The following is a 57671-nucleotide window of genomic DNA, read 5'->3' as shown; positions in this document are numbered from 1 at the left end:
TATCCTACGTCAGTACCTGAATTTGCTTTAGAAGCAGGAGCGCAATATCTAATTTTAGATGAAGGGGAATGCACTATTCCCATGTTTTTAGAAGCTTTGGCACGGGGAGATGAACGGGGAATTTTCCGTTCTTCAGAAAAACCCGATGTCACCCAAACGCCAATTGCGCGGTTTGATTTACTCTATCTCGATGCATACTTGGCAATTACATTACAATTCTCCCGTGGTTGTCCGTTTCAATGCGAGTTTTGCGACATTATCAATTTATATGGACGCAAACCCCGCACGAAGACGCCAGAACAAATGCTGCGGGAATTTCAAGCTATCTACGATTTAGGCTGGCGGCGGTATGTGTTTGTTGTGGATGACAACTTCATCGGCAATAAGCGTAACGCCAAGGTTTTTTTACAAGCCCTCATCCCCTGGATGGAAGCCCACAATTACCCGTTTGTATTGCTAACGGAAGCTTCACTCAATTTAGCTGAGGATGATGAATTAATTGCGTTGATGGTGAAAGCTGGCTTCACCCTAGTATTTATGGGTATCGAAACCCCAGATACAGATAGTCTTTTGGGGATTCACAAAGTCCAGAATACACGTAAAAGCTTAATTGAATCTTGCCACAAAATTACCAAAGCAGGATTGCAGATTATGTCTGGTTTTATCATCGGCTTTGATAACGAACGTCCTGGTGCGGGAGAACGAATTCGAGAATTTATTGAGGAGACTGGCATTCCTCAAGGGCAGTTTAGTATGCTGCAAGCATTACAAAATACTGCGATGTGGAATCGTCTTCAGCAGGAAGGGCGATTGGTTGATGGTTTGGGAACTTTCCACCAAGGCGCACTGATGAACTTTACCCCAACGCGCCCAGTGGAGGAAATTACAGAAGAATACATCCAAGCGTTTTGGAACATCTATGAACCCATGCCTTACTTGAAACGCACTTTCCGCCACTTTATGATGATGAACGGGTGGCGGGGGAAAACTCAGCGTAAAATAACTTTGCATGAGATTCGTCTGTTTTCAGCTATTTGCTGGCGACAGGGTGTGGTACGTTCAACAAGGTGGCGGTTCTGGTGGCAATTAATAGCGATCGCGCTTGTTAAACCCCGTTTGCTATATGATTACCTAACAACCTTAGGTGTTGGCGAACATTTCTTCAATTACCGCTATGAAGTTAGGGCGCAGTTACAAGCTAAACTAGCAGATTTAAAGCAGCAGCAACAACAAGAGAAAGTGACTTACCAGCTAGAGACTGTGAGTTAGATAGGTGATTTTTGAGGCGATCGCTCTTGGAAGTGTAAGATGAGTGCGATCGCCTTACTTTTTGACTATATCTGTTTTATTTTGAGTTCTACTTTAAGTATTAAGCTTCAAGATCGTTTCTACAATTTTTCCCCATATAATACAGCAGAAATCAGCCTACGTATATACTTACTTAGGGAAAAATTCTGACATAATATTTAGCTAATATTAAGCTGGATACTTGCCTGCCTTGGTATTAGTTTTGAGTGCGATCCAGCAGTACCACACTTCCTATCTTTAATTTTTTCAATTAGACAGACTAAGCAAAGAGCAGTCTTGCTTCTTTACTCTAGTAAGCCAGTAATATGTTTTAGAAATTGGCATGATCGGGCTATTTTACATCTTACTTTTTTCTTTCTTGAAATTTTATACCACATCTTGGTTGAGATTTTAGTTCCCCCAAGCTATACCTTGTAAGCGTCTTTGCTTATACTCAGCCCCGATCCCAGACGCATACTTTTTGATTGACGTGCTTTAAATTACATGATATGTTTCTAACAAGAATTTTTCCAAAATTTAAATTTATTCCTAAAAAAAGATACAAATATAATTAGCACGTTGCTAATTACGTCGGAAGAACTAACAACTGAATCCTCTCTAAAGTAAGTATGAATTCCTATACTTAAGCGAGTAATCAGAAACTACAATAAGTCCTAACTTTGCTTATTTAGTTCTTCTGGAAATACTTGGCAGAGTTTTCTCTCTTGAATAAAATTTTCTTGGCTTTTTTTCTATTTTAAGATTACTTTTAAAGGTATTTCTCACTCAATGCGGAACCGAGATAACGATGCTCATTTCAGGATGAGCGATTACCTGCGAAACACTCACCCAGAGACAAATGCAAATAACGACGCAGTATTGCCCGACTGGCGATTAAGCGGTCTTTGGGAATTAAATAAAATTGATGCCACAGTGGCATCGGACTATACCGAAGACAGCAGTAATTTAGTTGTGGCTGATGTTAACTACAATCACCCCAATTTAGCTGCTAACACCTGGGCTAATTCCACAGACATAGCTGGAACTACAAGTGATGATGTTCGCCGTTGGGACTTTGGCATTAGAGATAATTCTCCCATAGGCGATCGCTCATTCAAAGGGCATAGAACTCACATAGCAGTCAGGCCAAATGTCCCTATCATTACTAAAAATGACTTTCAAACAAGTCCTATCAAACTCAATGCAGATAACGCAGTAACGCCCGACTGGTCGCCAAACGACTCATATTATACCAGTGACAATCTCTGGGGTTTAAAGAAGATTCAAGCACCAGCCGTATGGGACTATACCAAAGGCAGCAAGAATGTTGTTGTGGCTGTAGTTGATACTGGTGTTGATTACAATCACCCTGACTTAGCTGCTAATATCTGGAACCCCAATGGTATTCACGGTTGGGACTTTGGCGATGGAGATAGCGATCCGAATGACAATGACCCAAAAGGTGGCCATGGAACTCACGTTGCAGGAATAATCGGTGCTGTAGGGAATAACGGACTAGGTGTTATCGGGGTTAGTCCAAATGTCTCCATTATGGCTACGAAGCATTTCCGGGCAAGTGACCCAGAAGGGTATTTATGGGATGTTCCGAAAGGTATCTATTACGCTGTAGATAACGGAGCCAAAATCATCAATCTCAGTTTTGGTTCCAGCGCTTTCGATCAAGCTCAATATGATGCTCTTAACTATGCATACAGTAAAGGCGTTTTAGTTATAGCAGCAGCCGGTAATAGCAATCGCAATATTGATACCGAACCACATTATCCTGCAAGCTACGATCTTCCAAATATCATTTCTGTTACAGCTACAGATCAAAATGACCAGCTGGCCTATTTCTCTAACTACGGTGCAAATTCGGTAGATTTAGCTGCACCTGGGGTAGATATCTACAGCACATTTCCCAATAATCAATATGCTAAGTGGAATGGCACATCAATGGCTGTTCCTTTTGTTAGTGGTGCTGCGGCATTACTGTTAGCTGCTAACCCTAATCTGGGTGTTTTAGATCTGAGATACGCCTTGCTATCAACGGTTGATAAAGTTAATTCTTTGCAAGGCAAAATTAACACTGGGGGTCGCTTGAATGTGCTAAATGCCTATCAAAAGGTTGTTGGCAATAATCAAGCAAAGCCTGACAGTGTATCAACCAATTCTGGAGGTACATCTGCCGAATCTACAATTCACATTGAAGCAGAGAATTACAAAAACGCCTACGATACAACGCCTAATAATTCAGGTAGCCAATATCGCAAAGATTTAAATGTAGATATTGAGAATACCAGTGATGTAGGTGGCGGCTACAATATAGGTTGGGTCAAGGCTGGAGAATGGCTCACCTACGATTTGAAGATACCAGAAAAGGGATTTTATAACCTTGTAGCCAGAGTCTCTACTGCTGAAAATACTCAAAAACAATTTAAAACTTCAATTGATAATCAACAAGAGCGAATCCTCAGTTTTGGTTACACAGGAGGATATCAAGCTTGGACTGATGTGATTACACAAGGACTGAGCTTAAGTGCAGGTAGCCATGAACTGCGTGTGGAAATGCTCACAGATAATTTTAATCTCAACTACATTGAGCTAATTCCCACAAACACAGCTTACGGTACTAGCAATAGTGACGCGATTTCAGGTAATGCCGATAATAATTCCATCTATGGCGGTGCTGGTAATGATAACCTCTCAGGTGGTCTTGGTAATGACACTATTTTTGGCGAGGATGGTAACGACAGCATCAATGGCGAAGATGGTGACGACCTTCTCTACGGACAAAATGGCAATGACTCCCTTAATGGTGGTGTAGGGAACGATAATCTCAAAGGCGATGCTGGTAACGACAACCTCAATGGTAATTTAGGGAATGACAGCCTTGAGGGTGGTGTGGGGAATGATACCCTCAATGGTAGTTCTGGCAATGACACTCTCAATGGTGGAGATGGTAACGATACTGCTTCTTATCAAAATGCTAATAGTGGCGTCAACGTTAACTTGAAAACTGGTAGAGCTAACGATGGACTAGGCAGCACCGATACACTTACTAGCATTGAGACTGTCATTAGTTCTAATTACAATGACATTCTCATCGGTGGTAATGGGAATGACACCTTGATCGGCGGTTCTGGTAACGATACCCTCACAGGTGGTTCTGGTTGGGACACCCTCACAGGTGGTGCGGGAGCCGATATTTTTGTCTTCAATTCTGTATCAGAAGGTATCGATCAGATCGCAGATTTTTCTCGTCAAGCTGGAGATAAAATTCAGATTAATGGCTCTGGCTATGGAATCACTGCTACAGATATTAATAAGTTCAGCTACCAAACCAATACAGGCGCTTTAAGCTTTAATACTGGGACAAGTACAATTCAGTTTGCTAGCCTCAGTCCTAATACTGGCTTAATTCCTACTACTGACATAATTATTGTCTAGAAATTTTGCTAATTGGAAAAAACAATTTGACAGACACATTCACAGCAAGCCAAACTCCGAAAGCCAGTTCCAATACAAAATTTGTCTTGAAAAATTTACTTATGCGGTAAACCCTGAAGCCGCAGTAGTTTCGCTGCGTTCTTAATATTGCTTCTTTCCCTTGTTCCCCATTCCCTGTTGCCTGGGGATAGTGATATAACTTTATTGAGCCACATAAAATCAATATGTATTTGGCATCAATCAAGCTAGTATAGTTACTATTTGTTGCAATTATTTAGAGAAAACACTGGCATAAAGGTTGTTTTTGAAGAAAAATGTTTTTCTTCTTTATGAAAAAAGCCTTATTTTTATCATTACAGAATTGATGCAAACTTGATTACGCTATTGGCAAGATAAAACTATCACTGCCTATAAAAGTAGGCTTGACACAATGCGTAACTTAAAATTGCTTCTTGCTACTACAGCCTTAAGCATGGGTGTTCTAACATTGTCTGGTCAACAGGCAAATGCTGGACAACTATACAACGGCTGGAACTATGGTATTGACGCAGTTGGTGATGGCTCTGGTGGTAACACCTACGACATCAAAGGTATGGCAATTAAAGATTCAGGTGACAAAATTTATGTCGCTCTGACAGGTGGAATGCCTTTGACAGGCACTACTTATGGCTCAACTCCCATTGGTTGGGGTGACTTGTTCTTTAATTTCTCAGGTAAAGACTTTCAAACAGCTAGTCAAAACGGTCAACTCGTTGGTGTAAGGTTTGCCAACTATGACAATAGCCTAGCAACTGGAGTTTATAAAGGGGTTGCAGCAAAGAGTATCACCGCGCAACACGCAGGCTACAGCAGCTTGAAGGGGTACTACGATCATGGATTTGCTAAGACTAATACCCAAGGTACAGACTTAGCAACTACACAAGATGTTTACAACTACTATTACAACTCTACAGTTGCGAGTAACCCGACTACAAGCAATACATCTATCCTAAATGCGATCGCATCAGGTTCAAAAGTCGGAAATATCTCCATGCTTGCTGCTCAAGATTTGACGACTGCTGGGCTAGATTTTTCTCACTTCTCGGCTTTAGGAGATTATACCGTTGGCTTTTCTCTGGATAAAGCTTTATTAGGTAGTGGTAATTACGTCAGTAATATATTCTTAGAGTGTGGTAATGATGGAGTTGCACTTAAGGGAAATATTCAACCTGTACCAGAATCATCAGGCGCAATTGGTTTAATTTTGGCAGGTTTAACTTTCGTCATGGGCCAGCAACATCAGCTGCGTAGAAAGCAGCGTGTATTGGGTTGAGTTTCTCCTGTTTCAAGAATATGTTTATATCATCTCTGAGTTAAAACATTAAAGGTGCATCTAATTTTCTGAGAAATTTTCAATAGCTTGTGATTTCGCGTGTTGAAATAAATATAATACTTGTCCAACTTCTCCTCCCCCTGCAACAGGGTAGAGGAGATTTTAGTTAGAGCTAAAAAACATTGTGAATTTAATTTCAAAACAGATGACTTCAAACTGTAAGATAAGGCTGAACATTTTGTAAGTAATTGGCTGCTGGGCAATGAAATTTCTCGGCATTGATTTAGGTTGGAAATCGCAACCAAGTGGACTCTGCTGCTTAGAATTAATAGATGGAGAATTAAAAATTATTGATTTAGACCGTAAAGAAGCGATCGCAGATATCCTCAACTGGATCGATACTTACGTGCATCCAGATGCACCAGCAATCATTGCTGTAGACGCACCTACTCTCATCCCTAATGCTAGCGGGAGTCGCCTACCAGACAAACTCAGTCATAAATACTTTGGTAAATATCATGCAGGATGCTACCCAGCTAATTTGGGTTTAGCCTTTGCCGAGCGTACCGTCAACTTTGGTTTAGAATTAGAATTTCGTGGTTTTGCCCACGCACCAACTATAAAACCCCAAACACTCGGCAGATATCAAATAGAAGTTTTTCCGCATCCGGCTATAGTTCATTTATTCAATTTAGAATGCATCCTCAAATATAAAAAAGGACGCTTGCGCGAGCGCCGCTTAGAACTCATCAGACTCTACAATTATATTGTTGATATCCTGCCTACTCTCCAACCACCTCTGCGTCTGGGTGGTAGCCTACGGCAAGCCGCTGGCGCGTCTACGTTTATCCCAGAAATTCCCAACACAGGTGCAGCACTTAAAGCCGTTGAAGATCGATTAGATAGCCTCATCTGTGCTTATGTGGCTGCACACTGGTGGTATTGGGGCGAGCAACGTAACTTAGTATTAGGCGATCGCACTACTGGTTACATTGTGATTCCTCAGGGAAGTCAAGAGTAGAACTTAAACGCTGCGACGAGCATTCCAGCAGGTATCAATCCTCAGCAGATTGCTTGCTGCTCCACAAAAGTTGCAGCGCTGACTCATCAAATATGTAAGCTGACTCACTATCCCTAATCACCCGTTTACCAAGCCGAGGAAAAATGCCAACATCTAAGCGTCCTGCTTCTCCACCTATCAGGTATACAAGGTCTTGATTGAAGGGATTACGAAGATGATGTGGTTGTTGAGGTAGCCCAAATCCCATAAAGTCTCCTGGTTCTACTTCGTATTCCCTATCTCCAATTTCCGCAATACCTCGACCTGACAAGATGTAAACCCATTCTTCTTCATTCTGGTGAGCGTGATAAATAAAAGATTCCTTACCAGGTGGTACACGAGCAATCGTTACACCAATGCGTTTAAGACCGACAGCACGCCCAAGGAACCGTAAATAAATTTCTGAATTGGGATTGAGTGGATGATGAAACTCAAACGCATCTATTGAATTAATCTCTGATGCTTTCAGCAGAGAATGTTGTTCATCAGTCACATTGATGTCCTCCTATCAAATTGGTAAATGGTCGGAACACCACAATCAACTAATCCGCAGACACCTTTCACCTACCGTCCTACTAAAATCTCAAAATAACTCAATCTTAAATATCTACAAAATGGCCTTTTGGTTGCTCCAAGGAAAGTAAAAAGTTAAAACATATATGTTTTAACTTTTTACTTTTAAACGCCAGTTGCTACCCTACCCTTCCGGTTCTCCGTTGGGCGTAGCCCTTCTCGCAGAGTTGGAGTATCGACAACTTGACTGAATCTACTCCGCCCAAGCAATCAACCTTGGCTCATAAGCATTAGAGAGGTATGGGTGTTTCGGTAATACGCGCAAAGATAAGCCTTGCAAACCAGAGGTGGTGTAAATAATATTAGCCGTGTAAACACTTAGTCCTTGTGTATCCTCGCCTTGGTAATCCATAACTACGGGAACAGCGTTGACTATATCACCATTGGCATCAATTGCACCTTGGTATAGTTCCACCTGCACATCGTTGTTAGTCAAAGTGGCCAAATCTACCTTGGCTTTCACTGCCACGGTTTGGTTAACTTCAATATCTGCGGCTGCTGACACGTCAACATCTTTGATTTTGATATTAAACCAATGGTCGCTGAGTTTGGCTTTCCACTCTGCTAATTCTTTCGCTGGGGCGTAGTTATCGGCAGTGAGAGTATGATAGCGATCGCTAGCAGGGAAATAAGCTCGTTGGGCATATTCTCGCACCATCCGGGCTGTGTTAAAGAACGGACAATTCAAGCGAATCGCATCCTTCATTTTCGCTACCCAATGACGGGGTAAACCATCAACATCGCGATGATCGTAAAATAGCGGTACAACTTCCTTCTCTAGCAAATCGTAGAGAGCGTTGGCTTCTACCTCATCTTGATAGTTGGGATCTTCGTAATTTTCTCCATGTCCAATCGCCCAACCAGTGCGGACATAATCAGCCTCATCCCACCAGCCATCAAGAACGCTTAAATTTGGCAATCCGTTCATTGCGGCTTTCATTCCACTGGTTCCAGACGCTTCTCTAGGACGACGTGGGGTATTTAGCCAGATATCGCAACCAGCCACCATCAACCGCGAAATGTGAATGTCGTAATTGGGAACAAACACCACTTGTTTTTCTAAATGTTGTTCGCGGATGAAATGATTAATCTCGCGGATGAGTTCTTTACCGGGAATATCTTTCGGGTGTGCTTTACCAGCGATGACAAATTGGACTTTGCGGTTTTTATTACCGAGTAATATCCGCCGGATGCGTTCTAAATCGCGCATCCAAAGAGTAGCACGCTTGTAGGTAGCAAAACGCCTTGCAAAACCAATGGTTAAAACGTTTGGATCTAAAACTTCTTGAGCTTGAGCAATATCCGAAGCCGAAGCACCGCGATCGCGTAAATGCTTCACTAAATGCTCTCGCACATACAAAATCATATCCAAGCGACAGCGTTCGTGATTGCGCCACAACTCCTCATCGGGGATGGCGTCCATCCTCTCCCACAACTGATTATCTGGTGGTGCTGATGACCAATTTGGCCCCAGGTAACGGTCATACAATTCCTGAGTGGATTTTGCCACACAACTACGGGCATGGACACCATTCGTAATTGCTGCGATCGGTACTTCCTCTACGGGTACTTTCTTCCACAACCCTTGGAACATCTGGCGTGACACCACCCCATGCAGTTGCGCTACACCATTGGAAAATGTTGCCATCTTCAGCGCCAACACTGCCATACTAAAAGGTGCAGATAAATCGCCTGTATTTTCCCGTCCTAGCCCTAAAAATTGTTCTTCAGGCAAGCCAAAGATCCCTGCATAATATTTCAGGTAGTCCAAAATTTTCTGCGGTGGGAACAAATCAATCCCCGCTGGTACAGGTGTATGGGTAGTGAAAATATTACTGGAAGCTACTACTTGTCTGGCATCAGCGTAACTCAACCCTTCTTCCTGAATCAACATCCGGATTCGCTCCAGGGCTGAGAAAGCTGCGTGACCTTCATTCATGTGGTAAGCAGTAACTTTATACCCCAAAGCTTTTAACATCTGCACGCCACCGATACCCAGCATGATTTCCTGGTGGATACGCATGTCAATGTCGCCACCATACAGCTGATCTGTGATGTCATGGTCGTAAGGGTTGTTGGGTTCAATGTTGGTATCCAACAAATACAGTGGTACTGTTCCCACTTGTACCCGCCAAACCCTAGCGTACACTTTACGTCCTGGGTACTCTACGGCAATGCGCAATTCTGAGCCATCAGAATTACGCTCCAGGTGTAAAGGCATATTGTAGAAATCATTGATGGGATAGCGTTCTTGCTGCCAACCATCAGCATTGAGATACTGGGCAAAGTAACCTTGTTGGTAGAGCAAGCCAACACCAACCAAAGGTAATCCCAAGTCACTGGCAGATTTTAGGTGATCTCCCGCGAGAACCCCCAAACCTCCAGAGTAAACTGGCAAACAATCTACTAATCCAAATTCAGCCGAAAAATAAGCGTAGCATTCTTTTGGTTTTTGGCTGCGCTGTTTTTGATACCAGGAACGCTCTTGTAAATAATCTTCTAGCTGACGAGCAGCTCTATCCATTTGCGCTAAGAAGCCTTCATCTTCGACAACTTCCAACAATCGCCCTTGGCTAATAGTACCCAGCATTAACACTGGGTTATGGTGGCTAGACTCCCATAAGTCAGGATCTAGGCGGCGAAATAAATCTTTGCTCTCAACGTTCCAATCCCAGTGCAAGTTATATGCCAGCCGCCGCAGCGGTTCAAGTCGCGGCGGAAGAGAAGGAGAGACGTTAAATGTACGAATTGGCTGCATAGGTTGGCAAAACTCCAAGTTTAGCTAAGGTTATTTTTTACTGTCTTTACCCAATGTTGCCAATTCTTTATACTATGTTTGTAAGAATGCTATGACTTTGTTAAGCATTGAGAATCATTCTTGTCAACGTTGCTAGAGTTTACACCAAGACTATTTCATATCTTAAGCGGTCTTCTGGGATCTGTGCTTGGTATTGTAAAACTTAACTATTGACTGTAATTTTCTACTCAATTACAAATAGCTCTGGATGTATTAAATTTTTTCAGTATTTAGATTTATTTTCGATTTAATTATTAGCTGGATAATAACTGTCAAAAACCTCTCTGGAAGCTATATTCGAGAGATTTTACTCCGCCAGCAAACAATCTGCTATGAGTTCAAAGCAGATTCTCATTTTTAATTATTTTTTAATAATCTTTGTTGCGGAATTTTAGTAGATTGAGTACAAAAATTCTGTGTTTTAGCAGATTGCGATTCATGTAAGTAGCGATCGCCAACTGTGTAGGCAGGACAAATAAAAATTTATTTTAGTTTTCAATTTGTCATTTGTTGAGTGGCAATAGTTATATTCTCTCTTCTACTGCTGTGCAACCCTACTTCCTTGCATTGTCCAGTCGAGTGGAATCTGTTTAACCAAGACGACAAGTTAAAGTAACAATCTATGCACCCAAGTAAGAAGAATCCTTGGTGTTGTTCGGTATAGTCAGAGCCATAGCTGCTACACAAGCTAACTCAGCTGCTACTTGATAAGCAAGTTTGATATTTGAGCCAGCATCTTTAGCTGTGTTGGAGCGAGAGGCTTTTTGAATACGTGGTTCTTGCTTGACATCACCCGCCACCACAGCTCGTTGCAAAATGATGTAGGCATCCAAGTCTTCTGAGTCATAATCACTTTGCAGTAGCAATTTGATCTGATTTTGGGCGGCGACACTCAAATAGCCGGTGTTTAAAGCTTGTTGAACAATTTCTTTCATAAAATGCCTACTTTTTAAACTAACTGTGAGAGTGGAGAGTGATGGATAAATTTGGGCTATGTCTATCGACAAGCCGCTACGCTTCCACTCTCTTCTCCCGTCGAGTAAATTTGCTTGTAAATTTGTGTCTATGTTTTATTCAAAATTTATTATGAGCAAGGTTCAGCACACATCACCCAAATGGGTTATCTAAGCGGGTGATTTACAAATTGTTAGATATCAGCCATGAGAAAATTATCAATTATGAATCGCAATAGTAAAAATTATTTATGCTAAATTGCTACACTTAAATAATTTTATTTATTGGTATAAAAATTTGTTTTTTATATAAAAAGCTATATACATTTGAGTAAACGTTATAAATTAAAAATATTTTTTTAGCCTGCTATTAAAAATAAAATGTGTTATATTTGAAGGCACTTGTTGTTAAAAGCCACTCATGTACTTGCAAGAGTGATTTGTTTTTTATGTAAATCATCTGTGTGCAACATGATTAGAGCAGCATACTCTAGAAATTCGTTGCAAGAAAGCCGTCATAGCAGTCGGGGAAGGGCTTACTTGTTTGCACCGATGGTGAACTTTAATGTGATGGCTGAAGTAGGGGATACTCCACCCTAACATAATTTTACTTGCTCAAAAATACCAAAAATAAATAAACAATAAATACATTTGAATATAAAGGTAAAATTTTTGACCTTTTATCTAGATAGATAAAAATGTATTGTTGTTAACAAAAAGCTTGTTAAATAGGGTAGGTGGCAAAAGTCTAAACTACTCCAATTGCAACTTAATGATGCAGTTTTGATTTAGCAATTCACCGATCTTGGGATTGAACTCAGCTTTGCGAGAAGCAGCAGTACCTTCATTAAAGTTAATTTTGAATACTGCTATGGCGCTTTTTTACGCAGCAAAGCAAGCATTAGATACCAATTAACTTCAAGAATTGCTGAAGAAATCAAATTCACAATCTTGTTCTGAACCTGGCTTTACAGGTGTTTACAAGAATTTGGGTAGCTTATCTGTGCATCAGGTAAGTAAAAAAAGATTGCCATTTTTACAAGCTTTCTCATCTCTGACAACTAAATAACTATTTTTCTCATATTGGATGAGTATTTCTCACATTCAGCAAGCTATTTCAATCATCTTGAGAGATTTTTGTATTAGAGCTTTAACATACATTGCTCGCATTGTTTTCTAAGTAACAGCCACAATCTATTTGAACTCAACTAACCATGAAAAATCAGGATTACTTAGCCAAAATACAACGATTTCAAGAAGTTTTATTGACTACAATCTTAGGTAGTATTCCAACGATCGCTCTTGGCCCTCAATTACGAAATCTGGTATATCGGAGAATTTTTGCTAGTTTAGATAGTCAAGTTTATATCCAAAATGGAGTTGAGTTTATTGGGACTAATTGCATGGAAATCAGCAAAAATGTATTGATTTTCAAAGGTGTGCGGATAGATGCCAAGGGAGAGAATAATAGAATTTACCTAGGAAATAAAGTAGCTATTGAGCGTAATGTTGATATAGGTTGTTTGGATGGTACTTCTATCTATATTGATGATGAGACTTTCATTGGCCCTAACGTATGTATTGCTGGGCCTGGGGATATCAAAATAGGTAAATACTGTATGATTGCATCTCATTCAGGCATATATGCGAATAATCATAACTTTGCCGATCCCATAGAACCAATCCGATACCAAGGAATTACACGCAAAGGAATTGTGATTGAAGATGATTGCTGGCTAGGACATGGGGTAACTGTATTAGATGGCGTCACGATTGGTAAAGGTAGCGTGATTGGTGCAGGCGCAGTTGTGACGAAAAATATTCCTCCCTTCTCAGTCGCTGTAGGTATACCAGCAAAAACGATCAAAAGCCGTATTCACAAAGATTTATTGCTGAACGGTAATCATCACGAACTGCATAGACTAACAACTTATGAAGAAGGAAATAGGAGTTAGTAAATCATCAAGCATTTAAATTAGGCATTTTTCGCTGAGGTGTTCAATTAGGGGCGGGTTCATCAAAATTCTCGTTAATACTTAACTAGTATGCTCCTCTTGAAGAGATGACAGCCCCTGCTCTAAGTGAGAAAATCGCTTGGTAAGCCTGAAACCTCGCAATGCAACAGATTTCTACGCTTTGTTGACACCAATAAATACTGAGGCGAAGTCAACTGTTTGCGATTATGATGGACGGCGGACTATAAAAAATAGCGATTTCTGATAACTAGCTACTCTGTATCTACACCTGGAAACCTATGGCGCTAGTAAACGTCATCAGAGTAACCAGTCCACAACTTCTTAGTAAGGGATATCTAAAAAACAGACAAACCCTCTACCAGACCCAATGATGTGCTGGAGAAATAGTTCTCCAACGCACCATAGTCTTCCAAAAAAGGGACGAGATTTGGGTAATATAAAGGAGCTATCTTTTCTGCATAGCAGATACCGAGAGAGAGATTTTCTGTTTCTCATACCTTTTGGAGATATCTCTGATGCTTACTTTAAAAATCGCTGTTTATATTGTTGTTGCCTTCTTTGTGACTATCTTCGTCTTTGGATTTTTGTCGAACGATCCAGCTCGTAACCCCGGTCGTCGGGATTTAGAGTAAAAGCGCGATTGATAATCCGCGTAGTAATGCCGGAAGGCCGAAGACACTAGAAGCTATGGACACTGGCTTAAGTGGGAAGCTACCCTCCAAAAGTTTGCTAAAGGGAGGGTAATCCCAAATTTGACCCAGAAGGAAACCCTGCTGGTGGATCTTTTGGCGGCTTAGTGTTCTTGTCCGGCAAGCTTGCTGCAAATAGGCAGAAAGCAAAGTCGGAAGGCAAAAAGTGTAGTTCATCCTTCCGGCTACTTATTGGCTATTTGTTAGCTTGATTGTGCTGAAATATGCTTCATCCAGTTCTGCCACCTGCACCACCTCCGATCGCGGAAGCGTTACAACCTGCTAAGACTACCTCATCTGCTAGCGATCCCAAGTTTAATTTATTAATAGCAGCAGATACTGGGACGCAAGAAAATCAAGAGACATCCCAGCAACAACAAGCAAAGCCACAGCCTTTAACTGTAGGGAAGCAAAAGTCTCTATCAGAGAGGCTAAAACTGAGTCGAAATAACTTAGGATTTTCCTCAACCCTAGTTAAAGTTAATCCGCCGGAAATTGCTCCACCGGAATTTTCTTCTGCGATCGCTCCGAGGAGTGCAGCATTGTTGGGGCAGCCATTAGCAATTGCTTATCCGACAAACAATGGCAGCAGTAGCTTAGATGCGCCAGCCAGCGTGGTATTACCCGCTTCAGCCCCAAATGCTACCAGCAATCAGAACTTGTTCCCAAATGCACAATTTACCCAAGTAGAACAGCCAAGTAATACTCAACCAGCCCAACCAGCCAGAAGTAGCAATCTTTCACTATCTTTTTCGGAATCTGTTGCAGAAAATACTGGGCCACTTCAACCAGTACAAAATACTATTGAATTCAAGTCTCGCAGTCCAACTAACGGATCGCCAACACCCTCAACAATAGAATTTCAGTCGCCGCAGCAACCAACAGCAGCACCTCAGGGAAATACTACAAATCAGCCACAAAATCAACAACCTGTGGCAAATCCCCCAGCTAGCACAATTCCTGCTAGACAAAGAACGGTGGAAGTGATTTCCGATCGCCAAGTTTTTGATGACCAACGCCGGATTGTTACCGCCGAAGGAAATGTAGTAGTACGATTTGATGGGGCGGTAGTGGATGCCGATCGCCTGCAAATAAATTTAGATAACTTGATCGCTGTCGGAGAAGGCAACGTGGCATTAACACGGGGCGATCAGGTATTGCGAGGACAGCGTTTTACTTATAACTTTATTCAAGATAGTGGCGAACTAGAAAAGGGTAGGGGAGAAATTTACATTCCTACAGCAGAAAGAGATGTAGCTTTCTTACCCACAGATGTGAGCGCCGGAGGAGTACCACAGCGTCCTGTTAGCGATCGCATTCGCTCCAATCAACCGCTTTCTGGTGTCAACAGCTCTGGGGGAATTGATGTGACAGTCGGCGGGAGGGCAGATGCAAGAAACATTCCCCAACCAAAATCGGGAGGCTTAGTCAAACGCCTGCGCTTTGAAGCCGAACGCATTGAATTTTATCCCCGTGGTTGGCAAGCTCAAGATGTCAGCATTACAAACGACCCCTTTTCACCTCCAGAATTAGTTTTGCGGGCAGGTAAGGTGACTCTGACACGCGAATCACCTTTAGTAGATAGAGTTAGGGCGCAGCAAGGGCGGTTAGTTTTTGACCAAAAGTTCGCTGTCGGGATTCCACGAGAACAACAGAAAATTGACCGCCGGGAACGCGAGGTGACTCCAGCGATCGCTACCCCTGGTTTTGATTCCGATCGGCGGGGTGGTTTATATATTGAACGTGGCTTTGAACCTGTGACTACAGATCGGGCACGTTGGACAATCACGCCACAGTTTTTTGTCCAAAAAGCTGTAGAAGAAGGTACTGGCGATTTAGCTGGGCTGTTTGGACTCAGAAGCCGACTCAATGTAACTTTGAATCCCAAGGCAGTAATTGAAGGTAGAGGCGATTTAACCAGTCTCAACTTAGGCGACATTGAAAACAACCTCAAAGCTAGCGTGCGATTGCGCCAGACCTTAGGCGATCGCAATCCCCATTTATTAAATTTAGAATACAGCTACCGCGATCGCCTTTATAACGGTACTCTTGGCTTTCAAACCGTCCAAAGTAGTCTGGGTGGAGTACTCATCTCACCGGTGATTCCCCTAGGGAACAGCGGCATTAACCTCAGCTATCAAGCAGGTGCGCAGTATATTAATGCCAACACCGATCGCCCCGACCTCCTAGAACCTAATCGAGAAAACGATCGCATCTCCCTAGGTCGCCTACAAAGTAGTGCTGCTCTCAGTGGTGGGTTGTTATTATGGCAAGGGCAACCCTTACCACCCACCGCTACTGGGGGATTACGATACACACCCAACCCAGTAGTTCCTTACTTGCGAGCGATCGCTGGTGTGACGGGTACAACTAGTTATTACACCAATGGCGACAACCAAAGTACCCTAATTGGCACAATTGGTTTAGAAGGGCAGATTGGTCATTTCTCGCGACCTTATTTAGACTATACCGCCTTTAATGTTACCTATTCCCAAGGTTTCACTAGCGGATTATCGCCTTTTTTGTTCGATCGCGCAGTTGATAATAAAGTGCTGAGTGCTGGAATTACACAGCAAATCTATGGCCCGTTTCGCTTAGGATTTCAGACAACCGTTAACTTAGATACAGGTAGAGAAAGTAGCACCGACTATATTGTGGAATATAGCCGTCGTACCTATGGCGTCACCTTACGTTACAATCCCGTACTGGAATTAGGCGGCATTAGCTTCCGCATTAGCGACTTTAATTGGAGTGGTGGCACCGATCCTTTCTCAGGAGATGAAGTTAAGCCAGTGGTTGGTGGTGTGCGCCAGGAGCGCTAATTAGGAAATGGGGCAGGGGGCAGGGAGCAGGGGGAGATGAAGGAGTGTGGGGAGTGTGGGGAGTGTGGGGGGACAAAGAGGACAAGGAAGCAGGGGAAGGGAAAGATGAGGAATAAGTAATCAATGACAAATTACAAAGGTTATTTTCATTCATCAGTTTCAGGAGAAGAAAATTCTGTATTTAAAGGCAAAATTATTGTAAAGATTGTACCCACGCCTACTTCACTGGTAACGCTGATTTCACCATTGTGAGCTTCGACGCATCTTTTGACAATGACTAAACCTAGCCCGTTACCCTGAATTAATTTCACATTTGAAGCTCGATAGAATGATTCAAAAAGCCGACTTTGGTCTGCTGCGGGAATACCAATTCCTGAATCTTGAACTCGAAAAGTTACTTTACCTTCAACAGAATTGCATCTCAGGTCAAGGCTAATTGTTCCTCCTTCAGGAGAATACTTGACTGCGTTTGAAAGTAGATTTCCTAACATGTAATGTAAGAGGCGTTCATCCATCCAAGCTTCTGTAAATTCATTGTTAGAGGTAAATACAAATTCATGCAAGCCATTTTCAACTAGCGAAAATTCTTCAATTAAATCTCGACAAAATACGTCCAAGTTTATAGGCGTTGGATTAAATGCCAGTTTTCCCGCTTCAGAGCGACCCATAAATAAGACATCTTCCATGAGGTTTTTCATGGTTTGCACAGCACTTTGAATTCGCTTGACATAGGTTTTTCGCTTGGCGTCTGATAAATTATTTCCCTGAAGTTCAATTAGCTCAATTGCAGTTTGAATCACAGTTAGGGGATTGCGAAATTCATGAGAAACAGTAGAGATAAATAGAGACTTGAGACGGTTAACTTCTTGCTCTTTTTCTAAGGCTTGCTTGAGCAATTCTGTTTGACGCCTTTCACTCATATCCCAAAAAACAACTACAACACCACTTACTCGATCTGGTCGTCGCATTAAGGGAGAAGCACTATCGCCAATTGGTACTCTTCTACCATCTTTAGCAATTAGAGAGATGTAATCTCCTAAATAAACAACATTCTGCTCTCGCAGCACTTTTGTTACAGGATTTTCAATCCTCGCATCTGTAACTTCATCAACAAGATTAAAAATTTTTGACACCTCAGTGCCTAAAGCATCTTCTTTGTCCCAGCCTGTCAAAGCTTCCGATGCTGGATTCATAAATGTGACAATTCCTCGCTCGTCTGTAGCAATCACAGCATCGCTCATCGAGTTTAAAAGAGTGGCTAACTGATCGCGGTTCTCTCGTAGCTCGCATTCAAGCCGATATTTCAACATAGCTATTTCTATAGCTATTTGTAAATCTTTGATAGTAAAGGGTTTAACAATATATCCAAAAGGTTGAGTCAGTTTTGCCCGTTCTAAAGTATTAACGTCACCGTAAGCTGTGAGAAAAATTACGGGAATTTCTAATTGCTCGCGAATATAACTAGCAGCAGCAATACCATCCATATCTCCTTTCAATATAATATCCATTAAAACTATCTCTGGTTTTGTTTCCAATGCCTTGGCAATGGCAACTTTCCCGGAAGAAGCTGTACCGGTCACGATATAACCTAATTGATTGAGTTGGCTAGCAATAGTCCTGGCCACTATCACTTCATCTTCTACGACTAAAACCCTCACCTGAACCATTGAATTTTACTGCTATAAAGTTAATTGCGGAAAGATAATTTTAAATACTGTTTCGCGATCGGTTTCTAAAGATATACTTCCTTCTAGTTGTTCTGTAACCAAGTCATAAACTAAAGAAAGGCCTAATGAATTAGTATCTTGCCAATTAACATCATGTTGAAACCCAATACCATTATCACTAATAATCATTTCAATACTATCATTGAGATGTCGTAATCTAATAATAATATTGCCACCTTGCTTGTTAGGAAAAGCATGTTTGAGAGCATTTGAGATTAATTCATTGATAATTAAGCCACAGGCAATAGCTTGGTCAACATTCAAACTGATAGTGTCTATATCAGTTTCTAAACTAATTTCACCAGACGATACCTGATAGGACATTAATAAACTTGTAGCTAAATTTTGGATATAATCAGCAACATCAAGTTGTCCAATATTGGGAGCAGTGTATAAGTTTCTATGAATTAGTGAGATTGAATCGATCCGATTTTGGCTATCTCTTAAAACTCGGATAACTTCAGGATCGCTGAGGGTTTGAGACTGAAGTTGCAATAAACTAGAGACAATTTGCAAGTTGTTTTTAACTCGATGATGAATCTCCTTTAACAAGACTTCTTTTTCTGCTAATGCACTTCTTAATTCCACCTCTGCTTTTTGCCTTTGCGCAATTTCAATTTGAGCTTGTTGAAGAATGCTAGATTGTTGAATAGCGATCGCTATTGACACCGATAGTTGGTCGAGTAAATCTAGTTGATGTTCTTCCCACTCTCTAGTATGAGAACATTGGTGTGCAACTAGTAAACCCCACAGTCCAGAACTAGGATTTTCTTCACTGACTTGTAAAAGAATGGGTACTACTAAATTTGCTTTGACTTCAAACTGTTCTAACAGGTTAATGTGACATTGAGTGAGTCCAGCTTCGTAAATGTTAGCGATCGCTCTTTTATGACCTCGATAATAATCTTCACCTCCATTTGTTTTAAAACAGGTATCTACTAACTGTGCATTTATCGAAGCTGTCCAGCCATTAACTACGGATTCCGCCACAACTGTAGCGCTCATATCACAAGCAAATCGCAAAACTATCACGCGATCGACTTGAAGTAAATCTCGAACTTCTCTCACCGTAGCATCGAGAATATCCTGGAGATTTAAAGATTGACAAATTCGTCCAGTAACGGTTCGCATCAATTGCTCTCGTTTAACTTGAGTTTTTAGAGCACGTTCAGTTTGCTTGCGTTCTGTAATATTTTGCCCAATACCGATAATTTGACCATCATCCAGATAAACATTAGTCCAAGAAGTATCAATTACATTACCTTCTTTAGTCTGAGTTCTAAAGTCACCCCAAACTTTTTGCGCTGACTGAATAAAATTAATTACATATTCATAATCTTCTGGGTTAGGGTATAAAGCTTCCAGAACATCAAGATTTTGAAAATCTTGAAAATTCCAACCTAAAATCCGTTCCCATTCTTTGTTTATCCACTGATGTTTACCGTTAACATCAATGAGTGCAATCATCAATGGAAGATTCTCAAAAATATTCCGGAGCTTTTTATTTTGTTCTTGGAGGTTTGTTTCTACATTTTTGCGATCTGTGATGTCATAAAAAGCTTTTAAAATAGCAGCTTCACCATTAAAATTTAACTTCTGAACTGAAGCTATTGCCCAGAAGGAAGAACCATTTGCTCTTTTGAATTGGACTTCGCAGTTATGAACATAGCCTTGTTTGGCTAGAGTTTGCAATATTAATTGTCGCTCGTCTGGGTTATAATAAAATTCTGAAGATTTTCGAGAATTAATTAAATCTTCAGGAACTAGAAGAAACGTTTCTAGAAATTTTTGATTAGCATATAATATTAAGCTATCAGACAAACGGGAAATTACTAAGGGAATCGGAATTGCTTCAGAAATAGCACTTAATCTAGCTTCACTATCATGAAGTGTTTGTTCTTGGCGTTTGCGATTGGTAATATCTCTAATAACTCCTAAGCGAGCGTTGTGTCCAGCATATTCTATGGAGTGAGCGAAAACTTCAACATCAATAATTTGTCCATCTTTGCGGCGATGTTGCCATTCTTTAGAGCAGTTTGTATAAGTTTTGTTTTGGGCAAAATGCTGTTTTATCACAGGTATATGTTCTGGAAGCAGAATGTCCGTGAGGTGCATTTGCAAAAACTCTTCTTGAGAGTAACCATAATTAATTACAGCAGCATTATTAATCGCCAAAAATCTCATTGTAGGGCAATCAATCACCAACATAGGATGAGGATGATTCAGAAAAAGCAGATTAAAATTCTTTTGGCTTTCATTAATAATTTTTTCTCGCTTGAAATCTAAATATTTGATGATTTGTCTTCCTAATTTTTGTAAGATTGTCTGTTCCTTATCGCTGAAATTACGAGGAGCAGAATCAAATACGCAAAGACTACCTATAGTAAAGCCGCTTGCAGTAATTAGGGGAACTCCTGCATAGGAACGACAATAAGGTTCTGAAATGACCAGAGGATTTGCAGCAAATCGTTCATCCTGCAAGATATCTGGAACGATCAATATTTCACTTTCAAGAATTGTGTAAGTACCAAAGGAAATGCTACGAGGAATTTCCGATTGATTAATTCCGACTTTGGATTTAAACCATTCTCGTTCAGCATCGACTAGACTAATCACTGCAATTGAGACATCACAGACATCAGCAGCTAATTGAGCAAGTTCATCAAAAATTTCTTCTGATGGTGTATCTAAAATTTGATATTGATGGAGTAATTCCAGTCGTTGCCTTTCATTTTTGGGTAATAGTATCACTGCTGGGAAAAAATTTATTTAAAAGACTTAAAGGATTTACGTAAATAGATAATCTGAGTTATTTTGTGTTAATTTCGCTATGTTATCTCTAATGAATTAAAGCTTATCCGCGAATTAACAGTTATTTATAATATTAGGTTAAGAAAAATAATACTCCGCCATCAAGAGTTTTAATCAAATGCATTTACCATTTGCAACATGAGTGATTGCCTACTGTTTTTGTAAGATAATTAATTTAAACAGCGGCTGCAACGAAATTGCGATCGCTCAACAAACCTTTCTTCTGAAGCTATAGTCAGGTGCTTGGCGTCCTTCAAGCCTTGGCAGTAACTTTGCTTGTATTTTAACGTAATTGAGATCGAGAGATTTGGAGCCAGGTTATTTGAATATATTGAACTTATATTAAGCTGATACGTGCCTAAATCAAAATTCTGGCTAAGACCTGTCCGGGGTCAAGAGTGTAAAGTCCAAGTTAGTCTTTGACCTTGAACTCTTGACAACCTGAGGACGAAATCTACAATCTAAATGCCTACATAGCTTATCTTGGTCGTCCCAATGTCGTGATGTAGAGAACTGCCTCATCTGTAGGAATACCCAAAACTTCATTTACTTGGTCGTCAAAAAAACCACCGATACCGCTGACGCCGACATTGAGTTGAGTTGCTGCTAAATTCAATCTTTGTCCCAAATGTCCAGCATCCATATGTAAATAGCGGTAAACGCGATCGCCATATTGAGCGATCGCAGATTTCAGATCTGCCGTATGAAATAGCACTGCGGCTGCATCTCGCCCTAAATCTTGCCCCAAGCAGAGGAAGTGTAACTCTCGCCGGAAGTTTTTAAAGCGAATTTGTCGCAATTCTTGTGCTTTAGGTGCGTAATAGTAACAGCCTGCTTCCAATCCTTTGACCCCGCAAACGGCAATAAATGTTTCGATCAAATTTAGGTCAAAGTAGTCTGGAGAACGATCTAAATTTTGGTAGATGTAATTTTGGGGTTGGTAAGTGAAATCAAGTAAAGCTTTGAGTTCGTCAAAGGTCAAATCTTCACCACTATAAGCACGGGTAGAACGCCGCTTGTGCATGGTGTTTTCCAGTTCTACCAGATTTTCTCCCCAGTTAATTGGTGTGGTAGCTGTGGAAATTTTCAGACAGAAAGGAAAGTTGTATTTATCTTCTAAGGATCTGTCTTGTTTGACCGCTGGTAAATTGAGTTTGCCAGTTGTCCCAGATTGAATCTGTGTATGGCGATGAAAATATTTCAGCAGTTCGCCATCGGGGATGATAGGGTAATCAGTTTCGGTAGCAGAGGGTAAAGCAGTTCTTCCCAATGGTAAATTTTGCTTGATATCCAACAAATCTGCCAGAGGCAAAACTGCGATCGCGCCTTCTTGTTGCGGTTCGATGTAAAGTAAATCGTTGACAGCTTCATCAATAAAGCCACCGATCAAGTGGGGGCGATAGTCATGAATCGCCGCAGCTAACTCGATATTGCCCAACAGGTGTCCTGTATCTAAAAAAATGCGACGGTAAGCTCGATCTTCATATCGCCAAGCAGAACGATAAAATACCGCAGTAATCACAATTGCCAGTTGAGTACTTTCCAAAGAAGGATGCCAAAAACAAGCCGCTTGTAAAGCTTGCCAAACGTCGCTTTCCCAATAGTGCATCAGCGAATGACTGCGACATTGGTAGTTATATAGCCCAGGTGGTAACAACTGCGTCCCTCTAGAAACCACATACACCTCAGCTGGGTACAACCCACCAGCACTAGGAGCAGCTCGTAAATACACCGCACTGCCCATAGACGGCATTTTTGCCGTTAGCCCATAACTACGAAACAATAGCCGTGAAAGTCTTTGCCACCATTTTGCATCTGCACTGTCGGTAGTAGCCTCAGAATTTTCTTGCAGGTAGGGTATAAGGTCGAAAGAAGAACCAATTCTGTACTCTTTGAAGGGTACTGGTTGTTTCGCCCAATCTAACCTCTGAGTTTTTGAGGCTAGCGTCTCAGGGTCGTATTTAGTGCGTTCGTGGTAGTGTTGGGCAATTGATTGGTGTATTTCTGGCATAGTACTTTCAATAGCATTGCGCGTCCTATTTTGATCTTGGCATTCCTGCGTCTAATTATTTCGTGTTAATTGGTACAATCTTAATAATTAGGATTTCATATTAAGTAACGGCTATTGGGCATTGGGTATTTGTCAATCTTGTCCCTTTTTCATCCATCATAATTTTCTGCTGGTGGTGTTGGTCTTACAGGCTGGGAATTGCGTCGCCAACGGTTTAAACCATAAATAGCAGCCGCCAAAATCAAAACATAAGGACTGTAAACCATCAACCAAATAGCCAACTTGAGTAACCCAACAGTAAACTCTCCAACAGAGTGACTAGAATTATTCCAAGTTTCTTGAATTTGTGAACCTAAGCTCCTTTGTGGACTGTTACTAGAAACTGCTGCTTCAAGGTTCAGAGTAATTGTAGAGTATGCAACTTGATTTTTTAAGTTTTTGAGTTGCGCATTTATTTGCTCAATTGATTGACGCACATTACTAAGTTCTTGAGCCACACTTAATACATCTCTGACAGAACCAGAGCGATCCATAATTTTTTGTAAATTAGCTTCTGTTCTTTGCAGATTGGTTAATCGAGCTTGAAAATCTACCAGTTGATTGCTGACATCTTCCGCCGTGATATTGCGATTTTCTACCGTACCTAATTTAGCTAGTTCATCAAGAGTTGATTCTAATTGGTTCTGTGGTACTCGCAGCGTTATCGATGCAGTATGACGGGCGTAGTCTTTTGTGGGTTGACGTTCGTTTAACCCAATCAAATCGCCTTGTTTGTTATTGATAATTTTAGAGACTGCATCAATACTCCGGTCTACAGAGTTAACAATGACAGTCATAGCAGCTTTTTTAATCAATTGTGGACGGGATTGAGGTACTTCAGCTTTTTGCGCAACTTTTCCAGCAGTATCAGCGGGTACAGCTTGATTGAAGGCGCGTTCTCCTCCACTTTGTGTTAATGCTTGTTTTGACATTTGCGGTGCAGAAGCACAACTGGTAAAAATCGCACTTCCCAGCAACGCACTCACAAATACACCAGATTTACTAGGTAATTTAATCGAGACTGGCATAATTTAAGCCTCAGGATAGATGAAGTTAATTTCAGTATCGCTGAGGGCAAAACTGAAAGTTAGCATTGTTGCGATTTATGTAACAGAAATGTTAGCTAAGTTAGTTTTACTCCCAGACAACAACCTGTGATTTAACTCACAATTACCTGTTATTTACTTAGATAAAATCAAGACCAAAGCATAAAAAAATACTAGAAAAATGCAATTAATACAGCTATTGTTAGTGCTAGCTACGGTAATTGGTGTAGCAGATAGCAATACAATTCGTGTTCAAGATGATGCTGGCAGAACAAATACAGTCAAATTAGTGTGTATTAATACACCTAAAGAAACTAAACAGCAGTATGTTTCAGCCGCCGCTAAAAAACTTAAACAACTGCTACCATCTGGTAGTCCAGTTGTTATCAGAAGCGTAGATAGAGATCCAACTGGGCGGATACTAGGTGAAGTATATATAGATAATCGCTCAGTCAATCTGCGTTTGGTTGAAGAGGGTAATGCTGTTGTCGATCGCGATTCTTTAGATTATTGCCAGGAAAGCAAAACTCAATTTTTAATCGCAGAAGCCAATGCGAAAAATAAGCGCTTAGGATTGTGGCAGCAGTTTAATCCTATAAAGACAAAGAGTAGGAATTGAATGTCCCAGATTGTCGACTTCTCGAAGAAGTCGGGAATCTTATTTATGCAGGCCACACTGACTATAGCAATACGAATTTTTAACTAATAGTTAAGAGAAGTCACCCATATTACAATAAGAAATTGTAATGCACTCCATCGAAAAAAATAGATGTAGAGTGCTTTTCGCTTTCTTAGGTGCAAAGGTGCGACGAAAGTCGTTTTGACAAAATTTGAGTACAGGATAATTTAAATAATTTTCATCTAACAACCAAATTGCTATCACATGAATGTTATTTGTAACCCTGTCTAGAGATTAATTGTCAAAATATTTCTGAACAGTTAATACATTAATGGCACTGCAAACAAGAACTAGAAGCATGGAAACCAAACAGTTAGGAAAAACGGGTGTCTCTGTAAGTGCGATCGGCTTGGGTGGAATGCCGATGTCAATATCCAATCGTCCTTCCGAATCGGAATCAATCAAAGTTATCCATCGCGCTTTGGATTTGGGTATCACATTCATTGACACCGCAGATTCTTACTGCCTAGATGAATCAGATAAGCACCACAACGAAAAACTAATTTACCAAGCACTAGGCAGTTATCAAGGCGATGTTAGCCATGTAGTTGTTGCCACCAAAGGTGGTTTAATGCGTCCTCATGGAAACTGGGTACGTAACGGGAACCCCAAACATTTACGCCAAACAATTCGTGAAAGTTTTCAGGCGTTAGGAGGTAGCAAACCCATAGATGTTTGGCAATATCACGCCCCCGATCCTAAATACACTATTGAAGAATCTCTTGCACCAGTTAAAGAAGCAGTAGAAGCTGGTTTAATTCGGTTTGTGGGAGTTTCCAATTTTTCTGTAGAACAAATTAAGCAAGCGCGGGATGTGGTTGATATTGTCTCGGTGCAAAATCAATATAGTCCTTGGGAACGACAGCCAGAAATTGACGGCGTGTTGAAGTATTGCGAACAAGAAGGATTAACCTTTTTGCCTTGGAGTCCTTTTGGTGGTAGACGTCGCCATGAGAATTTGCAAGATATTCCTGCGATCGCGCAATTAGCTCAAGAAAAAGGCGTATCAGTTTATTGTATTGTGCTGGCGTGGTTGCGTTCTAAATCACCTGCTATTTTGCCCATACCAGGTGCTAGTAAGGTTTCTAGTATTGAAGACTCGGTACAAGCTCTTAACGTGCAATTATCTGAAGCAGAAGTTCCAAAAATCGATCGGGCAACGTAATTATTAGTCAAGAGTCAAGAGTCCATAGTCAATAGGCAATAAAGAGTTATTAGTTATTTCTTCCTTGTCCCCCTTGTCCCCTCATCCCCATTTTCATCAATAAATATCTCCGTGCCCTTGTACCTAATTTGGGGTAAAATCAAAAGCCTGCCAATAAATGATGATGCTTGCTGACAGGAGATGCGCTATGGCCCGGATGTATTATGACGAAGATGCCAATTTAGACCTTTTGGCGGGAAAAACCATTGCAATCATTGGCTATGGTTCCCAAGGTCATGCTCACGCCCTTAATCTTAAAGATAGTGGTTTAGATGTGATTGTAGGGCTATATCCGGGTAGTAAGTCAGCTGCCAAAGCCCAAGCGGCTGGGTTAACTGTAAAAAATGTCGCAGATGCGGCTAGTGCTGCTGACTTTATCATGATTTTGTTGCCTGATGAAGTCCAAAAAGCGGTTTATAAAAACGAAATTGAACCCAATTTAGAAGAAGGCAATGTTTTAGCCTTTGCCCACGGTTTTAATATTCACTTTGGTCAAGTCGTACCGCCTGCGAATGTAGATGTGGTGATGGTAGCACCAAAGGGGCCTGGGCATTTAGTACGCCGGACTTACGAACAAGGGCAAGGCGTACCAGCGCTGTTTGCGGTTTATCAAGATGCTAGCGGTCGGGCACGCGATCGCGCTATGGCCTATGCTAAAGGTATCGGCGGTACTCGTGCAGGCGTTCTCGAAACTTCCTTCCGTGAAGAAACCGAAACTGATTTGTTTGGCGAACAAGCCGTATTGTGCGGTGGTTTGAGTGCCTTAATTAAAGCTGGATTTGAAACTTTAGTAGAAGCTGGTTATCAACCAGAATTGGCTTACTTTGAATGTCTGCATGAAGTCAAACTGATTGTTGACTTAGTGGTAGAAGGTGGATTAGCCAAAATGCGCGACAGCATTTCTAATACTGCTGAATACGGCGATTATACCCGCGGCCCTCGGATTGTGAACGATCAAACCAAGGCGGAAATGCGCAAGATTCTCAGCGAAATTCAATCTGGACAATTTGCCAGAGAATTTGTGTTAGAAAATCAATCTGGTAAACCCGGATTTACCGCCATGCGTCGTCAAGAAGCCGAACACCGCATTGAGGAAGTTGGCAAAGATTTACGCGCCATGTTTAGCTGGTTGAAAAAGGCTTAATTGTAGCAATAGTTAATAGCTAATGCATTAACTCACAATTACAACAATTTGAAGTTGAGTATTTGACGGTAAGGGCACAACATTGTTGTGCTCTTGCTATTATTTAGCGTTCAAAGCGTCTATTCCATACCAATAAACAGCGCTGTAACTATTAGCTATTATCCATATTTAGAAAGTAGCGTATCCGAGAAACTGCGTATTGCACGCTTTTTTCATCTGTATATTCTAGATTAATTGGGATTTCTTTATAGAATTGCAGCACAATCACAGCACGATAAAGTTTAGAGTATTTAAATTGCTTGTCTTGAATATCAAAACGCAAGATAGATTCTAAAGGATATTCGATAATTTCATGACTGCGCAATCCTTTACGCTCTATAAATACTTTATTGAGGCTTTTGTAGAAAATACAGTTGGTTACAGGCGTTGTCACCACAAAAGCGCCAATAGCCGTAGTAATTAACATAAATAAGCTGAAGAAAAACACATAATTTCGCTGGTTTTGGTAAAGTGAGAGATACGTCTGAGTAGAATTAATAAAATTATTGATTTCAAAAGCAGATTCTTGATTTTTTTGATAGCTCAGATGTGATAAAAGAGCATAATCTCCAAAGGGTGTCACAATTATAATTTCATAAGTGCTTCCCCCTTTACTGCCGCTATGGGTCTTGATATATGCTTCTTGAGGATCGAAAATTTTCAGCTTCTCCATGCTTCCTAACAAATTAAATCGCTTTAACTCACAGTAAACTTGGTTAGATGAGGGGCGTTTACAAGTTAGACTAGCTGAAGCAGATTCAAAAAATAAGCAATAAATAAAAAAACTCAGACTTGCAATCAAAATCGGCCACCCAGTGAGCCAATGCCTGATTGGTCTGTGCTTTAGCTGCAATCGGGTGCGGGTTTCTTCTACAATTTTCATCAGTACAGATGTACAGAATTTTCTACTATAAGTAGAGTATTCCCCTCATAGCTTATCCTCCTATCATTTTTACAAGTTTCTACTTCTTGGAACCGCCCTTTTCAATTTCATCTAAAGCCCTTTCTGTACGATCGTATGGACGAGTACTGGGTTGCCAACTCGGAAATAACCCAACAAAAAATTGATTAATTGTTGTGCGCGTCTGTAAGCTAGCAGTACTTAAGGGTTTGGGCAGAAAGCTATCCCCAAAACCCACAAATATCAAGAACAACAAAATCAACCATGTGGTAGCTGTCTTGCGATCCATTTTTTGATACCCAGTAGCATTTGATTCATAGTCTAATCGACCTTTTTCCGAAACAGCCAGATCTTTTTTCTTCTTTGAGCTACCTCAAAGACGGCACGATAAATTCCTGGCAGAGTGGGGGTAAGATGAGTTCAGAGGGTCACACAGATGACCAACCCTACCCTTAATCACCCAACCGCATCCGGACACCAAGTTTTAGCAGCAGCAGGCAAAAAATATCTGCGTCCTGGTGGACGGATAGCTACAGAACAATTATTTCAGTGGGCAAATTTCCACCCGGGAGAGACAGTTTTAGAACTAGCTTCTAGCTTTGGTTATAGTGCGATCGCTCTGGCTCAACGCTACCATGTAAAAGTATTGGGTATAGAAAAAGATCCAGAAAGCGTTGCTTGTGCGCGTGCCAATATTCGCGCTGCTGGCTTAGAAAATCAAGTCGAAATCATTGAAGGCGATATCTTTCACCTGGATAAAATACCAGGTCAATTTGACTATGTTTTAGCAGAAGCAATTCTTACGATGCAATCTCCACCAGGGAAAGCTAAGGTTTTAAAGGAAATTTATCATCACCTCAAACCAGGCGGAAAATTCCTTTCTCACGAACTTTTAGCTCGTAATAAAGAAGCAGAAATTCATGCTGATTTAGCACGGGTAATTCGAGTTAATTCTACACCACTTTCTGAAGCTAATTGGATAGCTGCTTTGGCAACCGCAGGATTACAAGTGCAACAGCATCTTACTAGCTCCATGAATTTGTTGAATTTGAGACGAATGATACAAGAAGAAGGTATTTTGAACGCATTGCGGATATTTTGGAATATTTTGACGCAGCCATCTATCCGCAAGCGTGTTTTAGAAATGCGCCATGTTTTTCATAAATACCATCATGAATTAGGCTACATCATTATGTGTGCTGTAGCTGAGTAAAATCATTCACAGCAAAATCCATTTTTCGATATGTTGATTGGTATTAATCAACAAACATATGAGTTCTACAATCACAACAGATCAATCTTACATTATCCAATTGCGAGAACAAATTGAATATCCTCATAGTGGAGTTCTCAGTAAAGTATTACTTAAAGATAAAGTTTGTCAATACACTTTATTTTGTCTAGCAGCCAATACTGAAATTTCTGAACATACTTCAACTCGCAATGCCACAATCCATGTAATTGAAGGCAGAGGTTTATTGACTTTATCAGGCAAAAATATTGTTCTTGAGCCTGGTACTTTAGTTTTTATGCCTGCTAATGCACCTCATGCTTTACAAGCTGAAGATAATTTAGCATTCTTGCTCATCCTTTCTGAAAAAGCAGCAGAAACAAATTAGTTATTTATTGAGGAATGAATTATGCAATCTCTAATTTCAACTTTCAGCCACCACTTAAACCTGTCTCAATCTCAGGTAGAAACAATACTCTCAAAGCCGCTAGATGAAGTTCTCAAATCCTCAGAATTAAATCAAGAGCTAGGCAGCTTAGACAGTAACTTATTGAAGGAAACATTACCAACAGCAGGAGCAGTTTTAGCTCAAGAATTACCACCTTTTTATAACTGGCTAAAAAATCAATTAGGAGTTAAGCGCGTTCCTGATGGCCCAGAACATACAACAGCTTGGGTAATTGGATTTGTTAATAATCGCGAAAGTTTGACTAGCTTAGTGGATTTACATCGTCCTGTACCGCGTGCCGCTTTAGAGGCTTCTATTCCTCGGTTGATAGCGTTATTTGATGGAGTAGAAAATGCCCAGGTAAGACAAGAATGGCAAAAGGCGATCGCCACTTTATGTTTAGTTTTAGTAGTTGATGCTCACGAACAAGAGAAATTGGCTGTAACTGCTTAATATCTATTACTATTGCTCGCTGAATTTTGGATGTTTGGCTAATTTTCATCACAGATGAATATAAGTTTTCATCTTCGTAGTGTTGGCAATGCCCACACTACAATTTTTTTACGAATAAATTATGATAAACTCAGCTTTTTAAATTGATTACATAACATTTTCTGGATATATCAAATTAATCTTCTGGTAATATTTCACCAAAGGCGATCGCATCTAATTTCTGCATATCAAGTATCGTCATCTTACCTCCGCGACTGTAGATAATTATCGACTTCAGGCTTTTAATTAAACGCACGCATTCTTCGTAAGAAATGCCCACACTCCGTGCCATGCGATAGTAAGATAATTTAACTTTTAAACACTCGCCTTGGGGCGTTGATTCAGTTCCAGATTCAGCAGCGAAGTAGAGAATTAACCTAGCAAGCCTGACAATCGCCCTTTCAGAAACTAATCCATGCACTGTTTCATGTAATTGCTGAATCCGATTGTTAAAAACCATCAACATCCGTAAAGCAATCTCAGGATTTTGTTGGATAGCTTTTAATAAAGCATCTCGTTCTACTGTGAGAATTTCGCAATCAGATTCAGCAGTTACAGTTGCAGGAGAAATTCCATTACCTAACAAAGCAGGTGCAGCAAAAATTTCTCCATTAGTTAAGGTACGCAGAATAGTTTCTTTACCTGTGGTTGCTGTTTTAGTAACTTGAATCGTACCGCTGACAACAGCATATAATTTGGCTGGTAAAGAATCGCCTTCATGCAGAATAATCTCTCCTTTGCTATATTTTTGCACCTGAGTTTGTGGTTGCAAGTTTACTTTGTCTGCTGTGTCTAAATCTGCAAACACGTTAATTTGCGACAGTTGTTCTATAGAGGCTTGCATTATGTCGCTACAGCTGGACGATGCGGAAGCCAAGGATTAGCGGCTTCTATTTGTGCTGCTAGGCTAATAAGTGTTTCTTCTGCACCAGGCTTACCAACTAACTGCACGCTAATGGGTACGCCATTACTATCAAATTCTACAGGAAGTGCGATCGCAGGTTGTCCCGTCGCATTTGCTGGCGGACAGGGTGCTACCCAGTTAATAATATTTTGGAATGTCTCTTCTGGACTTAAATCAGCCCATTCTCCCACCCGAATCGGTGAATGCAGATACACTGGCAATACCAACACATCCACATTCTGGAAAAACGCCACAATTTGCCGTGATACCATTTGCATTTGCGCTACTGCTTGCAGATATTCCGCCGCAGAACCCGATCGCGCTAACAAAAATTGATTGAATGGTTGTAACGCTGGTGCTGGAATTCCCGCCGCACCTACCCCAGCTTGCCAGACAATTTGAAATGGTTCGACTAAGCCGCTAAAATCTGGGCATTTCTCTTCAACTTTGTGACCAAGTTGTTCTAATAATTTAACTGTTTGCAAAACTCCTTGTTCGCAGTTAGCGTCTGCTTTACCCAAAGGAGGAACGATCGTGCTAAAAGCAATGCGTAATTCCCCTGGTTGTTTTTGAGTAGCAGCTAGAAATGATGGTTGTGGATCGGGTAGCCAATAAGGATCGCCAGGGAAATACCCGGACATGGTATCTAAAAGCGCAGCCGCATCCGCAACAGTACGGGCAAGCGGCCCGTTAGTAGCAAGTCCAGAAAGGCGATCGCCTACAGGTGCATGAGTGACCCTTCCGCGTGATGGCTTAATTCCCACGACACCGCAACAAGCCGCAGGCCCGCGAATCGAACCACCGCCATCGGAACCTTGAGCGATCGCACATAATCCGGCTGCTACTGATGCAGCTGCACCACCGCTAGAACCGCCAGGAGTATAATCTAAATTCCAAGGATTTCTAGCTGGGGGAAATCCCGTAGGTTCGCTGTAAGGAAATGAACCTAATTCTGAAGTAGCGGTTTTACCCAGCAGAATAAATCCCGCTTGTTTAATCAGAGTTACTACCCCGTCATCATAGTTGAGGATATTGTTTAGTAATGCGGGATTGCCGTAAGTACAAGTTACGCCTGCTACAGCATTTAAATCTTTAATTGAAATCGGGACGCCAAAAAACGGTGGTAATTCCGAGGTTGTTGCGAGTAATTCGGTTTTGGCTTGCGCATCTGCGATCGCCAAATCCGCCATCACCGTAAAATAACTTCCTAATTGGGGATTTAAGCGCTCAATTCTTTCTAAATAAATATTTACCAAATCTAGCGGTGACACTTCCCGGCGACGGATTAACTGCGCCAAATCCAGTGCTGGGGTAAAAGCTAAATCAGTTTCATTCATGCCTTAGGGAACTGGTATTTTGATATTTTCTGAAAATCTTTAAATTCAAGTGTTACTTTACCAGGATTTCTGGGAACTATATAGCCATCTTATTTTATTTGTGAACTTATTTCCGGCAGCAGGTGAGTGTAGATATTTTTGCTCTCACCTCGCTTCACAGTCATTTTAATTTTTTCGGATAAACTTTCGACTAATCCTTAAGGGATATTTATGGCTAACCTAGACAAGCTTCTACACGAACTGACTAAACTTGTTGAGAATCTCAGGCTGACTGTTGGTGATTCTCATACAATTCAGCAAGAAATCATCCGGCTAAATTTTGTTCTCGAACAACTCCGCAATTTGCAAAGTGCGATCGCTCAAGAATTAAATGTTGCAAAAATTAATAATGCAGCAGTTGGCGTGCTTTCTGCAAGTACAGAAAGCGCTGTGTTTTCTTCTCACAGTCGTTTAGTAGAGTCATTGCTAACAACTGGAGAAAGATTTATTGCTGAAAAAGTGGGTAACGAGCCAACCAAACTATCTTTAAATGATTTAGAATCTCAAATTTCTCGTTGGCTAGAATGGGGTGAATTGCTTCAGACTGTAGCTGAAGATATTTTAAGTAATTCTCAATTTATTCATCAACTGAATTCTAATATCAACTATCCGAGTTTGCCAAATAAGATCCAAGAGCTTGAAGAAAAACTCAAGATTGACTTAGCTTATAGTAAACCTAAAGTTTTGCAACAGCAAATTCAGCAAATTAGAAAATACCAAGAGGAATTGTTGCAATTACAGCAAAAGTCTATAGAAGTATTTGACCGGATTAAAAATACTCAAAATATTCTCTTAATCTTACTGAATTTATCAGCTTTTTGTGGAAACTCTGGGTTGGAACTGGAATGGTTTGATGATGAATATGGATTTATCATATCTAGTGGCGATAAATGTCAAGCTTTGGCAGATATTATCTACGACTGCGAATTATTCCAAGAAAAAATTGCTGCCTTAGTTAGAGATACTAACGATATTTTAGAACAGGCAGAAAGAGCTTTGATAAATCTTCCTCAAAGGCAAAAGCTGGGGGACATAACAGAATTTTTAAGACAAAATATAATACATTCGGCTTTATTAATCGGCTCAAGTTTATTGGTATTAGGTTTTGGTACTTGCATAGTTAAAGATAAAATTGAGACTATGCAGCAAACTCAAAGTATCAAACAAGAGAAAACTGCCATAGTTAACTTGAAATCTGCTAAAAAGCTGGGTATGGAAGCTGCTGTTATAGTGCAAAAGAAACAATTGCCACTAAAAGATTGGCAGCAAGCCGAGAGTAAATGGCAAAAAGCAGTAAGCTTACTAGAAACCATTCCTCCAGGGACATCGATTTCTGAACAAACTAAGAAGCAACTAGCTAATTACCGTGCCAACCATGCTGCTATTAGTAAAAGAATTGCCGTGGAAAAAGATGCATCTGCAAACTTAGAATCTGCTGATAAATTAGCCTTAGAAGCTGATTTTATAGTTAAAAATGCACCTGAAAAATCAGTAATTTTACAGCAAGGAAAAGATAAATTACAAGAAGCAATTAATTTATTAAAAGCCATCCCTGAAGGTACGTATGTCTCTCAACAAGTAAAAGAAAAACTTGCAGATTATCAAAATAAATATGAGGCGATTCAGACTAAATAACCAAAGAGATAGGGCTTCCTAGCCTGCTGAGTGGAATACGTGAGAGACCTTACTGTAAGGTCTCTACATGGTTTATGTCGAAAGAATAAGCTTTTGTAATTGCAACTTGAATGCTAGTATTCAGACTTTTGTTAGTTAACCTGCTCTAAACCACAAACTACTTTCGCTCAAATGATGCGATCGCAGAATTTTGAGATACTAACATTTGATTGAGAGCTTCGAGGGCTGTGGTTTGGTGAAAAACATGAGCATCAATGAATAAACCAATCGTTTCTGCGATTAAATGTCGCAGTTGTTCTGGTGGCTGGGTAGTTGGAAAGTCTAGAAATGGTCTACCCGTGGTGTCATCAAAAGGATAGCTAACAGAAAAATGGTTGGCTCCTTCTAGAATCAGTAGATAACTATCACCCCTACCACCTGCGATCGCTTCTTGGAAAGTGCGCATCATCGGAGTTGTAGCTTGTTCCCAAGTCACTCCATAGCGATGGCTACTCTTAGCAATAACTCCATCGCAGGTTCCACCAATCAGGAGTAAGGGTAAAGAATCGGGTAAGGGTAAGATTGTCCCAGCTTCATACCCTAGCTGTTGACCTGCTGCTGTATGTGCGCCATAAGCAAAAGCGGCTACAACTTGTGAGAAAAACTTGGGATCTGCACTTTCAATCGCGACTCTACCGCCTGCCGAATGCCCACCTAGAATAATATGGTCTAAGTCGAGCAAACCAGCCAAAACCCCTTCTAGTTGTAAACGCTCTAAAGTTTTTAGCAGCGTCAGTAAAGCTGAAGCTGTCGCACCTTTACCATACATGCTGGGAACTGACATTTTAATATCAATACCTGGAGTGAGAGCCACCATTCCAGGTAAATTTTCGGCAATCCAGGAAAAGGTAACAACAACAAGTCCACGCTCTGCTAATTTAACAGCCAGCCATTGATATTGTTCGGGACCGCAGTTAATACCGTTGAAAAAAATCACAACCTTAAACGGAGCTCGTTGAGGATCGGCAGAAACAATACCTCGATTTTCTTCTAGCTCACCGCCTGACATCTTTGCTGGATAGAAAACCTTCAGGTGAATATTGTCATAGGGGGGAGATGCATCTTCAACTGTAGCCGCTTGGAAAAATGCTCGAACGCTCACGATCGCTGATTTCCGCTACTGAAGTTCAATATAATTTTACGACTCCTTGAGTAAGGCTAGGCGACAGTCCGAGTAATTCTTTATGTATGCTCATCAAACTCAATTTAGGCTCAATTATGTGAGGCAAATTTGAGATTTCTACCAAGTAGATAATTTGCCACAATCGCCAACAATTCAGGCCTGATTTATCGCAGACTGCATCACATTAGTTTGATTTCACGTATTGACTACTAATTGAAACTCACAATCCCCGACCACTGCACTTTTTTCTGTTGTTCCCGACGGTAGGAAAAGAAATGCTCTGGAGTTTGGTAAGTACAATAAGGAGCGATCGCAATTTGTTCGCCGCTAATTCCCAGGCTTTCTATTTGTAAAGCATTTACCCGTCGCACATCTACCCGGACTTTACCTGGCTCAGGGTCGCGCAACAAAGGAGAATTGGGTATTTCATGCAAAGCATCAATAATCTTTTGTTCGTCTTCATGGGGGACGATACTGTAGCCGATTTCTACCGCTACATCCACAGAGACTTGGTAAACTTCTCCGGCGATCGCAGGCCCCATCGCAATCCGCAAATCTTCTAGCTTGCTACCTTGTGCTTTTAAACGCGCGATCGCTTGCGGGACAATTTTCTTAGCAGTACCCCGCCATCCAGCGTGAATTGCTGATACCTGTCCGGTTTTCACATCGCCAATTAGCACTGGCGTACAATCAGCGCTAGCAACCCATACTGCTTGCAACGGCTTTTCGCTGACTAAACCATCTGCTGATGCAAAAGCCGAATCATCATCCCCACCTGTACTTAACTGACTGTCAATTTCTTGTGGGGTGAGAACAGTATTGCCATGAACCTGTTTCAAGCGATAAACTGATGCCTCTGGGTGCAGCACCTGTGTTAACTCTTGTGGCGATCGCGGCCAAAACGGATGGGTAAAAAAGCCGTGTTGCCAAGGTTCTAGGAGACTACAAGTAAGGTAGGGCATTCCCTGCCAATTGCGCCAGTGCCAAGTGTGCATCTTAAACCAAACCTAAACAGAAAATTCAGAATCCGCCAATTAATGCTAACTTGAACAACGGGATTTGGGTTAATTAAGTGGGATTCGATCTGCAATATTTGTCCGCAGCCCTGAAAGCAGGGCGTCAGTATTCATATTTACCATTTTCTTTACATATTTTTGATAGTGTAGCTTCAACTAATCAAACTCTCTGGAACTTGCTGAACCAGGGAGCGAAACCAGGATGTGTAGTGATTGCTACCCAGCAGACATCTGGGCGCGGCCAATGGGGTCGTCAGTGGATTTCTGCGGCTGGGGGATTATACGTTTCAGTGGCAATTAATCCCAAAATAGCGGCTACTGACAGTTACCAACTCACTTTGGCTAGTGCTTGGGGAATTGCCTCACAATTGCGAAACTGTGGCGTCAATGTGGGGATTAAATGGCCTAATGATTTAGTCTTAAACGATCGCAAGCTAGGCGGTATTTTGACTGAAACCAAAGTAAATCAAGAAAAAATTACTCAAGCTGTCATTGGTGTGGGCATTAACTGGGCAAACCCAGTACCAGAAACCGGAATCAACTTGGAATCTTGGCAAGTATCCCAACCCACAAAACCGATTTCTTGTCTAGAAATGTTAACGTCGAAGGTTTTATTAGGGATAGAATCCGGTATTGAGTGCCTTTTTGAAGAAGGAGTAAACATACTCTTGACGCACTATCTAGATTTACTGACGAATATGGGCGATCGCATACAAATTAATGATTTAGCAGGCACTATAGTTGGAGTAACCCCTCAGGGTAATTTACGAGTTAATGTAGAAGCTTATAATACAAAGCAAGTAATATCACCAGAAATTTACATTGAACCCGGTACAATCAGTTTGGGTTATCAAAAATCTTCGGTTTAACTTTTAGGTTTGTTCACAATTTCGCTCTTTGGGCAAGACAAACCACCGGCATCATTCTGTTTAGACTATTTACACAAAACGAGAGAACAAATGACGCAGCCCAACAACTCTGCCCATAAACGTTTGCCAGTGACATCAAAACGCTTTGCTTCTACGCTACCAGCACAGAGCCTCTGTTGGCTTAGTAGCGTTAGCCTTTTAGGTAATGGCTTGGTGTTAGCTCAAACGGAAACATCTATAGATAACATCGTTCCTACTATTCAAAATTCCCAGCCGACAACGGTAATAAATCCAGTTAAAAAAGATACTGTAATACCAGCAGTAACTCAACCACAGGTAGAATTTTCCGAACGGCGAATCAGACTCAAAAAGAGATTGCAAAGGGAAAATATCTCCCAATCATCACAGCCAGTCAGACAGTCGAAACCGAAAATTGAAGCTGCTGAACCTGTTATTATTAGACGCTCAAAACCTCAAGTAGAAACTTCGCGGGTTGCACCAGCTAGCGTCAACCAAGAAAAACCCGCACCTGCGCCGTTACGCACTTTACCTGAGAAACTTCCAGAAGTTGCCAAACCTGCTAACAACTCTAATAGCCCAGTTGGTAGCACGGAAGTCAAACCCAAGGATTACAACAACGCCTATATTGACCCTAACGATTACCAAGTTGGGGGTACTTATCAAGCACCCAGTTCGGTAGTCGTGACAGAACGCTCTAGTGGTTGTCGAGCGACTTTGCCAACAGGACAAGCTATATCAGCTAGTCTTTGTGCCAAACCTACTGCTAATCAGCGTGTAGCTGGTAGTAATAGCAAAACATCACCCAATTGGTTGAGAAGAAGCCAAACTGCTAATTTAGCAACCGTTCCAGTTGTGAGACCGATAGCATCTACTGGTGAAAGCCGCAGATGGCGTAATCCCCAAGCGGTTCCTAATAATATCGCTACTCGCATTGCTGCTAGTATCACCAAGAGCGAATATCATCCCAGTCGGTTTATTCCTAACCCCAGCGAATTCGCCACCACAAAAGTAAGTGCAACCCCGATCGCACCAAGTGGTGGTACTTTACCGCCACCAATGGCTGATGGTAATTTTGCACCTCGCCCTAGCACGGTTGCTTACGACTTTCCGCTAGCATCAACCTTACCCCAAATTCCATATGTAGGCAGAGTTGCTTATAGCGGTCAGGGAATGATGTTCCCCTTGTCTGTTCCCGCACCAATTACCTCATTATTTGGTTGGCGAATTCATCCCATCACAGGCGATCGCCGTTTCCACGCTGGTACAGATTTAGGTGCGCCTATGGGTACGCCAGTCTTAGCTGCTGCTAAAGGTCAAGTAGAGAGTGCTGACTGGATGGGTGGCTATGGTTTAGCCGTTACCATTAACCACAGTTCGGCTCAACAAACTCTCTACGGTCATATGTCCCAAATCTTTGTCCGACCGGGTCAGTGGGTAGAACCGGGAACTGTCATTGGACAAGTTGGTAGCACTGGGAACTCTACAGGCCCTCACCTACACTTTGAAGTCCGCCACCTAACCGCAAATGGTTGGGTAGCAGTTGACCCAGGTGTAGAACTAAATACCGCCCTGAGTCAGTTGGTTCAAGGTTTACAGACTGCTCAGTTAACTAAGCAACCAGGCTCTTAGAAAGGATGAAGTGTCAAGGATGAAGGCTGAAATTTTGAGCTTTCATCCTTGAGCCTGATTACTTCCTACTTTTATAAATAGCCATGTTCTGCTAGAAAGGCAGGTGTGATGTCATCAGAACTAGCAGCTTCCCCAACTTTGGGGTTTCCTTTGCCAGAATAAAGGAATTTTTCGACATATTTGCCGAGAATATCTCCTTCAAGATTCACCAAACTACCGGGAACCAAATAGCGGAGATTGGTTTCAGCGTAGGTGAGAGGAATTACCGCCACCGTGAATTGGGAGTGTTCTGGCTCGTAGGCAGCTACTGTGAGGCTAATACCATTGACAGCAATACTACCCTTGGGAACAATGTACCGCGCGATCGCCTCAGGTGCTGTAAAGGTCATTTCCCAAGAAGTCGCTGTTTGTTCTGCTGTCACCATCCGCCCAACGCCGTCTACATGACCCATGACAAAATGACCACCAACTTTGCTCCCTACCCGCAACGAAGCTTCTAGGTTGACATATTTCTGTGCTGTTTCTCCATCCCCTAAAGTCGTGCGGCGCAACGTTTCCGGTGATGCAGTGGCGATAAAACCATCTTTTAAAACTTCTTCCACAGTCAGACAAACGCCATCGACTGCGATGCTGTCACCGTAAGCCATATCCTGCATAATTAAATCAGATGGCTGACTTACACAATTTATTTGCCAAGAATCTCCCCCTAAGGGTTTCATGGTTCCTAAAGCCTGGATCAATCCTGTAAACACAGCTTTTTTGCCAAATTAACTCTATTTATTGCCTAATTTTGCCTAAAAACAACTCGTAAATTCCTCCATAAATGTAGCAAAATCTGAGTATATTTTCTGACGTTATTGAAGATAGGGATATTATCACATTAGCATCACGAACAAGGCATACTTGGGTATAGAGAGATATTGTCTAAGTAGACCACTTTGCCTTACTCTGGTGTTCACATCAAGTTCGGAGTTTAATAGAAGCAATTATAGAAAACAAATGCCTATGTTTATTACTGTCCCTAGCTAAACCTGTCAAGGTATTATTTGTTACTTATTAACCAAGTACTCCAAGGAGCGTAGAGGCTTAACCAATGATTGAAATGAGAGTCGCTGGTATAGCATTAGATGCCATAACCCGCAGCCCGATTGTACTTTTGAAAGATGCTTCCGATCGCCGTGCTTTACCAATTTATATTGGTCAAGAACAAGCTAGGGCAATTGCGGGAGCAATAGAGAGTCAAAAGCCTCCAAGGCCTTTAACTCACGATTTAATTGTGAATATTCTAGAAACGTGGAATTTGACTCTAGATAAGGTTATTATTCATTCTCTGCAAAAAGATACATTTTATGCAGCATTAGTTGTCAAGCAAGGCGAGACAACAAAAGAAATTGACGCCCGTCCTAGCGATGCGATCGCCATTGCACTTCGTACCAACGCCCCCATTTGGGTAATGGAAGAAGTGATTGCTGATGCTTCTATCCCTGTCGATCGAGATGCTGATGAAGCAGAACAACAAGCCTTCCGCGAATTTATTTCTAATCTCCGTCCTGAAGATTTGATCAAACGCTTCGGTAATGGCGAAAGTTAAAAACTTAATGAAGTGCTAGGTAGCAAGCTAAAAACAATCAACAAATTAAACAATAAAGAACTAAGAAGAAAAAGTACAGGAAAGTACACAATTTCTTTACTTTTTCTTCTTAAATTTTCACTCGTTTTGCGAGTCATTGGTCATTAGTCATACGAAGTTGTCTTTGTACGTATTATTTGCGAAAAAGCCAGTTCAGAAAAATATTAATTTTAAACAAGACTTTATTGATCTTTGGCCATTTCACAAATGACAAATGATTAATAGTTTTAGCGTGCCAGCTTACTTTTATGCAATATCGACGCTTTGGCAAAACTAATCTACACTTGTCTGTTTTTTCCTTAGGAACAATGCGCTACCTAGCTGATGCAGAAAATTCCCAGCAAACTATCGAAAAAGCCTTAGCGTTAGGAATTAATCATATAGAAACTGCCAGAGGTTATGGCAAAAGTGAGGAGTTTTTTGGCCAAGCATTCAAAGCTGGTTTATCTGTACCTCGTTCTCAACTTCACATCACTACTAAAATTCCGCCTACAGCCGATGCTGACACAATGCGCCGCTACATTGATGAATCCCTAGAAAGATTGCAACTAGATTATCTAGATTGCTTGGGAATTCACGGCTTAAACACGTGGGAACATCTAGATTTAGTGCAAGCTGGTTGTATTGAAGCTGTGCAGGAAGCGATCGCAGATGGTCGGGTGCGTCATGTTGGTTTCTCCACCCACGGATCGTTAGATCTTATTCTGGCGGCTATAGAAACAGGTTTATTTGAATTCGTCAATCTGCATTATTACTATTTTTTCCAACGCCATGCACCAGCAATTCAGCTAGCAGCAGAAAAAGACATGGGGATTTTTATCATTTCCCCTGCTGATAAGGGAGGACGGCTTTACACACCACCCCAAACCTTAAAAGAATTGTGTCATCCCTTTTCACCCTTAGAGTTAAATTATCGATTTTTACTCAGTGACTCCCGCATTACTACCTTGAGTGTAGGGCCAGCCAACCCAGAGGAATTAATTGAACCTTTGCAAGTTGCTGATAGTGTTGATGAAATCACGCCAGAAGAAATTGCTGCTTTCCAACGTTTAGAAAATCAACAACAAACTACCTTAAAAACTGATAAGTGTAGCCAGTGCTATGCTTGTTTACCCTGTCCAGAAAAGATTAATATTCCAGAGGTATTGCGGTTACGTAATCTAACTGTGGCATACGACATGACAGACTACGGCAAATATCGCTATGGAATGTTTGAAAATGCAGGTCACTGGTTTCCGGGAATGAAAGCCAACCGTTGTACAGAATGCGGTGATTGTTTACCCAGATGTCCTGAAGAGTTAAATATTCCAGCATTGTTAGAAGATAGCCACGAAAAATTAAATGGCAAAGCCGGAAGGAGATTGTGGGGATAACCACGTTACACTGTTCGATGAATGCGATCGCTACTCAATAAAATTATGCAAGTCACACAACAGCGATACTACACGCCAGAGGAATATTTAGAACTAGAGGAAGCTGCTGACTACAAAAGCGAATATATTGATGGGCAAATAATTCCAATGGCTGGTGGCACAATAAATCACAACCAAATAGCGCTCAACTTAAGTAGTGAGTTAAATTTTGCTTTCAAAAAACAACACTACCGAGTGTATATGGGTGATGTTCGTTTGTGGATTGCCCAAAAGCGTACCTATACATATCCAGATGTGATGATTCTGGCAGATGAACCAGAGTATTTCAACAATCGTCTAGATATAATTGTAAATCCACAGGTAATTGTGGAGGTTTTATCAAAATCAACTAAAGGTTATGATCGCGAAGGTAAATTTGAGGCTTACCGAACAATTCCCACTTTCCAAGAATATTTATTAATCGATCAAAACCGGATTCATGTAGAGCAATATTCCAAAACTGGTAAAAAGCAATGGGCATTGCGTGAATACGATGAAGAAGATGAAGCGATCGCACTTGTAACTGTACCTTTTGAAATTTCCTTGCAAGATTTATACAACAAGGTGCAATTTGAGCTTGTAGAGTCGGAAGTCGAAAGCGCTGATATAGAGCGATGAGTTAAAGCGATCGCCCTTGATCAAAACTTTGCGATTTACTGAAACTCTCTCATTATGGTTGCCATCGGCAGAAATAGTGAAAGTTCATTGTCTTGAAAAGGAATAAACTCATACTTGAGATAAAAATCTTTTGCTTGCAAATCGATAGCATCAACTCTCACAGCAAATATGCCAATTTCTTGAGCAGCGCGAACAGCACGATAAAGAGCATCAGCTAATAATTCACTTCCTAAACCTTGCCCTTTCATAGATTTGTCTACCGCTAATCTCCCAATCAGCATTGCTGGAATTGGATAGGCTGGCATTCCACGCTGATAGGACTCTGGTAATGATTCATACTCAATAACGCTGGCACTAACAGTATAATAACCATCAATTTTTAAGCTTCCTGATGCTGGAATTGCTACAAACGTTTTGGCAATTCCTTTATTATGATTTTGCCGCGCATATTTCTTGAGATAATCATTTAAAATTACATAACCGCAATCGAAAGTATCTCTTGGATATTGCTTATCAATTGGGACAAAATTCCATCTCGCCTCGCTATCACTTACCATACTTATCTTTATATTTATGGATAGCAGATTTGAGTTTACCCTTCAATTCCGGTGGATTTTCCATCACGGACATGAACAAATCTCGATCGCGATTTGATAGTACTAACCTTTCATTTGCATCTATATCTTGTTTAGCAGCAGGTAAAACATGAATAAGTGTATAAGCACTCAAAGAAATTCCTTTGAGACTCGCAGCACGTTCTAATATTTCTTTTTGTTCTTGGGTAACTCGTAAATCGATGCGGCAATCTTTTGCAGATGATGGTTCTGACATGGCTATTTCTTAGTTTTAGCTGAGTCTTTATTCACAGCATAGCTAATCGTGGCGGAGAATGTACACACAATAATAGGATAGGAATATTTAGCTTCAACAAGGAAATAGCGATCGCTCTTTTCATCCACAATCCTCAACTAACTTCGATAAGATCGCTATGGTGCTACTTAAACCTTCCCACACCTGATGAAAAGCGATCGCTCTCCTCAAACCACCTCATCCACTCTGCAACGTCCTGAAATCCTCGCACCAGCAGGTAATTGGGAATGTGCCAAAGCTGCTGTCGAAAATGGGGCAGATGCAATCTACTTTGGTTTGGATCGTTTCAATGCCAGAATGCGGGCACAAAATTTTACTGAGGCGGACTTACCAGAATTGATGGCATTTCTCCACCTGCGGGGTGTGAAGGGTTACGTCACTGTCAATACGCTCATATTTCCTCAAGAAATACCAGAAGTAGAACAATATCTGCGTTCAATTATTGCCGCAGGTGTGGATGCAGCGATCGTTCAGGATGTGGGGCTATGTCGTCTCATCCGTCACCTGTCGCCTGATTTTCCGATCCATGCTTCTACTCAGATGACTATTACTAGTACGGCTGGGGTGGAATTTGCCAAGTCTCTCGGCTGTCAGTTGGTAGTACTTGCCCGTGAATGTTCCCTGAAGGAAATCAATAAAATTCAGCAGCAGATCGCGCAGAAGGAGACTTCTTTACCTTTAGAAGTTTTTGTTCACGGTGCTTTGTGTGTGGCTTATTCCGGTCAGTGCTTAACTAGCGAAGCTTTAGGTGGGCGTTCTGCCAATCGGGGCGAATGTGCCCAAGCTTGCCGGATGCCCTACGAGTTAATCGCTGATGGGGAAGTGGTAAATTTAGGCGATCGCAAATATCTACTCAGCCCCCAAGACTTAGCAGGGTTAGAAGTCCTGCCCGATTTGGTGAAGTCAGGGGTAACTTCTCTCAAAATTGAAGGGCGTCTGAAAACTCCTGAGTATGTTGCCAATGTCACCCGTGTTTATCGGGCAGCCTTGGATCGAGTAATGGAAAGATTAGAAAAGGACGCGGGGAAAGTAACCAAAAACTCGGAAGCTTCTCAAGAACGCTACAACTTAGAGATGGCATTTTCTCGTGGTATCTACACGGGTTGGTTTAAAGGTATTAATAATCAAGAACTGGTTCATGCGCGCTTTGGTAAAAAGCGTGGAGTTTACTTAGGCGAAGTCACGCGCATTAATAATGAACAGGTAGCAATTAGACTAGAAGCACCCGTTAAACCTGGGGATGGAATTGTTTTCGACTCCGGTCATCCAGAGGGAAAGGAAGAAGGAGGCCGAGTTTATGCAGTCACATCCAAGGGTAGGGAAACATTACTAAGTTTTGGTCGCAGTGACTTAAACTTCCGCCGCGTGCATGTGGGCGATCGCGTTTGGAAAACTAGCGATCCAGAACTCGATAAGCAATTGCGTCAGAGTTTTGCAGGCGAGAATCCCCAATTTCAGCGTCCGATTCATCTTGAGATTTATGGCGAAATCGATCGATTACTAACTGCGATCGCTCGTGATGAGCAAGGTCATGTCGTCCAGGTGGATTCTACAATACCACTAGTGGAAGCGCACACTAAACCCTTAACTACAGAACGTTTACAAGAACAATTTGGTCGTCTGGGTAATACACCCTTTTGTTTAGGAAGAATAACCAATCACCTCAGTGGCGCGGTGATGATACCAGTGAGTGAGTTAAACAGAATGCGGCGGGAAATAGTCGCGCAGTTGGAAGAGTTACGCAGTCAACCCCAACGCTGGGAATTACGTTCTGAAGTTTCTTTCCACGACCTACTCCCGTCATTATCCCCCTCATCCCCTTCATCTTCCTCACTCATCGTCCTAGTACGCAACCTCAAGCAACTTCAAGCCGCACTCCAAGCGGGAATCCAAACACTTTACTGTGAATTTGAAGACCCCCGCTTCTATCGGGAAGTAGTGCAGATGGTGCGTCAAGGACAAACTACAGCTAATCAAACTATCTGGGTTGCACCTCCCCGAATTACCAAACCAGGGGAAAAGTGGATTTTGCAACAAGTGCGTGACTGTAATGCAGATGGCTATTTGGTGCGGAACTATGACCAATTAGAATTCTTTGCCCAAGACCGTTGTATTGGAGATTTTTCACTCAATGTTGCTAACGCCCTAACAGCAAACTACTTTCAGCAGCGCTATGGTTTAGAACGGTTAACAGCATCCTACGACCTAAATATTAGCCAACTTGAACACCTGCTCACTAGTTGCCCACCCCAGTGGTTTGAGGTGACAATCCATCAACATATGCCGATGTTCCACATGGAGCATTGTGTATTTTGTGCTTTTCTTTCTACTGGGACAGACTACACTAACTGTGGACGACCTTGTGAAAAACAGGAAGTGAAGTTGAAAGACCGCGTAGGTAGCGAACATCTCCTCAAAGCCGATGTCGGTTGTCGCAATACTGTATTTAACGGTACTGCCCAAACCGGAGCCGAGTACGTACAGCGCCTCATAGCTTTGGAATTAAGGCAATTTCGCATCGAGTTTGTCAATGAGTCACCAGAGCAAGTGAGTAAAACGATACATTGCTACCAGCAACTCCTACAAGGTGAGATTACAGGTTCCCAACTTTGGCGGGAGTTAAAGCTGCAAAATCAGCTAGGTGTAACTCGTGGCCCGATGGGAGTCTCTTCTGTCAGGTAATAAGGCAGGAAGCAGAAGGTTGTAATGCCAGTAAAATTCTTAATTTTGAATTTTGCGGAAACTCTGCGCGGAGGTTTCCTCCTATCAGAACTTTCCAAGAGAGAATTTTGAATTTTGAATTGGTATGGCTTGCTGGCGGACTGGAATGCGGATAATGAATTCTGCTCCTTCGCCAGGTTTTGAAGTGCAAGATAGCGAACCACCATGTTTCTCAGTGACAATTTGATAGCTAATCGATAAGCCCATACCCGTTCCTTTGCCTACAGGTTTTGTAGTGAAGAAGGGATCGAACAAGCGTTTGTGAACTGACTCTGACATACCCGAACCATTGTCTGCAATGCGGATTTCGATTTGTTGAGCATCAACTTGTTCAGTGCAAATTGTAATAGTTGGGATAGTAATTTGTTCTTCATTGTCCGCTAATGACTCCTCTAAAGCATCGATCGCATTACTTAAAACATTCATAAACACTTGGTTCAATTCCCCTGCATAGCATTCCACTTGGGGCAGGTCGCCATAATGTTTGATAATCTCAATATCGGAATGCTCTGACTTCGTTTTCAGGCGATGTTGCAGAATCATCAGCGTGCTGTCAATGCCATCGTGAATATTCACCGCTTTCATCTCAGCTTCGTCCATGCGTGAGAAGATGCGTAGAGAAGCGACAATGTTGCGAATCCGATCTGCTCCCACGCGCATAGAAGAAAGTAGCTTGGGCAAATCTTCCAGCAGAAATTCTAGATCGATCGCCTCCGCTTCTTCCTCAATCTCTGAATGAGGAGATGGATAATGTTTATGGTACAGTTCCAACAATCTCAGTACATCTTGAGTGTAATTGCTAGCGTGATTGAGATTACCAAAGATAAAATTAACTGGATTGTTGATTTCGTGAGCAACACCTGCTACTAGTTGCCCTAAGCTTGACATTTTTTCGGTCTGCACAAGTTGAGCTTGGGTTTGTTGTAGTTTATATAGGTATTGTTGAAGTTCTTCAGCTTTTTCTCGTTCGCGCGTTTCTGATGCTTGCAAAGCTGCGTTTTTAACTTCAAGCTCTTGTGAGTAAGTGTGGAGATTGCTGTAAAGACGGGCGTTATCAATTGCAATCGAAATTTGGGCACTCAATAGACTCAGTAGCTTCACTCGTTCTGAAGAAAAAGCACCAGAGATTAGATTATTTTCTAGGTAAACAATACCAGTAAACTTACCAGAATGAATTAGCGGTAAACACAAAATAGATTTAGATTGGTGAGTACTAATATAAGCATCGTTGGCAAAGCGAGCATCTTTGACAGCATTGTCTAATACTAAATTTTCTCTGGTTCGTTCTACATAGTTGAATGAAGAGATAGGAAGTAAGAACGAATCTGTGTCTTCTTCAAAATTAACAACAACGGTAACATCTTTGCCTTCAATAATTCCCACCGCTTCTAAAATCCATTCATGGTCGTGCTTGGTAATAAAGTATCCTCGGACAGCACCAGCATTTTCGATGGCAATTTTCATCATTTTTTCGAGCAGGCGAGTTAGCACCATTTCTTCTGACAACACCTGTGAAGCTTTCATCACTGTCATCAAGTCGAAAAGGTGGGAGCCTCCAGTAGTAGTCGAACTTGTTTGAGTCAGTTCTTTGTAATTTGTTTCTAGCTTTTGTGTGTTTGAGGAGCGCGTAATTAATTGCGGGTATTTTGCTTCTAAATCTTTGACTTTAGCAACAGCCCCCCAACGAACATAGGCGTAGTAGGCATTAGTCATATAAGTTTGCGCAATGCTATGTTTACCCCACGATAGATAAAATTTAGCTGCAAGTTCGTGGGCTAATGCTTCTTCGTTGATGTATTCGTTTTCTTTAGCAAGTGCGATCGCTTTATCATACATCTCAATCGCTTCTAATTTTTCGTCCCTTACCCGATGCCGTTCTGCCTCTACTAAATAGAATTTATGCAAATAATTCATTGGGGCATGATGCGCCCATTTTTGCATTTTTGCTTGATTACTTTGTACGCGCTTAAGAATCTCCTGCTGCTCAGACTCTAGATTATCGCCATATATCGACAGCCCGATCAAAGAATCGTAGAAATGAAAAATAACAAAAGTTATCAGCCCTGCTGCTGCACCCACATAATTTTCTGCTTGATTAAGATTTTCCAGGGCTTGGGAGTAGTTTCCAAACAGATAACAAAGCTTTAGTTTTTCTAAGTATACAAAATAAAGTGCTAAAACATCGTTGCTTGAGTGGTGCTGGGGAAGCATTTTCTGCTCATCATAAGCTTCACCTTGTAAAATGCAGAAATTTTGGTTTTTGCCTATTATATTTAAGACAGCTTGCCAAAAGATTTCGTGATAATGAAGCACTGTTTCTTGCTTAATTTTACTAATGGCATCCCAATAGGTTACATTTTCTTGTTCAACTAAAGTTAGTTGCTTGCCTATTAAATATTGTTGAGAGCAATATTGAAATGCACCCCAAGCAGCATATTCCAAATCTCCAGTTTCCAAACCCCTAGAGTAATTTGACCGTAAATTTTCTATGGTATCGCCAACGTATTCTTTCCAATGTTTTATAAATATAAATACTATTTGGTATGTTTTGGCACTAACTTCTTTAGCATTTAATTTTGAAACCAAATCTACAGCTAATTGACCAAACTGATAGCCGCGTTCGATATCTCCCACAACCCCACACAAAAGAAAACCATAAAGGGAATATGTATAGGGAGACACAGAAGCATTGCCATATTGGACGCATAAATTGACTTGTTTACACACTACTAGAGGGATGAGTTGTGGAGCGCCTACGTAGGCGGCAACAGTTAAACTTGACAGTAGCCTCAACGCTGCTAATTTTTCAGAGTTAGTCATTTGAGGTAAGTCGAGCAAGTCCGAAGGTTCTTTCCCAGCCAAAATGGATGCCGTTTCCGCTAATGCTTGCTCAATATCTGAAGGTTTCACTGTTTCGGGAAACTTCACCCCAAACAGCTTTAAGGCTTCTAGTCCTGTATTAATCGCATCAATTAGCTTATTCTGTCCCACATAAGCTTGAATCTGAACTTCGTATACCTTCACTTTGTCCAGTAGCGAGGTGGCAAAGTTTTGCACTATTTCAGCCAATCTCTGCATTTCTTCAAAGTAACCATTGAGATATGCCGCCTCTAATGCTTCGGTATGCAGTGTTAATGTCAGATCATACTGATTCTTCCAGCTATCAGATGCCAACAGTTCTAAACCTATTTGCAAATATTTGGCAGCCGATTCATAAGCTGTTGCTGCTTTAGCTCTTTGACCTGCTATTAAATTAAGGTCTGCTAGTTCGTTTTTTTCTATTTCAGTTGTTAGTAAATCAGTCCCATAATTGAGTTGGTTGACTAGCGCAAAAATATTTTCTTTTCGTGCTTCTGGTGTAGTATTTTGCAGCAGTAATTGACCAATTGTTAGATGGGTTGCTTTTTTCTCTTCATCAGGAATTAAAGAATAAGCTGCTTGCTGTACTCGGTCATGTAAAAACTTGTAGTCAACCTTGACATCGGTTAAGGTCATACCGCTTGATTCTTCCTGACCAAATACTAAAGGAATTTTGTAATCTTGAGTTAACGGCAGAATTAATCCAGCTTGTAGGGCAGACCACAATTGTGCCGCAGTTGTTAGAGGTGATGTTTCATTGACGATCGCTAAAACATCTAAATTAAAAGTATTACCAATACAAGCAGCTAGTTTGAGGACTTGTTGTGTCTCAATCGAGAGTTTGCGAATGTTTCTTGCCGTGAGTTCAACAACATTCAAGTCAGTAATACCAATCGCTTGAATATCTTGAATATCCCATAGCCAAATCCCTGAGTGGAAGTCATAAGTTAACAAGTCTTCTTGATGCAGAGTTAAGAGCAGTTGCGTTAAGAAGAATGGATTACCCCCAGTTTTGTAGAATAGTAATTCTGCAAGTTGCTGACTGCGTTCTGCATCACTCAATGTATCGCCAACTAACGCTTCCACATCTGCTAATTGCAACGGTGACAGCACAATGTTATTTACCGCCGCATCATTCGATTGAATTTTCTCCAAACTCATCATCAGCGGATGGGTGGGCGACACTTCATTATCGCGATATGCTCCAATTAATAATAGATATTGGCGATCGCTATCTGTCATCAATAACTCAATTAAGTTCAGCGATGCCGAATCTGCCCACTGTAAATCATCAAGAAAGACAACCAAAGGATGATCTTGGTTTGTGAATACGCCAATGAATTGCCCAAAGAGGCGATTGAAACGATTTTGAGATTCTGTTGCACCCAGTTGTGTCACGGATGGCTGAGTCCCAATAATCAGTTCGACTTCTGGAATAACATCAATAATGACTTGTCCGTTCTCCCCCAACGCAGTTAATAGTTTCTCTTTCCACGCTTGGATTTGAGCTTCGCTTTCGGTGAGTAATTGCTGAACTAAGGATTGAAACGCTTGAATTAAGGATGCATAGGGAATATTGCGCTTGAACTGATCGAACTTACCTGCAATAAAATAACCTCTTGCACCCACAATCGGTTTATGAACTTCATTAACAACGCTAGTTTTACCAATCCCTGAATAACCAGACACTAGCATGAGTTCGCTGCTACCATCTGCTACACGTTCAAATGCAGCCATTAACATTGCGACTTCTGCTTCGCGTCCGTACAGCTTTTGCGGAATCAAAAAATTTCCAGATTTGTCCCGCCTACCCGGTACAAAGTTTTCAATCTTGCCAGTAGTTTGCAGCTGAAACAAGCATTCTTCTAAATCCGCTTTTAATCCCCAAGCACTTTGATACCGTTCTTCTGCTGTTTTCGCTAACAGCTTTAAAATAATCGCACTAATTGCCTCTGGCACATCTCCTAAAATACGGCACACAGTTTCTTTACAGGGTGCAGCTGGCATTTTAGCGATGTGACAGTGTACCAACTCCATCGGATCGTTAGCCTGAAACGGCAAATTACCCGTCAGCATTTCATACAAAGTAACACCCAACGAGTAAAAATCACTGCGGTAGTCGATCGCCCGGTTCATTCTCCCAGTTTGCTCTGGCGACATATAAGCCAGCGTACCTTCGAGTAAATTAGGATTGCTCAAAGTAGGATTTTCTTTATCAAGTCGTGAAGAGATACTGAAGTCAATCAGTTTAACTTCTCCAGAATCGGGGTCAATTAGAATATTGTGCGGCTTAATATCTTTATGAATAATCTGTTGGGCGTGGAGTTCGCCAAGCGTGTGCGCCAAATTAATTCCTATTTTGAGGAAAGTAATTAAGCTTGTGGTTTGATTTACAATTACTTCTTTAAGTAAGCAACCTGGAACGTCTTCCAATACCAAAGCCAGACCGTGCTGATAATTCTTTAACTCGTAAGGTTTAACAATCCCAGGAATTTGCAGAGACTCAATGATTTGATATTCGTGGCGCAGTCGTGCAATTTCTTCTAAAGATGGATGTTTATCGAGGAGAGTTTTGACAATTACGGAGGCGTTATCCGTTTCTCGCCGTCCGCGATAAATGACGGTTTTACTGCCATAGTGAAGTGTTTCATCGAGCTGATAACCAGTTAAAGAAGGTATCATTATTTTCTTTTGCTATATAAGTATTGTTAATATTCCCGTACTTGTTTCGATGTGTAATATTTGTCACAAAACTTCGTAATATTTACAGTAAAAGTTTGTATATTTTAAGGTGAGATTTACGTATACAATTCATACATCAATCGATGAAGTTATGTTTGAGCCACCAATTGAATAAACCCAGTAAAAATGAATGAGTCGATATTTAATAGCAACTCTTGAATAATCAATTTATGCAGTTACCACATTAGTGCTGGGAAACGTGGCTCAATCCCTGACTACACACTTTTCAATTGAGCTACATCGATCGCGAACTAGCAGTTTCTCGGACTGTCTCTAGAAATTTCTGTAAAGTTGGAGAGTTATTATTTGTGCGCCAAATCATGGCAATTGCAGCTTTTGGGGTAGCTTCTGGGATATTTTTGTAAACTACCCCAGTCCGTTGTAAGTTTTGCAAAGATGCTGGAGCGATCGCAACTCCCATTTCTCCAGCTACTAAACTCACAATCGTCTGCATCTGAATTGCTTCTTGAGCAACAAAGGGACTAAAACCTGCTTTTTGGCAAAGACTGATAATTAAATCGTAGAGTCCGGGTGCTAATTTTCGGGGAAATAAAATGAACGGTTCATTAGCTAAAGATGTCAAACTCACATCAGATTGATTTGCTAGCCAATGTGTCTCCGGAAGCGCTACGATCAACGACTCTTGAAAAATGATTTCCCAACTAAAGGTATTATCTTCTACAGGCGGGCGGATAAAGCCTACATCCATACGTCCTTCCCGTAGCCATTCTAGCTGCCGATCTGTGGTCATTTCGCGTAACTCTAGGCTTACCCCAGGAACGCGGCTGCGAAAATATTTTAAAATTGTTGGCAAAATGTTATACGCTGCTGTACTGACGAAACCAACCACTAACTGTCCAATTTCGCCCCGATTTGTTTGTCGCCCAGCTTGAATTGCTTGTTGTAATTGCTGGAGAATTTGTTGCACTTCAACCAGAAATACTTGTCCCGCTTCTGTTAACTGCACGTTGCGTTTTGTGCGGTGAAATAGCTCAAAGCCTAATTCTTGCTCTAATTGACGAATTTGTTGACTCAGGGGAGGTTGAGCAATATGCAATTTTTCGGCGGCTTTGCCAAAATGCAGTTCTTCTGCCAAGGTGACAAAGTAACGCAGGTGTCGTAGTTCCATCGCGTACAGCAACTAATATCTTTTACATATTAGTTACAGCATAAAAATATATTGGACACGATCAAAAATCTCTTTTACTGTGGTGATTAAGAGGTCATCAACTGAAAGCGCAAAGTTGAAGACTGACAAACCCAGATTCTTTAATTTCCCTACCTATGAATAGCATTTCGATGCCCAAGCATAATTGGGACACAAGTTTGTATGAGGATAAACACGCCTTCGTGTGGCAATATGGGGAGGATTTATTGCAATTACTCAATCCCAAACCAGGGGAGTTAATTTTAGATCTCGGTTGTGGAACGGGACAACTCACAGATAAAATTGCCCAAACTGGCGCGGAAGTGATGGGAATTGATAGCGCCACGACGATGATTGAGAAGGCGAGACAAAACTATCCCCATATTCGGTTTGATGTTGCTGATGCTAAGAACTTTCAAGTAGCACAGCCATTAGATGCGGTATTTTCCAACGCTGTATTACATTGGGTGAAAGAAGCAGAAAATGCGATCGCATCTATTCATCAAGCACTCAAACCTAGCGGGCGGTTTGTGGCAGAATTTGGTGGTAAGGGGAATATCCAAGCGATCGCAACAGCTTTGGAAAGTGCGATCGCATCTATTGGTATTTCCCAACCACAAACACTCAATCCTTGGTACTTTCCTAGTATTGGTGAGTATGCCAGTCTACTGGAAAAGCAGGGTTTTGATGTTATCTATGCTACCTTGTTTTCTCGTCCAACTCCTCTAACAGATAAAGAAGTAGGTCTAGCCAACTGGATTGAGATGTTTGCTAGCGCTTTTCTAGTAGGAATGTCTGATGAGCAAAAAATACAAGTTATTCGCAAAGTAGAAGAGGCTCTGAAGCCAACTCTGCATCAAGATGGAACTTGGATAGCAGACTACCGACGAATTCGCATCTTAGCTATCAAAATTTAGATAAGTTTTGCACGCTAAAATCTGGCACGATCAGAACATATTTACTGGAAATTATGTCTCATTACTTACAGCCGTTTTCCATAGATTGAAACATAGATATATGTCAATGCACGCTTAAGCTTTAGCTAATAAAAGTAAGGCACTCAGATCCCCGACTTCTTAAACTCGACAAAGAAGTTGGGGATCTCTGAACCCAGCAACATCATAAATGGCTGTAAAGAGTAGATAAATTTACAATTCAAACTAATGATATGTTTAGCAAAAAAATGTCTTGTCGCAAAATACCACTACCACTCTTATTCACTATCGGACTAGCAACTATTTCTCTTTTACCAATCCGAATTTCACTAGCGCAGGTTAATTTTGTACCAGAGCCTTCTGATGCACCTTTGGAACTTAGCTTGTTAACTCAACCAAAAAGCTCTGTAATTACAGCTACGACAATTAATCAAAGAAGCTTGACTATTCCTAGATTATGGAGGGCACAAGACAGTGCCGAAAATAAGCTATTAGATAACTGGATAGCATATCCAGCTTCTAAGGAAGAGCCTGCGCGGGTAGATTTAGTAGTCAATCAGCAAATTTGGAGCTTATTAGACTATCTAGAACGTTACGACTTTATCAATCGTTTAGGTACTGTGGCACGTCGAGATAATTATAACGTTCGAGTATTTAATTATCAGCAAGAACTATTAGGAACTTATACTTGTAACTTTAAGATGAGTCCAGCTTTATGTAATATCCAGATGCCTTCTCAGAATAAGTTAGGTTGGCGTCGTTCTTTATAGCAATTATAAATTTAATCAAGCAATATATGTAAGGTGGGCAATGCCAGCCCTTTCAACGCGAACAAATGAACTAGTAAGAGATAATTAATAAAAGCCTTACCCTGACTAATTTCTAAAGCATAAAGCCGTTTGCAGCAGACATGAAAGTGCATTGAATTATCCTCCAGGCGATTTAAGTCAAAACCAGAAATATTAGCTTTTGTTTTGAGTATTCTGATGGGTATCTAAAAGTCGCGCAGTAGAAACGTGACGATGTTTGCTGTCAACTATTAAAGGTTCTCGCTTTTTCTTTACCCCTCGAATCGCCTTGAGGAAACATTTAAGTTCGACTCTGGCTGCTAAATCTTGCAAAACCAACACCATTTGCTCAAGAGAAAAGGTCTCAAATGCTTGCCAATGGACGGCTGGAATTGCAATCATCATTCCCCGGTAAGTGCCAGTAATTTCATCAACTAAATAGAAATCTGACAAGCTAGCATCAATTTTACCGACTCCATGTACAGATCCTAAGGCAGCTTTGAGAGTAGCAAGAATGTTGTATGTTGTTAATGCCATCGAAAATGAAAATAAAGCTGCTTTGGGATAGGCTAAGGTTTGAATTTCGCCGTGAAAATTCTCAGTTACAGTTTGAAAAAGAGTCTCCAGGCTCCAGCGATTACGATACAATTCAGCAATTTTTGCAGCATCCGCATCATGAGAGGGTAAATTGGTCAAAATGGCGATTTCCCATTCCTTGTCTCGGGTTGGTTTGAACAATTTCAGCAAAATCCGGCGAGATTTCAGCAAATTACCGTCGTAATTAATTTCGATTTCCTGCTCAAATAGATTGCCTGTATCTGTGTGACCTACAGCTTTTAATTGCGAGAGTTGTTGATAACCTAACGACCCATGTTGACGAACCACAAAAAAAGCTTGTTGGTTTGCAATCCTAAACAGAAACTTGGCTGTACAAAAATTTCGGTCTCCATTCCAAACTTCATTTGCTTTGACACTCAAAAGTACATCATCAAATAAACTACGCTCTTGGGCATGAGCATCAACACAGGGAAAAATATCTATTACTAGCTTTGACAGTGGATCTGACACAACTATCGCTTTCCCTGGTAGAGCCTTAGCTGCAAATAACCGAATTGCATCTAGTCGATGGTCTGTGGCACCTAGACAAGTCCCATCAACAATTCTGTGTTGATATCCCGGTAGTGGATTTGGCTGTTCTCCTGCCATTTTTTGAATGAGCAACTGCAATTGGCTTGCTGTTTGTCTAACTAACGCCTGACTCACGCCCAGTTCCACGCCAGAGAGCTTTTTATATAGTGCAGTACTACTCACTATTAAGTTCGCAGCTCTTGCTTTGTAGGCTGCATGAACCGATTTCTGAATTCCACACACTACCAAACTCATTAAATCAACTTGGCTGGAAAACAATAAGTCTTGCTGGTATTGGACTTTTGCATGGGTTTCAAATAATTTATCCATGATTTCTGGGGCGAATACTCGCTCCATTAATCCTCGTGCCATCACACTTATTGGACTTTCTTGCACAAATTGTTCAAAGATGGCGGATAGCATTTTGATGCCCAAAACAGTTGAATATGTTGAGGATACATCGAAGTCGTACCTCACATTCCTTACTGGGGTTGGGTTTCAGATATTCATGAAGTAGTTCATTTGTTCGCGTTGAAAGGGCTGGCAATGCCCACCCTACTGAGGATTTATGCTTTTTTTATTTTGTCAAACAAAGACTCATACTGCTTTGTTGTTGATGAAGATAAAGGAAGTAAAAATTCACTTTTATCAAAAACTTCACGATTACTTAGTAACAAGTTCCTGAATGATTCTTGAATATCGGAGGCGACAATATTTGTAGAAATAGGCGAATTAGTTTTGCTCAGTAGGGAAATTTGTTTAGCGATCGCTGGTTGCCAACAAAAATCAATCCATTGATTTGCTAAAGTATCTTTGTCTGTACCTTGAGGACGTACCCACAGATCTGCCCATACTGCTGTTCCAGACTGAGGAATAACGGCACTGAGGTGAGGATAACGCGCCAACACTGGTAATAGATCGTCAGACCAGCCAACCGCCAGCCAAGTATCTTCAATAATTAAGGGTTCTAGGTAGGTAGTGGAACTATAGAACTTTACTTGTTGATTTAAGGTGCTGAGTTCTTTTTCCAATTCTGGCACTTGGTCAAGATTTTCTGTATTGTAGGATTTTCCTAATTTCTTTAAAACCAGACCAATGACTTCTCGTGGTTGATTGAGTAGAGAAATCCGCGATCGCAGTTCATCTCGCCACAGATCGCTCCAATCTTTGGGCGTCCATCCTAATCCTTGGAATTTTTCACGGTTATAAACGATCGCTGTACTACCCCAACGGTAAGGTGCAGCCCAAACTTTTCCTTGAGGATCGGGATTACCTTGGTCGTTGCGCGTTACCAGTTGCTTCCATTTGTTATCTAAAGCTGACCACTGTTTAAGCTGTGCTTCATTCAATGGTTGAATCAGTTTTTGCTCTATTGCAGCTTTGAGCCAATAATCTCCTAACGTTACTAGGTCAGCTATTGGTGTTTTTTGGTCTTGGGGAAGTGGGATAAAGCGACGCCATCCTTGCTCATCGCTGGTTTTTGGTGGTTGTTGCCAATTTTGCAATTGTTTAAATAAATCT

43 protein-coding genes (2 of these 43 cut by a window edge) are annotated in these 57671 nt (G+C 41.2%); 23 read left to right on the top strand and 20 right to left on the bottom strand.

What is annotated here, in order from left to right:
* From AACU33_RS28750 to AACU33_RS28735, 4 genes are all read left to right on the top strand, one after another.
* Positions 1–1269: the 3' portion of a B12-binding domain-containing radical SAM protein gene (locus tag AACU33_RS28750; protein WP_096593311.1), read on the top strand. 300 nt of this gene lie to the left of the window's left edge; 1269 of the gene's 1569 nt are visible here — the last part of the coding sequence; its start codon lies beyond the left edge, outside the window; it ends in the stop codon at positions 1267–1269.
* Positions 1270–2076: 807 nt separating this feature from the next.
* Entirely contained in the window at positions 2077–4734 is a 2658-nt protein-coding gene (locus AACU33_RS28745) for a S8 family serine peptidase (RefSeq protein ID WP_096593309.1), read from the top strand.
* A gap of 430 nt (positions 4735–5164) precedes the next feature.
* Positions 5165–6046 (top strand): XDD3 family exosortase-dependent surface protein, encoded by an 882-nt coding sequence (locus AACU33_RS28740; protein WP_096593306.1) that lies wholly within the window; start codon positions 5165–5167, stop codon positions 6044–6046.
* Between the two features lie 262 nt (positions 6047–6308).
* Entirely contained in the window at positions 6309–7067 is a 759-nt protein-coding gene (locus AACU33_RS28735) for a DUF429 domain-containing protein (protein ID WP_096593304.1), read from the top strand.
* 34 nt (positions 7068–7101) lie between these two features.
* On the opposite strand, the gene AACU33_RS28730 is transcribed toward AACU33_RS28735, so the two are convergent.
* From AACU33_RS28730 to AACU33_RS28720, 3 genes are all read right to left on the bottom strand, one after another.
* Positions 7102–7599 (bottom strand): cupin domain-containing protein, encoded by a 498-nt coding sequence (locus tag AACU33_RS28730; protein WP_096593301.1) that lies wholly within the window; start codon positions 7597–7599, stop codon positions 7102–7104.
* A gap of 273 nt (positions 7600–7872) precedes the next feature.
* Positions 7873–10437: an alpha-glucan family phosphorylase gene (glgP, locus tag AACU33_RS28725; RefSeq protein ID WP_096593299.1), complete on the bottom strand. Its 2565-nt coding sequence runs from the start codon at positions 10435–10437 to the stop codon at positions 7873–7875.
* Between the two features lie 659 nt (positions 10438–11096).
* Positions 11097–11411 (bottom strand): hypothetical protein, encoded by a 315-nt coding sequence (locus AACU33_RS28720; protein ID WP_096593296.1) that lies wholly within the window; start codon positions 11409–11411, stop codon positions 11097–11099.
* A gap of 489 nt (positions 11412–11900) precedes the next feature.
* On the opposite strand from AACU33_RS28720, the gene AACU33_RS28715 reads away from it, so the two are divergent.
* The 4 genes from AACU33_RS28715 to AACU33_RS28700 all read left to right on the top strand — a co-directional run bounded on the left by AACU33_RS28715 (position 11901) and on the right by AACU33_RS28700 (position 16916).
* Entirely contained in the window at positions 11901–12029 is a 129-nt protein-coding gene (locus AACU33_RS28715; protein WP_339376348.1) for a hypothetical protein, read from the top strand.
* 614 nt (positions 12030–12643) lie between these two features.
* A complete protein-coding gene (locus AACU33_RS28710) occupies positions 12644–13384 on the top strand; it encodes an acyltransferase (RefSeq protein WP_096593294.1) in 741 nt (246 codons plus the stop codon).
* 536 nt (positions 13385–13920) lie between these two features.
* Positions 13921–14037, top strand: coding sequence for a photosystem II reaction center protein I (locus AACU33_RS28705; protein ID WP_015114068.1), 117 nt, complete (start codon positions 13921–13923; stop codon positions 14035–14037).
* A 281-nt stretch (positions 14038–14318) separates the two neighbouring features.
* The gene (locus AACU33_RS28700) at positions 14319–16916 is read left to right on the top strand and encodes a DUF3769 domain-containing protein (protein ID WP_096593291.1); all 2598 of its coding nucleotides are present in this window, start codon (positions 14319–14321) and stop codon (positions 16914–16916) included.
* A 146-nt stretch (positions 16917–17062) separates the two neighbouring features.
* Here AACU33_RS28700 and AACU33_RS28695 read toward each other — a convergent pair whose 3' ends face one another.
* The 4 genes from AACU33_RS28695 to AACU33_RS28680 form a co-directional block, all read right to left on the bottom strand.
* Positions 17063–18583, bottom strand: coding sequence for a hybrid sensor histidine kinase/response regulator (locus tag AACU33_RS28695; RefSeq protein ID WP_096593289.1), 1521 nt, complete (start codon positions 18581–18583; stop codon positions 17063–17065).
* A gap of 12 nt (positions 18584–18595) precedes the next feature.
* Positions 18596–21391: a PAS domain S-box protein gene (locus tag AACU33_RS28690; RefSeq protein ID WP_096595425.1), complete on the bottom strand. Its 2796-nt coding sequence runs from the start codon at positions 21389–21391 to the stop codon at positions 18596–18598.
* Positions 21392–21932: 541 nt separating this feature from the next.
* Positions 21933–23465 (bottom strand): SagB/ThcOx family dehydrogenase, encoded by a 1533-nt coding sequence (locus AACU33_RS28685; protein WP_096593287.1) that lies wholly within the window; start codon positions 23463–23465, stop codon positions 21933–21935.
* A 149-nt stretch (positions 23466–23614) separates the two neighbouring features.
* Positions 23615–24532: a DUF4349 domain-containing protein gene (locus tag AACU33_RS28680; protein WP_096593285.1), complete on the bottom strand. Its 918-nt coding sequence runs from the start codon at positions 24530–24532 to the stop codon at positions 23615–23617.
* Positions 24533–24731: 199 nt separating this feature from the next.
* Between AACU33_RS28680 and AACU33_RS28675 the strand changes: the two genes are divergently transcribed.
* The 3 genes from AACU33_RS28675 to ilvC all read left to right on the top strand — a co-directional run bounded on the left by AACU33_RS28675 (position 24732) and on the right by ilvC (position 27577).
* Entirely contained in the window at positions 24732–25169 is a 438-nt protein-coding gene (locus tag AACU33_RS28675) for a thermonuclease family protein (protein WP_096593283.1), read from the top strand.
* 358 nt (positions 25170–25527) lie between these two features.
* Positions 25528–26394 carry an aldo/keto reductase gene (locus AACU33_RS28670; protein WP_096595424.1) on the top strand — a complete coding sequence of 289 codons (867 nt, stop codon included), beginning with the start codon at positions 25528–25530 and terminating at the stop codon, positions 26392–26394.
* 187 nt (positions 26395–26581) lie between these two features.
* Complete coding sequence (gene ilvC / locus AACU33_RS28665) at positions 26582–27577, top strand: ketol-acid reductoisomerase (RefSeq protein WP_096593280.1); 996 nt, start codon at positions 26582–26584, stop codon at positions 27575–27577.
* Between the two features lie 151 nt (positions 27578–27728).
* On the opposite strand, the gene AACU33_RS28660 is transcribed toward ilvC, so the two are convergent.
* Together AACU33_RS28660 and AACU33_RS28655 are read right to left on the bottom strand one after the other, a co-directional pair.
* Positions 27729–28289 (bottom strand): hypothetical protein, encoded by a 561-nt coding sequence (locus AACU33_RS28660; RefSeq protein ID WP_339376346.1) that lies wholly within the window; start codon positions 28287–28289, stop codon positions 27729–27731.
* 289 nt (positions 28290–28578) lie between these two features.
* Entirely contained in the window at positions 28579–28806 is a 228-nt protein-coding gene (locus AACU33_RS28655; RefSeq protein ID WP_096593278.1) for a hypothetical protein, read from the bottom strand.
* Between the two features lie 147 nt (positions 28807–28953).
* Here AACU33_RS28655 and AACU33_RS28650 point away from each other — a divergent pair, with 147 nt between their 5' ends.
* The 3 genes from AACU33_RS28650 to AACU33_RS28640 are packed head-to-tail and all read left to right on the top strand — an operon-like array spanning position 28954 to position 30649.
* The gene (locus AACU33_RS28650; RefSeq protein WP_096593276.1) at positions 28954–29730 is read left to right on the top strand and encodes an SAM-dependent methyltransferase; all 777 of its coding nucleotides are present in this window, start codon (positions 28954–28956) and stop codon (positions 29728–29730) included.
* Between the two features lie 58 nt (positions 29731–29788).
* Positions 29789–30136 (top strand): cupin domain-containing protein, encoded by a 348-nt coding sequence (locus AACU33_RS28645; RefSeq protein WP_096593273.1) that lies wholly within the window; start codon positions 29789–29791, stop codon positions 30134–30136.
* A 21-nt stretch (positions 30137–30157) separates the two neighbouring features.
* Entirely contained in the window at positions 30158–30649 is a 492-nt protein-coding gene (locus AACU33_RS28640) for a hypothetical protein (RefSeq protein WP_096593270.1), read from the top strand.
* 175 nt (positions 30650–30824) lie between these two features.
* On the opposite strand, the gene AACU33_RS28635 is transcribed toward AACU33_RS28640, so the two are convergent.
* A complete protein-coding gene (locus tag AACU33_RS28635) occupies positions 30825–31532 on the bottom strand; it encodes a Crp/Fnr family transcriptional regulator (protein WP_096593266.1) in 708 nt (235 codons plus the stop codon).
* A complete protein-coding gene (locus AACU33_RS28630; protein WP_096593264.1) occupies positions 31532–32929 on the bottom strand; it encodes an amidase in 1398 nt (465 codons plus the stop codon). Before AACU33_RS28630 ends, AACU33_RS28635 begins: the two co-directional genes overlap by 1 nt.
* 210 nt (positions 32930–33139) lie before the next feature.
* Here AACU33_RS28630 and AACU33_RS28625 point away from each other — a divergent pair, with 210 nt between their 5' ends.
* Positions 33140–34603, top strand: a complete 1464-nt coding sequence (locus AACU33_RS28625; protein WP_096593261.1) for a hypothetical protein — start codon at positions 33140–33142, stop codon at positions 34601–34603.
* Between the two features lie 157 nt (positions 34604–34760).
* Here the strand turns inward: AACU33_RS28625 and AACU33_RS28620 are convergent, their stop codons facing one another.
* Positions 34761–35744: an alpha/beta hydrolase family protein gene (locus tag AACU33_RS28620; RefSeq protein WP_096593259.1), complete on the bottom strand. Its 984-nt coding sequence runs from the start codon at positions 35742–35744 to the stop codon at positions 34761–34763.
* 230 nt (positions 35745–35974) lie between these two features.
* The gene (gene pgeF, locus AACU33_RS28615; protein ID WP_096593256.1) at positions 35975–36760 is read right to left on the bottom strand and encodes a peptidoglycan editing factor PgeF; all 786 of its coding nucleotides are present in this window, start codon (positions 36758–36760) and stop codon (positions 35975–35977) included.
* Between the two features lie 77 nt (positions 36761–36837).
* Between pgeF and AACU33_RS28610 the strand changes: the two genes are divergently transcribed.
* Both AACU33_RS28610 and AACU33_RS28605 read left to right on the top strand, forming a co-directional pair.
* Positions 36838–37650: a biotin--[acetyl-CoA-carboxylase] ligase gene (locus tag AACU33_RS28610; RefSeq protein WP_096593254.1), complete on the top strand. Its 813-nt coding sequence runs from the start codon at positions 36838–36840 to the stop codon at positions 37648–37650.
* 90 nt (positions 37651–37740) lie between these two features.
* Complete coding sequence (locus tag AACU33_RS28605) at positions 37741–39300, top strand: M23 family metallopeptidase (protein WP_096593251.1); 1560 nt, start codon at positions 37741–37743, stop codon at positions 39298–39300.
* Between the two features lie 71 nt (positions 39301–39371).
* Here AACU33_RS28605 and AACU33_RS28600 read toward each other — a convergent pair whose 3' ends face one another.
* On the bottom strand, positions 39372–40052 hold the full coding sequence (locus AACU33_RS28600) for a riboflavin synthase (RefSeq protein ID WP_096593249.1): 681 nt from the start codon (positions 40050–40052) through the stop codon (positions 39372–39374).
* Between the two features lie 341 nt (positions 40053–40393).
* Between AACU33_RS28600 and AACU33_RS28595 the strand changes: the two genes are divergently transcribed.
* The 3 genes from AACU33_RS28595 (at position 40394) to AACU33_RS28585 (ending at position 42960) form a co-directional block, all read left to right on the top strand.
* Complete coding sequence (locus AACU33_RS28595) at positions 40394–40891, top strand: bifunctional nuclease family protein (protein ID WP_096593246.1); 498 nt, start codon at positions 40394–40396, stop codon at positions 40889–40891.
* 287 nt (positions 40892–41178) lie between these two features.
* On the top strand, positions 41179–42303 hold the full coding sequence (locus AACU33_RS28590; RefSeq protein ID WP_096593244.1) for an aldo/keto reductase: 1125 nt from the start codon (positions 41179–41181) through the stop codon (positions 42301–42303).
* Between the two features lie 45 nt (positions 42304–42348).
* Positions 42349–42960 (top strand): Uma2 family endonuclease, encoded by a 612-nt coding sequence (locus AACU33_RS28585; RefSeq protein WP_096595422.1) that lies wholly within the window; start codon positions 42349–42351, stop codon positions 42958–42960.
* Positions 42961–42995: 35 nt separating this feature from the next.
* Here AACU33_RS28585 and AACU33_RS28580 read toward each other — a convergent pair whose 3' ends face one another.
* Together AACU33_RS28580 and AACU33_RS28575 are read right to left on the bottom strand one after the other, a co-directional pair.
* Complete coding sequence (locus tag AACU33_RS28580) at positions 42996–43517, bottom strand: GNAT family N-acetyltransferase (RefSeq protein WP_096593241.1); 522 nt, start codon at positions 43515–43517, stop codon at positions 42996–42998.
* A complete protein-coding gene (locus tag AACU33_RS28575) occupies positions 43507–43791 on the bottom strand; it encodes a type II toxin-antitoxin system TacA family antitoxin (protein ID WP_096593239.1) in 285 nt (94 codons plus the stop codon). The genes AACU33_RS28580 and AACU33_RS28575 overlap by 11 nt, the downstream gene beginning before the upstream one ends.
* 186 nt (positions 43792–43977) lie before the next feature.
* On the opposite strand from AACU33_RS28575, the gene AACU33_RS28570 reads away from it, so the two are divergent.
* Positions 43978–46512 carry a U32 family peptidase gene (locus AACU33_RS28570; RefSeq protein WP_096593236.1) on the top strand — a complete coding sequence of 845 codons (2535 nt, stop codon included), beginning with the start codon at positions 43978–43980 and terminating at the stop codon, positions 46510–46512.
* A gap of 84 nt (positions 46513–46596) precedes the next feature.
* Here AACU33_RS28570 and AACU33_RS28565 read toward each other — a convergent pair whose 3' ends face one another.
* Both AACU33_RS28565 and AACU33_RS28560 read right to left on the bottom strand, forming a co-directional pair.
* Positions 46597–52092, bottom strand: a complete 5496-nt coding sequence (locus AACU33_RS28565; RefSeq protein WP_096593233.1) for a trifunctional serine/threonine-protein kinase/ATP-binding protein/sensor histidine kinase — start codon at positions 52090–52092, stop codon at positions 46597–46599.
* 295 nt (positions 52093–52387) lie between these two features.
* Complete coding sequence (locus tag AACU33_RS28560) at positions 52388–53281, bottom strand: LysR family transcriptional regulator (protein ID WP_096593231.1); 894 nt, start codon at positions 53279–53281, stop codon at positions 52388–52390.
* 155 nt (positions 53282–53436) lie between these two features.
* On the opposite strand from AACU33_RS28560, the gene AACU33_RS28555 reads away from it, so the two are divergent.
* Entirely contained in the window at positions 53437–54216 is a 780-nt protein-coding gene (locus AACU33_RS28555; protein WP_096593228.1) for a class I SAM-dependent methyltransferase, read from the top strand.
* 266 nt (positions 54217–54482) lie between these two features.
* Positions 54483–55004 carry a hypothetical protein gene (locus AACU33_RS28550; RefSeq protein ID WP_096593226.1) on the top strand — a complete coding sequence of 174 codons (522 nt, stop codon included), beginning with the start codon at positions 54483–54485 and terminating at the stop codon, positions 55002–55004.
* A 192-nt stretch (positions 55005–55196) separates the two neighbouring features.
* Here AACU33_RS28550 and AACU33_RS28545 read toward each other — a convergent pair whose 3' ends face one another.
* Together AACU33_RS28545 and AACU33_RS28540 are read right to left on the bottom strand one after the other, a co-directional pair.
* Positions 55197–56573, bottom strand: coding sequence for a transposase (locus AACU33_RS28545; protein ID WP_096587106.1), 1377 nt, complete (start codon positions 56571–56573; stop codon positions 55197–55199).
* A 143-nt stretch (positions 56574–56716) separates the two neighbouring features.
* A protein-coding gene (locus tag AACU33_RS28540; RefSeq protein WP_096593222.1) for an extracellular solute-binding protein crosses the window boundary here: on the bottom strand, positions 56717–57671 show its 3' portion. The gene runs 197 nt beyond the window's last position; 955 of the gene's 1152 nt are visible here — the last part of the coding sequence; its start codon lies off the right edge, out of view — the gene reads right to left on this strand; its stop codon occupies positions 56717–56719.

The sequence above is a fragment of the Calothrix sp. NIES-2098 genome, assembly GCF_963875125.1.
Taxonomy (GTDB): domain Bacteria; phylum Cyanobacteriota; class Cyanobacteriia; order Cyanobacteriales; family Nostocaceae; genus Aulosira.
This window is presented reverse-complemented; position numbering and strand designations above follow the sequence as displayed.

What these genes read in the sequence shown, in the direction of transcription:
- AACU33_RS28560 (WP_096593231.1), bottom strand. Translation starts at nt 53,281, where the DNA reads ATGGAACTACGACACCTGCGTTACTTTGTCACCTTGGCAGAAGAACTG.
- AACU33_RS28565 (WP_096593233.1), bottom strand. Translation starts at nt 52,092, where the DNA reads ATGATACCTTCTTTAACTGGTTATCAGCTCGATGAAACACTTCACTAT.
- AACU33_RS28660 (WP_339376346.1), bottom strand. Translation starts at nt 28,289, where the DNA reads ATGGAGAAGCTGAAAATTTTCGATCCTCAAGAAGCATATATCAAGACC.
- AACU33_RS28745 (WP_096593309.1), top strand. Translation starts at nt 2,077, where the DNA reads ATGCGGAACCGAGATAACGATGCTCATTTCAGGATGAGCGATTACCTG.
- pgeF (WP_096593256.1), bottom strand. Translation starts at nt 36,760, where the DNA reads ATGCACACTTGGCACTGGCGCAATTGGCAGGGAATGCCCTACCTTACT.
- AACU33_RS28715 (WP_339376348.1), top strand. Translation starts at nt 11,901, where the DNA reads ATGATTAGAGCAGCATACTCTAGAAATTCGTTGCAAGAAAGCCGTCAT.
- AACU33_RS28685 (WP_096593287.1), bottom strand. Translation starts at nt 23,465, where the DNA reads ATGCCAGAAATACACCAATCAATTGCCCAACACTACCACGAACGCACT.
- AACU33_RS28735 (WP_096593304.1), top strand. Translation starts at nt 6,309, where the DNA reads ATGAAATTTCTCGGCATTGATTTAGGTTGGAAATCGCAACCAAGTGGA.
- AACU33_RS28635 (WP_096593266.1), bottom strand. Translation starts at nt 31,532, where the DNA reads ATGCAAGCCTCTATAGAACAACTGTCGCAAATTAACGTGTTTGCAGAT.
- AACU33_RS28545 (WP_096587106.1), bottom strand. Translation starts at nt 56,573, where the DNA reads ATGCTATCCGCCATCTTTGAACAATTTGTGCAAGAAAGTCCAATAAGT.
- AACU33_RS28575 (WP_096593239.1), bottom strand. Translation starts at nt 43,791, where the DNA reads ATGTCAGAACCATCATCTGCAAAAGATTGCCGCATCGATTTACGAGTT.
- AACU33_RS28720 (WP_096593296.1), bottom strand. Translation starts at nt 11,411, where the DNA reads ATGAAAGAAATTGTTCAACAAGCTTTAAACACCGGCTATTTGAGTGTC.
- AACU33_RS28550 (WP_096593226.1), top strand. Translation starts at nt 54,483, where the DNA reads ATGTCTTGTCGCAAAATACCACTACCACTCTTATTCACTATCGGACTA.
- AACU33_RS28705 (WP_015114068.1), top strand. Translation starts at nt 13,921, where the DNA reads ATGCTTACTTTAAAAATCGCTGTTTATATTGTTGTTGCCTTCTTTGTG.
- AACU33_RS28585 (WP_096595422.1), top strand. Translation starts at nt 42,349, where the DNA reads ATGCAAGTCACACAACAGCGATACTACACGCCAGAGGAATATTTAGAA.
- AACU33_RS28605 (WP_096593251.1), top strand. Translation starts at nt 37,741, where the DNA reads ATGACGCAGCCCAACAACTCTGCCCATAAACGTTTGCCAGTGACATCA.
- AACU33_RS28570 (WP_096593236.1), top strand. Translation starts at nt 43,978, where the DNA reads ATGAAAAGCGATCGCTCTCCTCAAACCACCTCATCCACTCTGCAACGT.
- AACU33_RS28675 (WP_096593283.1), top strand. Translation starts at nt 24,732, where the DNA reads ATGCAATTAATACAGCTATTGTTAGTGCTAGCTACGGTAATTGGTGTA.
- AACU33_RS28640 (WP_096593270.1), top strand. Translation starts at nt 30,158, where the DNA reads ATGCAATCTCTAATTTCAACTTTCAGCCACCACTTAAACCTGTCTCAA.
- AACU33_RS28625 (WP_096593261.1), top strand. Translation starts at nt 33,140, where the DNA reads ATGGCTAACCTAGACAAGCTTCTACACGAACTGACTAAACTTGTTGAG.
- AACU33_RS28555 (WP_096593228.1), top strand. Translation starts at nt 53,437, where the DNA reads ATGAATAGCATTTCGATGCCCAAGCATAATTGGGACACAAGTTTGTAT.
- AACU33_RS28670 (WP_096595424.1), top strand. Translation starts at nt 25,528, where the DNA reads ATGGAAACCAAACAGTTAGGAAAAACGGGTGTCTCTGTAAGTGCGATC.
- AACU33_RS28740 (WP_096593306.1), top strand. Translation starts at nt 5,165, where the DNA reads ATGCGTAACTTAAAATTGCTTCTTGCTACTACAGCCTTAAGCATGGGT.
- AACU33_RS28630 (WP_096593264.1), bottom strand. Translation starts at nt 32,929, where the DNA reads ATGAATGAAACTGATTTAGCTTTTACCCCAGCACTGGATTTGGCGCAG.
- AACU33_RS28655 (WP_096593278.1), bottom strand. Translation starts at nt 28,806, where the DNA reads ATGGATCGCAAGACAGCTACCACATGGTTGATTTTGTTGTTCTTGATA.
- AACU33_RS28710 (WP_096593294.1), top strand. Translation starts at nt 12,644, where the DNA reads ATGAAAAATCAGGATTACTTAGCCAAAATACAACGATTTCAAGAAGTT.
- glgP (WP_096593299.1), bottom strand. Translation starts at nt 10,437, where the DNA reads ATGCAGCCAATTCGTACATTTAACGTCTCTCCTTCTCTTCCGCCGCGA.
- AACU33_RS28645 (WP_096593273.1), top strand. Translation starts at nt 29,789, where the DNA reads ATGAGTTCTACAATCACAACAGATCAATCTTACATTATCCAATTGCGA.
- AACU33_RS28680 (WP_096593285.1), bottom strand. Translation starts at nt 24,532, where the DNA reads ATGCCAGTCTCGATTAAATTACCTAGTAAATCTGGTGTATTTGTGAGT.
- AACU33_RS28590 (WP_096593244.1), top strand. Translation starts at nt 41,179, where the DNA reads ATGCAATATCGACGCTTTGGCAAAACTAATCTACACTTGTCTGTTTTT.
- AACU33_RS28650 (WP_096593276.1), top strand. Translation starts at nt 28,954, where the DNA reads ATGACCAACCCTACCCTTAATCACCCAACCGCATCCGGACACCAAGTT.
- AACU33_RS28695 (WP_096593289.1), bottom strand. Translation starts at nt 18,583, where the DNA reads ATGGTTCAGGTGAGGGTTTTAGTCGTAGAAGATGAAGTGATAGTGGCC.
- ilvC (WP_096593280.1), top strand. Translation starts at nt 26,582, where the DNA reads ATGGCCCGGATGTATTATGACGAAGATGCCAATTTAGACCTTTTGGCG.
- AACU33_RS28700 (WP_096593291.1), top strand. Translation starts at nt 14,319, where the DNA reads ATGCTTCATCCAGTTCTGCCACCTGCACCACCTCCGATCGCGGAAGCG.
- AACU33_RS28580 (WP_096593241.1), bottom strand. Translation starts at nt 43,517, where the DNA reads ATGGTAAGTGATAGCGAGGCGAGATGGAATTTTGTCCCAATTGATAAG.
- AACU33_RS28595 (WP_096593246.1), top strand. Translation starts at nt 40,394, where the DNA reads ATGATTGAAATGAGAGTCGCTGGTATAGCATTAGATGCCATAACCCGC.